Genomic DNA, 57,671 nt, shown 5'->3' with positions numbered 1-57,671 from the left:
TATGTGAAGGCTTCGATTCTTCCGTTCTCTATGTCCGAGGAGCTCTCACATGGTGTAATTGTTAGCCCATCCTTTATTACGGGTCAAGAGGACGATCTGAAGCGCCGCATTATCTATCGCGAATCTGCAGACAAAGAAACAATCATTGCTGATGTAGATTCCATTGGCCTTCCAGGACGTTTCAATGTGGAGAATGCACTGGCTGCATGCGGAATTGCCATTGCCGCTGGAGCAGATCCCTCTTTATTGGGTGAAGTGCTTGCTTCATTTCGCGGTGTAGAGCACCGTCTGGAGTATGTTGAGGATAAGGATGGAGCCACTTATTATAACAACTCCAAAGCAACAAACTCCAAAGCGACGATTATGGCACTAACATCGTTCCAGCGTCCAGTAGTGTTGATCGCTGGGGGATTAGACCGGGGCTCCGATTATATGGAGCTGCTGCCTGTCCTGAGCGGACGTGTCAAAGCGCTGGTGGCGTTAGGGGAAACTAAAGACAAGCTAATAAATGTAGCGCAGCTGGCAGGATTAAAGCATATTATCTCCGTCGATAATGGGGAGAGTGCCGCCGCCGTGCTTGAGCAAGCTGTGCAGGAAGCTTCCGCTTTGGCGGAAGAAGGAGATATCGTTCTCTTGTCTCCTGCCTGTGCAAGTTGGGATATGTTTACATCCTATGAAGAGCGCGGGCGTATTTTTAAAGAGGCGGTGCATAACCTTTAAGTAGGGGGATGGATAAGCCCCATCCCTACTACGGATGCAAGAGGTGTGCTCCTGATGAACAAAACTCGTCATGCTCCCGATATTTGGTTGCTGATTCCTATTCTATCTTTGCTGGTGATCGGCATGGTGATGGTATACAGCGCCGGGTCCGTTCTGGGCTTCCGCAATTATGGAGATTCGTTTTACTTTGTAAAAAGACAGCTTTTGTTTGCAGGACTAGGACTAGTCGCACTGTTCGTTACAGCGAATACCGATTACAGGGTGCTGAAAAAGCTGGCTAAGCCGGCACTTCTGATCTGCTTTTTCCTACTTGTCATTGTGCTTATCCCTGGTATTGGTGTAGTACGTGGGGGAGCGCGAAGCTGGTTAGGAATTAGCTCCTTCGGGATTCAGCCTTCCGAGTTCATGAAGATGGGGATGATTCTATTCTTAGCCAATTGGCTGGGGAAAGAGGAGTACGACATCACTTCCTTCACACGCGGCTTGCTCCCACCGCTTGCGCTCATTGGGTCAGCCTTCGCGCTGATCATGCTCCAACCGGATTTGGGTACAGGTACCGTAATGTTTGGTGCAGCCTTGATGATGGTCTTCACAGCAGGGGCTAGGATGAAGCATTTACTTTTACTTGGTGTGGCTGGAGTGGCAGGCTTTGTTGCTTTGATTGTAGCAGCGCCTTATCGATTGCAGCGGATTACCGCTTTTCTTGATCCATGGTCCGATCCGCTAGGTGCAGGCTACCAGATTATTCAGTCGCTATATGCGATCGGTCCTGGGGGGCTCGGTGGTCTCGGATTAGGAATGAGTCGGCAGAAGTACAGTTATGTACCTGAGCCGCAAACTGATTTTATTTTTTCTATATTGGCCGAGGAGCTGGGGTTTATCGGTGGTTTGGCTGTGTTGATCCTATTTCTTATTCTAATTTGGCGCGGAATGAAGGTGGCGATGAGTCTACCTGACCGTTTTGGAAGCTATCTGGCCGTTGGCATCGTCTGTATGGTGGCTGTGCAAGTCATTATTAATATTGGTGTTGTTATCGGTCTAATGCCTGTAACGGGCATCACGCTTCCTCTGATTAGCTATGGCGGATCTTCACTTACACTGATGCTAACATCCCTTGGCATTCTATTGAACTTATCCCGTTTTGCGAGGTGAAAGAGATGCGTATCGTATTAAGCGGCGGAGGCACGGGTGGACATATCTATCCTGCGGTCGCTGTTGCTAGGCAACTGGAGTTGGAAGATAGCAATTCTACCTTCCTGTATATTGGTGGAACGCGTGGCTTAGAGAGCAAGCTTGTTCCCCAAGAGAATATCCCTTTCAAATCTATCGACATCACTGGCTTTCGGCGCAAACTGTCCTTGGACAACGTCAAGACCGTGATGCGTTTCTTGAAGGGCGTTAAGGCTTCCAAAGAAATGTTAAGAGAGTTCAAGCCAGATGTTGTGATTGGAACAGGCGGTTATGTGTGTGGTCCGGTCGTTTATGCTGCATCCCGGTTGGGTATCCCTACTTTGATTCATGAACAAAATGCTATACCAGGTCTTACAAATCGTTTTCTGAGTCGGTACGCGAGCGCGGTTGCTGTAAGCTTTGAAGGCACAGAGTCCTCTTTTCCGGGGAGTAAACATGTGATCTATACTGGTAATCCGCGTGCTACAACAGTTACTACAGCAAGTCCACAACGTGGATTCGCATCGCTGGGTATTTCGGATGGCAGTACTGTTGTTTTGGTGGTTGGTGGCAGCCAGGGAGCTAAAGCTATTAATAAAGCCATGATTGAAATGGCCCCATTAGTGGGTAAGGGTAATGGTGTTCATTATGTGTACGTTACAGGTGAACCATATTTTGAAGAGACCCGGGCTGAATTGCGTCAAAAGCTGGGTAGCTTACCAAACTGGTTGCATGTCCTTCCATATGTTCACAATATGCCGGAGGTTTTGGCTTGTACCTCCTTGATCGTAAATCGGGCGGGGGCATCCTTTCTCGCTGAGATTACAGCGCTGGGTATTCCCTCTGTACTCATTCCCTCTCCTAATGTAACGAACAACCATCAGGAAGCGAATGCAAGACAGCTGGAACGCGAAGGTGCTGCTGTGGTGCTACTTGAGAAAGATTTAAACGGCAAGGCTCTTTATGAGGCGGTTCAAAAAATCATCGGAACTGAGACTGTGCGTGAGCAGATGTCCGAGGCCTCCAAGCGACTGGGCAAAAGAGATTCTGCCGCAGTAGTTACAAGTGAGCTCCGAAGACTTGCTGGTAAAAAGTCTTAAGGTTTCTTCTTTTTCCGTATGGGTTTTCCTTATTGGCAGCTCTCTGTCACACACTTGGAGGAACGAACATAGGATAATCCTATAATCGTGACAATCACCCAGGACACTTCCAAACCTGAGATGTAGTGCAGGATATTCTTGTACATTTCATATGATCTTGTAACGGAAGTGTTTGTGGTGGGTGAGCGGTAATCTCGGAGGTGATACATTGGACAAATTGGTGATTGAGGGTGGAAGTCCCCTGTCAGGCACCATTCGTATCCATGGAGCAAAAAATGCGGCGCTGCCGATTTTAGCGGCAAGCCTGCTGGCCGAAGGAGTTCACTCACTGCATAATGTGCCGAAGCTGCTGGACATCGAGACTATGCTAGACATCCTAGATCGGCTGGGCTGCAGGTGCGTGCATCAAGAGGATACGGTGACGATAGATACGTCTGCCGTCGGGACATCTCATATACCAGAGGATTTAATGCGGCAGATGAGATCTTCCATTTTTCTAATGGGACCGCTGTTATCCAGATTTGGCGAGGTAACGATCTATCAGCCTGGGGGCTGTGCGATCGGAGAGCGTAAAATCGATCTTCATCTACAGGGACTTAAGGCTCTTGGTGCGGAGATCGAGGAGAGCAACGGACGAATATTCTGCCGGGGTTCTAAGCTTATAGGGAGTGATATTTATCTCGACTATCCGAGTGTAGGCGCAACGGAGAATATTATGATGGCTGCCGCAAAGGCAGAGGGAACAACAACGATATCGGGGGCAGCAAGAGAGCCAGAGATACAGGATCTGCAGCAATTTTTGAATAGTATGGGTGCCCAGATCATCGGCGCAGGTACGGACACCATCACGATTCAAGGGGTGAAAAACCTATATCCCTGTACTTACGAGGTGATACCTGATCGGATTGTGGCTGGAACCGTAATGATTGCTGCGGCAGCTACACGAGGGAATGTGACTTTGACACATGCCAACGCGGGTCATCTGACTTCGCTTATTCATGTGCTCAAGCGGGCTGGTGTTCAAATCACAGTGTGCAATGATATAATTAATATCAGCTGTATGGGGCGTCCACGTGCTGTTGAGCGAATTGTGACTTCACCTTACCCCTCTTTCCCAACAGATCTGCAATCTCAGGTCATGGTGCTATTGTCTCTCGCCGATGGCTTCAGTGTAATCAAGGAGACGGTGTTTGAGGGACGATTCAAGCATGTAGAAGAAATGGCCCGGATGGGCGCTGATATTTCTATCGATTTGAATCGTGCGTTTATTCGCGGCGTTCAGAGATTGTATGGTGCTACTGTGGAAGCTACTGACTTGCGGGCTGGTGCGGCACTGGTCATTGCTGGACTCGCTGCACAAGGGACTACAGTCGTTGAGCAAGCACACCACATTGACCGTGGGTATGATGGAATAGAGAAGCTGTTTCAGAAGCTTGGCGCGCGTATTAGCCGCAAGGTACCCGTACCGGATCCACTTGATTTGGCCAATTAAAGCTCCCTGTCTCCTTCAGTTCATTCAAAGGAGGAGACAGGGCCTTATTACGGAGATATGAGAATGACAACAACCCGATTACCTCTTCTTAAAGAGGACAAGCCTAAGAAAAAAATGAGCCGTAAGATTACAGCGATCCTGCTGCTATTGTTCACTGCGCTTCTTGCTGTGATTTTTTTTAGATCGTCTATTAGCCACATTACAGTGATAGATTTTCAGGGAAGTAAGTATTCTACTAGCGATGAATTGCTCTCGCAGAGTGGAATTCATATAGGCGGACAATTCTTTGCCGTTTCTGCGAAGTCTGTGGAACAATCTCTGCTGGAGCTTAAGACGGTTAAGCACGCGACCGTGAAGAAGGATTTTCCCGGCGTAATCACAGTGAAGATTGAAGAGTTCCCTGCGGTGGCCTATGAACTGGAACAGGGAGGCATCTTAAAGGCGATTCTGTCGAGTGGAGCAGCTGTGTCCGTTAATGAGGCTGGTATTGCCGTAGAGAAGCCCATATTAACCAACTGGGATACAGGTGATCCTAATAAGGCTATCTTATGTCAAACGCTAGGAAGCATTTCTAATGAATTGACAAGTGATATCTCTGAGATAGTTCCCTCGCCAACGTTGTCATTTCCAGACCGTATTAAGCTCTATACTAGATCCCGTTTTGAGGTGATTACATCCATCTCTTTATTGAAGAGCAAGGTTGCCTATTTGAATCAGGTAATAGAGACTAAGGAGCCTGGACTTATCACGATGCTTGAAGCAGACTCGTATGTTCCTTTTCAGGTTGAGATTGATGATCAAAAAGATGTGCAAGAGTAGAGTAAAGGTCAATAGTCCCTACTAATAGAGTTGAAAAAATGCTACAATCGGATTTACGGGCAAGAAGCTAAATCCCTCTTTTTTCTTCGATTTTTTTGAGATATAATCCTACACATGGTTCTTAATAACCAAAAATGGCTTATATTTCTTGTGATAATTATCATTCTTTATAAAATTTATGAGTAACTATTCACATTTAGGGATGTTGGAATATTATTCCGTTCAAAAAATTTGTAGAAAAAAGAGGGAAAGGATTAGGTATGTTGAATATGTACAGTGAAGTTTCCCGGGACAGGGATAAGGTAATGCAATTTATTAAGATTATAACAGGAGGTGCCATAGGACTTGAGCAACAATGACATCATTGTTAGTTTGGACATCGGTACATCCAAAGTTCGGGCAATAATTGGGGAAGTTACCAATGGAACCTTTAATATTATTGGCGTTGGATCTGCTGATTCGGAAGGTATACGTAAAGGCGCGATTGTAGATATCGACCAAACTGTGCAATCGATCAAAAGTGCTATAGATCATGCAGAGCAAATGGTGGGTATTCAAATATCAGAGGTTTATGTAGGCATTTCCGGTAATCATATTGGCCTGCAATCCAGCCACGGTGTCGTGGCCGTTCAGAATGAGGATCGTGAAATCGGTGAGGATGATATCGATCGCGTTATTAAAGCTGCGGAAGTCATCGCTATGCCTCCGGAGCGAGAAGTGATTGATGTTGTTCCTAAACAATTTATCGTCGATGGTCTCGAAGGTATTCAGGACCCGCGCGGGATGATTGGTGTTCGTCTAGAAGTTGACGCAACCATCGTAACGGGTGCTAAGACGCCAATACATAATCTACTACGCTGTGTTGAGAAATCAGGGCTAAAAGTGAAGGATCTTGTGCTGATGTCTCTTGGTGCTGGTGGATTGGCGCTATCCAAGGACGAGAAATCGATGGGATCTGTTCTGGTTGATATCGGTGCCGGGTCGACAACGATAGCCATATACGAAGAAAGTTCCCTTTGTGCAACCTCTACGATTCCGATCGGAGGAGAATTTGTAACGAATGACATTGCATACGGACTACGTACACTTACTGATCAAGCGGAGAAAGTAAAGCTGAAGTATGGTTGCGCATGGATTGACGATGCAGCCTCTGACGTTGTCTTCAAGGTGCTGCGCATTGGCAGTAACGTGGAGAAGGAATTTAACCAAGAGGATTTAGCGGCAATTATCGAACCAAGGGTGCAAGAAATCTTCCATCTGATTAAACAGGAAGTGAAACGGCTTGGTTACAGTGAACTACCTGGAGGTTATATACTAACGGGTGGAACTGTCTCGATGCCTGGCGTATTAAAGGCGGCTCAGACTGAGCTAGCTGCATCTGTACGCATCGCTGTACCGGATTATATCGGTGTACGGGACCCTGGGTTTACCGGAGGTGTTGGTATCCTGCATAATGTTGTCCGTAGCTTCCGTGGAAGAAGCAGTGGTGGAAGCAGCAATAAAAAGACGGTCAACCGGAGTAAGCAGAATGCCACTCCAAATCATGAAACGGTTCAGAAGACCGGGTTTGTCGAGCGTCTAAAGAACATGTTCAGCGAGTTTATATAAGTGTAAGTCCAGATATACTTGGACCGGCCATCCAAGCACATTGAGGGGGAGATGGAACAATATGTTAGAATTTGATTTTGAAATGGAGAGCTTGGCGCAAATAAAAGTCATCGGCGTGGGCGGCGGAGGTAGTAATGCTGTCAACCGTATGATTGAAAATGGCGTTCAGGGTGTAGAATTTATCACGGTTAATACAGACGCCCAAGCGTTGCATATGGCCAAATCGGAGCACAAGCTGCAAATCGGGGACAAGCTGACCCGCGGTTTGGGTGCAGGAGCTAATCCTGAAGTCGGTAAGAAGGCAGCGGAAGAATCCCGTGATTTGATCTCGAATACCCTTAAAGGCGCAGATATGGTGTTTGTTACTGCAGGGATGGGTGGCGGTACAGGTACGGGTGCTGCACCAGTTATAGCTGAAATTGCTAGAGAGTGCGGAGCCTTGACTGTGGGTGTAGTAACTCGCCCGTTCACTTTTGAAGGAAGAAAACGTTATAACCAGGCAATGCTTGGAATCGAAGCTTTGAAAGAAAAAGTCGACACGCTAATCGTCATTCCAAATGACCGTTTGCTTGAGATCGTTGATAAGAAAACACCGATGTTGGAAGCTTTCCGTGAAGCAGATAATGTTCTCCGGCAGGCTGTTCAAGGTATCTCTGACCTAATTAAGGTTCCTGGTCTGATTAACCTTGACTTTGCGGATGTAAAGACGATCATGACAGAGCGCGGTTCAGCGCTCATGGGTATTGGTATTGCAAATGGTGAGAACCGTGCGTCTGAAGCAGCACGTAAAGCCATCATGAGCCCACTCTTGGAAACGTCTATTGAAGGCGCCCGCGGCGTAATCATGAACATTACGGGAGGATCCAACCTCTCTCTATATGAAGTTAATGAAGCGGCTGAGATCGTTACATCCGCCTCTGATCCTGAAGTGAATATGATCTTTGGTGCGATTATTGATGAAGATCTGAAGGATGATATCAAAGTAACAGTAATTGCTACTGGCTTTGAACATAAACCATCGCCTGAAACTCCAGGACGTCGTCCGGTCTCGACGAATAACGAGCCTGCGGCAGCACCAGATAAGAGTTCAGCTAATTTACGTCCTTTCGGCAATCAGAATTCTTCTGATCAGCTCGATATTCCGACGTTCCTGCGTAATCGTACTCGGGGCAACAACGATTAATTAAAGATAATCAAGATTATACGAAAACACCGTATCGCTTAGCTGATTAGCTATGGCGGTACGGTGTTTTTTGCGTAAAAGTAAGGATCGATCAAGGGGGGCAACAGCACGGTGTGGCTCACAGATGCCGATGGTTGACTAAGTAGTAACGACAGTCGCCAACCGTCGGATAAATCTGTATATTTGCAGGCTTTCTCTATTCCAACGAATGATGCAGCGAAAGGGATGGATAAATAAGCAGGGATAACATTTTACATTGTGGATGTGGGCCGAGGGCTCATGAAAGTTTTTGAAATAAAAGATCTAAGAAATTCCATGAAGAAGGAATAAATCCTCTCGCGCTATAACTCGACAAAAAAACCGCAAGAACGCCCCCCAAGTTTAGACAGACTTTGAATGCGAGACTTTCTATACTAATCATATCGTCCAAAAAACAGAGCCTGATCCATTTTGGCTACAGGATAGATTCCGCCATTAAGCAGGTGAATGCACTGGTTGTTTATATTGACTTGATATTCGCCGCCAATCTAGTGATCGACGGAATTCTTTTGTGGCTGACAGGCTGGATGGTTAAGCTGAGAATATCGTGGTGGCGCTTAATCCTCTCAGCTCTTGTTGGCGCGCTGTATGTGGTGATGATGTTTGTACCGGAGCTGTCTTTCATGTATACCTTCCTTATTAAGTTTGGATTGTCGGTGGTTATGCTATGGATTGCCTTTGGTTTTGGGAGTCTGCAAAGCTACCTTCGCACTATGGGAGCTTTCTATATTATCAATTTTGCAGCCGCAGGTGGGATTGTAGGTATTCACTATTTGCTGCAGAGCTCCAGCGATATTTGGAATGGTATTATGTTCACTGCTTCAGGAGGGCATGCTTACGGCCTAAAGATCGGCTTTTGGTTTGTCATTGCAGTATTTCCCCTGGTGTTAATCTGCTTCAAGGCAGTGCATTCCTCACGAATCAGAAGGGAGCAGCTTGAATCTTATATTGGTGAGGTGGTAGTTGAAATTGATGGGGTAAGTGTTTCTTGTCCTGGCTTGTTAGACACAGGTAACCGGCTCTGTGATCCTTTGACCCGTATACCGGTGATGGTGATGGAATCGACGCTCTGGGAGGGGCATCTCCCTGCTGCATGGAAAGGGAGACTCACTCAGGATGGTGCGGACAGACTTTTGCTAGAAACGGACGGGCAGTCGTTTGCTTGGCAGGACAGGATGCGACTAGTACCTTATAGGGGGATTAACCGAGGGGCATCATTTATGCTCGCACTGAAGCCGGACCTTGTGACGATAAAGCTTGGTGAAGATACCTTTTATAGTAAAAGAGTCTTAATTGGGCTGGATGGCGGGACACTGTCAGGAGATGGAGCCTATCGAGCGGTCATACATCCGGATTTAACTCAAAGAGAGAGCGCTACTGATGCAGCACTACCTTCTTAATCTTTAAAACTAGCTGAACCAAACTTCTGATGGCTGAAAGCGGGAATTGAAAGCTTCATATGCGAACCGTGTACTTCTTGGAGGAGGAACAATAATGGTCAAATGGAAAATTGCTCTGCAGCTGCAATATTACCGCATGCTGTTTCTACTGGGGCTGAAGAGTCAGGAAATCTATTATATTGGCGGGAGCGAGGCTCTTCCTCCACCGCTGACACGGGAAGAAGAAGAGTATCTGCTTCAGCGGCTATCTAGCGGCGATGCAGCTGTTCGTGCGATGCTGATTGAGCGTAACCTGCGCCTCGTTGTATATATCGCTCGTAAATTTGAAAATACCGGAATCAATATTGAAGACCTGGTTTCGATCGGTGCTATCGGATTAATTAAGGCGGTTAACACATTTGATCCTGAGAAAAAAATAAAACTAGCTACTTATGCATCACGCTGCATAGAGAATGAAATCTTGATGTATCTGCGGCGTAATAGCAAGACACGGAGTGAGGTTTCTTTTGATGAACCTCTTAATATTGATTGGGATGGTAATGAATTACTGCTCTCAGATGTATTAGGAACGGAAAATGATACCATTTATCGGAACATTGAAGAACAGGTCGATCGCAAGCTGCTGCAAAAGGCACTGGAAAAGTTGAGCGAACGGGAGCGACTCATTATGGAGCTGCGATTCGGACTGCGTGGAGGCGAAGAAAAGACACAAAAAGATGTGGCGGATCTGCTTGGCATTTCCCAATCTTATATTTCTCGTCTGGAGAAACGAATTATTAAGCGGCTGCGTAAGGAGTTTAACAAGATGGTGTAAGGTGAAATTAGCAAGGAATAAAATGGCCAACCCGGGAGATAATGTACAGTAATGTTTCTCCTTGGGAGGTAAATCATCATGACCCGAAATAAAGTCGAGATTTGCGGTGTGGATACTGCTAAGCTGCCTGTTCTAACGAATGTGGAAATGCGGCAACTGTTCACTTCGCTGCAGCAGCAGGGCGAGCGATCCGCCAGAGAGAAATTGGTAAACGGTAATCTTAGGCTCGTTCTAAGTGTTATCCAGAGATTCAATAATAGGGGAGAATTCGTTGACGATTTGTTCCAGGTGGGCTGCATCGGTCTGATGAAAGCCATCGATAATTTCGATTTATCACAAAACGTTAAGTTCTCCACATATGCGGTTCCGATGATTATTGGTGAGATCCGCCGTTATTTGCGTGATAACAACCCGATTCGAGTATCGCGTTCACTCAGAGATATTGCTTACAAGGCGCTGCAGGTACGCGATAGTCTGACCAATCAGAATTCGCGGGAACCGACGATATTCGAAATATCTGAAGCGCTTGGTGTACCGAAGGAAGATGTAGTCTTTGCTCTTGATGCTATTCAGGATCCAGTGTCCTTATTCGAACCGATCTATCATGACGGTGGCGATCCTATTTATGTAATGGACCAGATTAGCGATGATAAGAATAAGGATGTCTCGTGGATCGAAGAAATCGCCTTACGTGAAGCGATGCGAAAACTAGGTCAGAGGGAAAAGCGAATACTATCCATGCGATTTTTCGAAGGAAAAACTCAGATGGAAGTCGCAGACGAGATTGGCATTTCACAGGCACAGGTTTCACGCCTGGAGAAATCTGCGATTCAGCAAATGCAGAAACATGTGAAGTCTTAAATAGTCAGAGATGAGGAGATATCTAGAATCCGTAACAAGGATTTTGGATTTTCTCCTCTTTTTTAATGTTTCAGGAAGTATATATTGGGGCCCCCGCAAAGTACCTGAGTAAGCATCGAAGCATAGCCTCACTTTGTGGGGATATTTCATGCATGTGGCCAAGCTTTCATAACATATATTGGACTATAGGTCTGATTGTACAGGGGTGGTGGGATGAACGAGGATTATTTAGGATCAGCCAAAAAAATGAAAATCTCTGATTTTCAGACTAAGGACGTTATTAATATTGTGGACGGCAAGCGGCTGGGCCAAATCAGTGACTTAGAACTTGATTTACGCCGAGGTGTCATTGATGCCATTGTAATTCCCGGATACACTCGGTTTATGGGATTGTTCGGAGGGGGAACGGATCTGATTATTCCATGGCGAAATATTGTCAAAATCGGGTCTGATGTAGTGCTCGTGAAGATTGAAGAATCAAGAATGCCTCAAGCGCAGGATGAGAGAGAAACGATGTATTTGGAACGAGGGGACCGAAGCGAACGGCGCACTTATTAACTAGGTGCGTTTTTTGTTTTTTTTTAAAAATACGAAATGTCATAGCTTAAAAAGTTACTAAATTGAGCGTTCTAGCTTAAGCGGCATTTTGTGGGGGTATTTACATGTGGTACACTAAGGCGGAGGTGAGGATATGGAACCGTTTGTGCAGGGGAAGGAAACACTTATGCTGCTCCATCTGGAGCCTTGGCGTGAGGAGCATAAAGAAATTACAGCAGGTTTTACCGGTAGACAGGGAGGGGCTAGTAAAGAGCCTTATAACAGCCTGAATTGTGCGTTTCATGTTGGGGATGCTCCGGAAGATGTCTTAAGGAATCGTAGGGCACTTGCTGAAGCTCTTGATTTCAAGCCGGAAGCCTGGACCTGTGGGGAACAAACCCATGGAGCGGAAATAGCAGTGGTAAGGGAAGCCGATCGTGGCCGAGGTCAAAAGGATAGAACGTCGGCATTTCAGACAACGGATGGTTTGCTTACCGATGTGCCGGGAGTTTTGCTGACTTCTTTTTATGCGGATTGCGTACCCCTTTACTTTTATGATCCAGTGCACCATGTCGTAGGTCTTGCGCATGCTGGCTGGAAGGGAACTGTGGCCCGGATTGCAGCAGCTATGGTGAATAAGATGGGGGTTGTATACGGTAGTCATCCGCAGGACATTATTGCAGCGATTGGTCCATCTATTGGTGACTGCTGTTATGAGGTGGATGATTATGTGATGGAGCATGTCCGCCAATTGGAGGGTGATCTGAATAAGCCGATAGAAACAGCTGGTACTGTCGGGCTATACAGAACATCTGATACAGATGAGAACAAATACATGCTAAACTTGAAAGAAATGAATCGACGCATTATGATTAAAGCAGGAATATTGCCGACTCATATCGAATGTACATCTTGGTGTACAAGCTGTAATCAAGATTTGTTCTTTTCTTATCGCAAAGAAAATGGGGTTACAGGCAGGATGACGAGCTGGATCGGAATAAAGGAGAGTTGAAAGTTGGCTTTAACACTGCAGGAGAGAATTGCTGAGGTAGAGGAACGTGTAACACGTGCCTGCGCGGCAAGCGGCCGGGATCGAAATGACGTCAAGGTAATTGCAGTGACGAAATATGTTTCTCTGGAAATGGTGTCCTCCGTATTGGAGGCTGGCCTAGAGCATATTGCCGAGAGTCGCTGGCAGGATGCTGAGCACAAATGGAAGGTTTTAGGGGACCAAGGGACATGGCATTTTATCGGGCATTTGCAGACCAATAAGGTTAAAGACGTTATTGGCAAGTTTCCATATATACACTCTTTGGACCGGATATCCCTGGCACAAGAATTACACAAAAAGGCGATTGCCGCAGATCAGGAAGTGAATGTCTTTCTTCAAGTGAACATCTCTGGAGAAGACACGAAGTTTGGTCTGTCGCCTGAGGCGGTACCTGGATTTTTACGTGAAATTGCTAGTCTCGACCGTGTAAAAGTAATTGGACTAATGACGATGGCACCTTTAGAAGGTGATCCGGAGCTTACCCGTCCTGTATTTCGCGGACTTCGTGAGCTGCGCGATGAGCTCAATCAACTTGCTTTGACACCTGAGCCGATTACGGAGCTATCGATGGGAATGTCGAATGATTTTGAGGTAGCGATACAGGAAGGAGCCACCTGGGTACGCCTAGGTACGGTGTTAGTAGGCCATTAGGAGGGATCGTGATGAGCGTTATGAACCGATTTATGAGTTTTTTGGGCTTGCAGGAGGAAGAGGAAATTGTGGAGCGGGAGCAAATTTCCCATGAAGAGGATGAATATGAGCCAGCCCCTGTCGAAACCCGCAAAAATCAAAGGGGCAACGTTGTCAGTATCCATTCGCAAAAGAATGTAAAAGTTGTACTTTATGAGCCACGTTCGTACGATGAGGCTCAGGAAATTGCTGACCATCTCCGTTCTCACCGGACGGTAGTGATCAATCTTCAGCGCGTCCGTAACGATCAAGCGATGAGAATTATTGATTTTCTTAGCGGAACTGTTTATGCCCTTGGTGGAGGAATCTCTAAAATTGGGGGCAATATATTTATGTGCACTCCAGATACCGTTGAAATTCAAGGTGCCATTACGGAAATCCTAGGTGACGATCCAGACTATAACAGAATGAGGTGAATGAGCTTTGCTCCAAATTGATTCCATTATTGATATGCTGTTCAATATTTATTTTTACATGATTATTTTCTATGTACTGATGTCGTGGTTACCTAACGTTCGTGATACCTTTATCGGAGAACTGCTGAGTAAGCTTGTTGAGCCGTACTTGACGCCATTTCGTCGGTTTATTCCGCCACTCTTTGGTACGCTTGATATTTCCCCGATCATTGCACTACTCGTCTTGGAATTTGCGGCAGGTGGACTCAAATCCATTTTGCACTTAATTTTTTAGGCAGAAGATATGAAAACAGAAGTTTACGGGCATTTTCATCCCGATGAAAGACAATTTGTGGACAAGGCTTGGGAATGGGTTACCCATGCAGGTGAATATCATGAGGCTAAATTGACCGAATTTCTAGATCCGCGCCAAGGATTTATTCTGCAGACTCTCGTCAACCGCCATCCAGACGTAATCGTCAGATGGGAGGGCGGTCATGCTGAGGCAGAGCGGAAGCGAGCACTGGTTGCTCCCGATTATCGTGAGCTGGATCATGAGGATATGGAGATGAAGGTTCTTGCGATAACCTCCGGTGAACAAAAGTTTCTGGCGCTTGAGCATGGGGACTACATGGGTTCTATTCTGGGTCTTGGAGTAAAACGTGACAAAATCGGTGATATTCATGTTCTGGACGATGGTTGTCATGTGGTAGTAGCTGCAGATATTGCAGATTATTTAGCCATGAATTTAACTGGAGTACACCGAATACAGGTGAGTACGGAGGTATTGCCACTTTCTGCCTTGCGTAATAGTGAGGTGAAGCTGGAAATGATGGATTTGACTGTAGCGTCCCTACGATTGGATGGCATTGCCGCAGATGTAACACGGCTTAGCCGAAGCAAAATTCTTGCTCCCATCAAGGCTGGACGCGTTCGGGTAAATTGGAAAGTGGAGGAAGACCCTTCCTGCGGACTTAAAGATGGTGACATGGTATCTATTCAAGGATTTGGTCGATTCAAGGTTCTAGAGGTCGGTAGTTTGACGAAAAAGGGCCGATACCGTGTTCAGGTTGGTAAATTTGTGTGAATCCCTTGCAGGAATCCGGCTTTACTTGTCGAAATTGATTATTTCGAGGGAATCAAACATTTTTAAAGCAGGGCGCCGATATTTTATAGAAGAGGCGAACCATGAATGGCAGTTGGAACGTCGATACATCCTCTGCCTTTACTTGAAGTACAGTCTTTCTTCTTTGTCTGCTGCGCAGGTATGGTTCAGAGACTTAGAAGGTCCGAAATTTCTAGGAGGTGCACAGCATGCCATTAACACCGCTCGATATACATAACAAGGAGTTCTCTCGGAGACTTCGCGGTTATGATGAGGACGAGGTCAACGAATTTCTGGATCAAGTGATCAAGGATTATGAAAGTGTCATCCGTGAGAACAAGGAGCTGCAGAATCAGCTTTTGTCCATTCAAGAGCGTCTGGATCATTTTGTGAATATTGAAGAGAGTTTATCGAAGACGATCTTAGTCGCTCAGGAAGCGGCGGATGATGTGAAGAACAACTCCAAGAAGGAATCGCAGCTCATTATCAAGGAAGCGGAGAAGAACGCTGATCGGATTATTAACGAAGCGTTATCCAAATCCCGTAAGGTTGCTATTGAGACTGAAGAATTGCGCAAGCAAGCTTCGATCTATCGCACCCGTTTCCGTACATTGGTGGAAGCTCAGCTCGAGCTGTTGTCACAGGATGATTGGAATGCCTTGGAGAGTCGTGAGGCGAGCGAGAGCGTAACTTTTAAGGATGATGTTTTACATCGCATCTAATGAATTGTGATGAATGAATGCCGATTTGGTTTGTGATTGGGCAGGATCTGGGGCTCTGGGGCCTTCGATCAAATTAGAGGGAATTTCTCCTGTTCTTTTTGGATTTTGGGTCTGTAAATTAGGTTAAGGGGAAATTCTCCCTTTAATATCCTTGATTCGCTCTGGAATAGGGATATTGCTTGAATTTATAGGGAGGAATTCCCTCTAATTTATAATTTCAAACCAGAATCGGCTTAATAGAGGGAGTTATTCCCTCTATTTTTTATTTTTCGCTAAAATCGATCTCCACCAGCGTCGGTATACTTCTAATGCGGATTTGGCTAGCGGTTGTTGACATTTAGACGCAAAAAGTCTATAAATAGAACATATCTGTTTAAAGTTTATATGTATTCGATGACGGGACAAGTACGACAAGGTAACGTTCTCCAGAGAGTCGGCGATTGCTGAGAGCCGATTGTTCGAACCCTGCCGGAAGATCTTCCCCTAGAAGTTAAGCTGAAGCGTTGATCGTGCGTAAGCTTAGCCGTCTGCCGGACGTTACACCGGACCTGTGCATGAGATTTACGCGCAGGACTGAGATTGTGCTGAATACACTCCCCTTAAGGATGTGCTCATGCGCAGAATTAGGGTGGTATCGCGAGCGTTGTCTCGCCCCTTTGGGGGTGGGATGACGCTTATTTTGTTGTTTCGGGGTGGCCATCCCCCTAAATCCCCCTTTCTAAGGGGGACCCCAAGGGCTGACCCGAAAAGTAAAGCCTCGTGCAAATAGGTACGGTGGTGGAAGCGAACGGACTCATGTTGGCGAAGGAGCGGCCCATCTTAGGCTCCCCTGGCGGGTTCGCCTGCGGGGCCTTCACTGCTAGGTCAGGCCGGCGTTTCACTCGCCGGCCCATGTGGCACCCCGAGCCAGCGCTGCCCTGCGGGATCGCGGCTCGGGAGCCAAAGGCAAGAGCACAGGCGAACAGCTGCGCAAGTTCGCCCCGAGGCGCCTCGAGCCCCCGCTGCCCTAACGGGATCGCGGCTCGGGTGCCTGAGGTAAAGCGTGCCGCTTGCGGTGATAAGCGGGGGATCGAAAAGAGGTTAAAGACTAAACCAAGGAAAGGATTGACTATCACATGCAAAAAGTAGATGTCAGAGAAAAAGCGCGGGCAAGAGATGTCCGCATACTGAAGAAATGGAGCGACGAAAATACGTTCCGCAAATCCATGGAGAACCGTGAAGGACGTCCGAACTATGTATTTTACGAAGGGCCTCCTACAGCAAACGGTGCCCCACATATCGGACACGTACTGGGCCGGGTAATCAAGGATTTCATCGGTCGTTACCAGACGATGAAAGGATATCGCGTAGTACGTAAAGCAGGCTGGGATACACACGGCTTGCCAGTAGAACTAGGCGTTCAAAAGAAACTGGGCATCTCCGGCAAGCAGGAGATCGAGGAATATGGCGTAGAGAAATTCATCCAGGAATGTAAAGACAGCGTCTTCGGCTATGAGAAGCAATGGCGCGAGTTTACTGAGGGCATTGGTTATTGGACGGATCTAGATAATCCTTACGTAACCTTGGATAACACTTATATCGAGAGCGTGTGGAACATCTTGGCTACGGTGCATGACAAAGGGTTGCTCTACCGCGGACACCGCGTTAGTCCTTACTGCCCAAGCTGCCAGACTACCCTAAGCTCCCATGAAGTAGCTCAAGGTTACAAGACCGTCAAGGATCTCAGTGCGACTGCAAAGTTCAAACTGGATGACAGTGGAGACTACGTACTAGCTTGGACGACTACACCTTGGACACTGCCAGCGCATATGGCTCTTGCCATGAACCCAGACATGGACTATGTACGTGTACAACAAGAAGACGGCGTGTACATCGTTGCCAAGAATTTGGTCGAAGAAGTGATGAAAGGCGAGCACACAGTCCTTTCTACACACAAAGGTTCCGAGTTTATCGGCAAAACTTACGCTCCTCCATTCGGATACATCAAAGCAGAGAAAAGCAATGTCATCGTAGGTGCTTCCTTCGTTACAGATTCCAGTGGTACAGGGATCGTACACATGGCACCAGCGCATGGTGAAGATGACTACAAGACTTGCCGCGAGAACGGCATCAGCTTCGTAAACGTGGTTGATAATTCTGGTAAGTATACAGATGTAGTGTCTGATTTTGCTGGACGCTTCGTGAAAGATTGCGATTTGGATATCGTTAAAGCTTTATCTGAAAAAGGACTACTTTACGGTAAGGAAAAATACGAGCACAGCTATCCGTTCTGCTGGCGTTGTGATACACCACTCTTGTACTACGCAACAGACAGCTGGTTCATCAACACTACAGCGATCAAAGATCAGCTGATTGCTAACAACAACAGTGTAGATTGGTACCCTGAGCATGTACGCGAAGGCCGTTTCGGTAAGTTCTTGGATGAACTGGTGGACTGGAATATCAGCCGTAACCGTTACTGGGGTACACCGCTTAATGTCTGGGTATGTCAAGAAACGGGCAAAGAGTTCGCTCCACATAGCATTGAAGAACTGAGAGCGATGGCGATTGGCGAAGTACCTGAGGATATCGAGCTGCACAAGCCTTTTGTTGATAAAATCAAACTACGCAGTCCTTTTAGCGAAGGCGCAGAGATGGTTCGCACACCGGAAGTTATCGATGTATGGTTCGATAGTGGCTCGATGCCTTTCGCACAAAGCCATTATCCATTTGAAAACGAAGATAAGCTGAACGATCAATATCCAGCGGATATGATCTGTGAAGGGATCGACCAGACCCGTGGCTGGTTCTATAGCTTGCTTGCAGTATCTACCTTGTTTAAAGGTAAAGCTCCTTATAAAGCGGTAATCGCTACAGGACACATTCTCGATGAGAACGGTCAAAAAATGTCCAAATCCAAAGGTAATGTTATTGACCCATGGGAAATCATGAACGAATACGGAACGGATGCTTTCCGTTGGGCGATTCTGTCCGACAGTGCGCCGTGGAACAATAAACGGTTCTCTCGTGGTCTTGTAGGGGAAACCAAATCCAAAGTTGTAGATACACTGGTGAATACGCATGCGTTCTTGACGCTTTATGCAGGTATCGATGGTTACGATCCAGCCGATCATCCTTTTAAAGTATCAGAACATAAGCTGGACCGCTGGATTCTGTCCCGTTTGAACAGCTTAATTCTTTTGGTGGATAAAGGCCTTGCGGTAAATGACTTCGTGAATACGTCCAAAGCCATTGAGAACTTTGTAGATGAGCTGAGTAACTGGTATATCCGTCGTTCCCGTGACCGTTTCTGGGGTAGTGGTCTAAGTGAAGATAAGCTGGATGCTTACCGTACGCTGACCCATGTGCTTTTGACTACAGCGAGTTTGATGGCTCCATTTACACCAATGTTGTCTGAAGATATCTTCACGAACCTTGGCGGCGGAAAAAGTGTGCATTTGGCGGACTATCCGGTTGCTGATGAGAACTTGATCGATAAAGAACTGGAAGAGGATATGGAAAGTGCGAGACAAATCGTTGAGCTGGCGCGTAACGTGCGTAACGAAACAGGCATTAAGAATCGTCAACCGCTGTCCGAGCTGATCGTTTCGATGAACCGCGACTTCCATTTGGCTGAGTATGAAGAGATCATTAAAGATGAGATCAACATCAAGAACATCGTACTGGAGACCAGTGACAGTGGATTTGTTGATTTCACACTCAAGCTGAATCTTAAGGTAGCAGGTAAAAAATACGGCAAAAACGTCGGCTTCCTACAAGGCTTCCTGAAAGCTCTGGATAGTGACTCTACCCGCAAAGCGGTGCAAGACGGCTCTATCACGATTGCGACGCCAGAGGGAGAAGAACTGGTGATCACTTCAGAAGAGCTGCTCGTTGAAAAACAAGCTAAAGCAGGTTTCGCCGCAGCTTCCGGATATGGAATTACGGTTGCGCTCAACACTGAAATCACACCTGAGCTTGAGCAAGAAGGCTGGGTTCGTGAGATCATTCGTGCGGTTCAGGATTACCGTAAACGGCTTGATCTGCCGATCGAGAAACGGATCGCACTCACGCTGAATGTAGATGATGAGCTTAAAGCAGCAGTTACAGCATTTGAGAATGTATTGCGCGACAATGTACTTGTGACTACGGTTGATTTTGGCGGAGAGCATGCTTTTGAAACGGTAGATGTCGGTGGCAAATCCATCGGTATCCATATCGGAGCGTGAATTTGCATTACCTGTCCCAAAACAGCATATACTAGCGGCACAAGTGTAAACGGAGAACTTCTGTTTATGCGGGAAATATAGTCTTTATATTTCGTCGCAAAAATAACGAGCCTCGTGCTCAAGGAGATTCATTCTCTTTGACCGGGCTCGTTTACTTTGTGGCGAGTATAGACGTATGAGAGGAGCCGTGGCTGTGGAGGATCAGAAGAACAGAATCTCCATCAAGACATCCGGCAACAAGAACAGCCCAGACAAGGGAGCGGAGAAAAAGGTTATTCCTGAGGCAAACCCTGAGCGTTTAACAGCAGATCATCGTAATCCAGAAGATATTCCACTGGAAGAAAAAATGAATACGATGTATCGATTAACCTTTGAATGGGCCCATATATTAGAGAAATCACGAATTTATCAGTATACGGAGCTATTATATTCACCTTGGAATCTAATTTGGCGAAATATCTTATATGGAGCGGCTCGTGGAGTGGGGATCGCGTTGGGCTTTACTTTTTTTGCGGCGACGATCATTTATGTCCTTCAGTGGCTTGGAGCGCTTAATCTACCGATCATCGGAGATTATATTGCGGATATTGTGCGAATTGTACAGCGTCAACTGGAATTCAAATAAGTCTTTAAGGCGAAGCCGTCTTTACTTGATTTGTTGGAGAGAGTAGGGTTCGTTCTATTTTCTTTGGCGGATTTACCCAACCTTGGGCTTCTACGTTTCTGTTGAGTCCGTACCTTTCCTTTTTTAATCTGCTGTACATTTTCTTAACAAAATGAGGTAGCACAGAAAAAAACAAAAAACAGCGGGCCATTCCACCATGAAAATGGAACAGCACGCCGTCTAATGGTTCTTGTGGGGAAAATGCTTTTACTCCTCGCCTTCGAGCGGATCAAGCATGTAACTTCCCTCACCGCTATCCTTATAACGCTCATAGCTACGTCCCTGAACTACAATTAAATGGTTGCCTGTAATATCAGTAGCGATAAAGTTCTCCCAAGGCTCCACGCAGCCTTCCAGCTCATCAGCTTCGATCTCCATATCATTATAAGAGTCAATATTGCTGCCCTCCGCCATGGCGGGGGAATCGGAGTTGCCATAGCTTTCTACAATCTGCCAGGCATCCTCACCGTCAAAACCGTTTTGATCATCTCGCTCATCGAGACTAGTACGCCCAAATGGAGGAGACAAAAATTCTTCTTCTACCGGCCGAGTAAAAGGCGCATTTTGACGTGGGGCATGCTCCTTACAGTAAAGCGTGGAGGGAATGGCGGATAAACGCTCAAAGGGAATCGGTTTACCGCTCGCCTTACATATTCCATATGTGCCTTCATCCATAGCGGAGAGAGCAGCTTCAATATCATCCAGCTCATGCTCGTCCCGTTCTAATAATGAAATGTCCATGGAGCGGTTAAACAGATCAGTGGCTGCATCCCCTGGGTGGTTGTCATTCTCAGAGAGCTCTCCAGTGCCATCCCGCATGGATTCCTGTAATCCATAATGCTCATTATTCTGAAGCCTTTGCTGAATAGTATCACGATCTTTTTCTAATCGAGCGCGCAGCTCTGAGAGCTGCTGTACTGTCAGGTGCGTCATGATGAGTAAGCTCCTTTCTGTACCTTTTTTAAGAATCCCTTCGACTTACCGATTTGCATCGGATGGTTCTTTGTTAGGTTGACCTGAGAGGACTTATTTTAGCGATGGAAAATAGTCCCCAAGAATAAGCGCCCGAGTGATGTCACGCAATAGACGATCTTCTAAGGGCTGTGCTACAATATACAAGTCTTATAACAGTATTCGTACCGCATTTAGCGGGAAAAATAAGAACGGAGTGACAACTTCTGTGGTGTACTATTTGATTGCTCTTATTGTATTTTTGGTGGATCAGGGAACGAAATATCTCATTGCCACACGTCTGGAGATTGGGGAACAGATTCCGGTTATCGGAAATTTTTTCCTGATTACCTCTCATCGTAATCGCGGGGCTGCTTTTGGGATTCTACAAGGGCAGCAATGGTTCTTCTTTTTAGTTACGGTTGTAGTGGTTGCAGGCATCGTTTGGTACTTGAACAAGACTAGACATTCGCAGAAGATGTTGTCTGTTGCCCTTGGGCTTGTTCTGGGTGGAGCGATTGGTAACTTCCTGGACCGGATGATTAGTGGTGAGGTCGTCGATTTCCTTCTGTTTAATTTTGGAAGCTATAGCTTCCCAATTTTTAACGTAGCGGATTCTTGTATCGTCATTGGGGTTGGGCTGATTCTTCTGGATTCATTCCGCGATCTTAAGAACGGTGAAGAAATCACGGAAATCAAAGAAGTAAAAGAAGCAAAGGAAGTAAAAGAAGGGAATGAATGATTTGAACAAAGACGTCAATCACCAAGCGGCATCTACGAGCGAAGAAGAGAGGGACGTCACGGAATGGACCGTTTCGGCGGAGAATGCGCGGGAGCGAATCGATAAATATATTACGGAATCTTGGGAAGAGGATGTTTCCCGTTCTCAGGTACAGTTATGGATCAGCGGTGGTCATGTTACGGTTAATGGTGCACCAGTGAAAGCCAACTATAAGCTCTCGGAAGGCGATGTAGTTTCCGTTGTCGTTCCTGAAGCAGAAGTGACGGATTTGATCCCGGAGAATATCCCCCTTGAAGTTGTCTATGAGGACAGCGATGTCATTGTGATTAATAAGCCACGTGGTATGGTTGTGCACCCAGCAGCTGGGCATCCGTCAGGCACCTTGGTGAATGCACTGATGTATCACTGCAAGGATCTATCCGGTATTAACGGTGAGATTCGTCCAGGTATTGTACACCGTATTGATAAGGATACCTCTGGTCTTATTATGGTGGCTAAGAATGATGCCAGTCACGCGTCGCTCGCAGCACAGCTTAAAGAGCACAGTGTAACACGCCGCTATATAGCAGTCGTACACGGCAATTTATCGCATGATAAAGGAACGGTTGATGCTCCGATCGGTAGAGATCCACATGATCGTAAGCTGTATACTGTTACGGAAAAGAACAGCAAGAAATCTGTGACCCATTTTACAGTGATGGAACGTTTCGGTGACTGTACACTGCTGGAGCTGCAGCTTGAGACCGGCCGTACGCATCAGATTAGAGTGCATATGAAATTCATTGGTCATCCGCTTGTTGGCGATCCGATTTATGGACGTAGCAAAGGAACGACTATGAATGGACAGGCATTGCATGCAGCAGTGCTTGGATTTATACATCCTTCTACGGGTGAATATAAAGAATTTAGTGTGCTAATTCCGGAGGACATGGAAGAAGTTCTGTTCACATTGCGCAGCAGATAAGTACAAATGAAGTGATAATTAGTCTATGGTATTGAACACGGCTTTCCATCATATTTAATAACATAAGGATAAAGAGAGGGTTATACCTTATTCTTTATCCTTATTTTTATCACAGAAACGGATCTCTAGAAACATACGCCATCCAAGGGACGGCGAAGCCGTTTCTTCTAAATGAATCAGATGTAAATATTTGGGGACCCCGCAAAGTACCTGAGTAAGCATCGAAGCAAAGCCCCACTTTGTGGGGATGTCTTAATTAGAATAGATAGCCAGGAGATGAGATGACAATATGAGTATCGAACAATACCAAGATAGCTTCATTCAGACTAATTTTGCAGACCGCATCGGCGGTGCGAATTACGGCAAAGATACCTCGATTTATAAATTCGAGAAAATCAAACGTGCCAAAGCATCCGCAAAACAGGATTTTCCTGATATTGAACTGATCGATATGGGCGTAGGCGAGCCAGATGAGATGGCAGATGCAGGTATCGTCGCTAAGCTTGCTGAAGAAGCAGCTAAGGAAGAGAACCGTGGTTATGCGGATAACGGAATTGCTGAGTTTAAGACAGCTGCTGCTGAATATTTGCGGGAAGTATTCCGTGTTGAAGGCATCGATCCAGTTACGGAGGTAGTTCACTCTATCGGATCTAAGCCTGCGCTAGCGATGTTGCCTTCTTGCTTCATCAATCCTGGTGATATCACGATCATGACGGTGCCAGGTTATCCAGTGCTAGGTACACATACTAAATACTTGGGTGGACAAGTATTTACAGTGGAGCTGAAGAAGGAGAATAACTTCCTTCCAGATCTGAACGAAATTCCTGAAGAGGTTGCTCATAAAGCTAAACTTCTTTATTTGAACTATCCAAACAATCCAACGGGCGCTAGTGCGACTCCTGAGTTTTTTGCTGAGGTAGTTGCATGGGCTAAAAAATACGATGTTGTTGTCATTCATGACGCACCATATGCTGCCCTGACTTATGATGGGTTGAAGCCTCTTAGCTTCCTCTCTGTGCCGGGTGCTAAGGATGTTGGCGTGGAACTACATTCCCTTTCCAAGTCCTACAATATGACAGGTTGGAGAATCGGCTTTGTTGCCGGGAATCCGTTAGTTGTTAAAGCATTCAGTGATGTGAAGGATAATAACGATTCCGGTCAATTTATCGCGATTCAAAAAGCTGCGGCCTATGGCCTTGCTCATCCAGAGATTACTGAAGCGATTGCTGCCAAGTATTCACGTCGTCACAATCTGCTGGTTGATGCACTGAATAGTCTAGGCTTTAAAGCTGAGAAACCAAAGGGTTCCTTCTTCCTTTATGTTGCTGCACCGAAGGGTGTCAAAGGCGGTCGTCGTTTTGAATCTGGTGAGGATTTCTCCCAATTCCTGATTCGTGAGAAGCTAATCTCCACCGTGCCTTGGGATGATGCAGGTCCGTTTGTACGTTTCTCTGTTACCTTTATTGCTAAAGGTGAAGAGGAAGAAAGACGTGTAATCTCTGAAATCCAAAGACGTCTAAGCGATGTGGAATTTGAATTTTAAGAATTGGTTTGAAATTGAAGCTGCCCCATGGGAAACCTAGGGCAGCTTTTCTTTACGTATAGGCTAGATCTATTGTGGAATAGATCTACTGTAAGATAGGGAATTCCTCCCTCTAATTCTGTGCTTTAGCTTCAATCCGCTAGAATATAGGGAATTGTTCCACTAGCATTGCACAGAACCTGACACATGAAGGGGTTGTTTGGCAAATATGGATTTATATTTTTATTATAAAAAATATTTACAATCACTCTCTTCCTCATCAAGAAAAAAGGTTGAACACCATATAAACCTAGGATCATTTTACCAATTAATGTATTTGTTTGCCTGTTTTACTGGTTGGCGTACTTCTTTACCGTCTTATATTTCTTCGGCTTCGTTTGGGGACGACCTGTCTTTCCTTTTTTCTGCCTTCCCTTTGAGAACTTCTCTGGTTTTCGCTGGAGTTCTTGTAGAAATCGGTTCCATGCCTGGCACATGTAGCACCGTAAAAGCTTCAAAAAAGACCACGGGGACTGCGCTGCGTCCGTCTCATTGCGAAGCAGAAGAACCAATGCATATCCAATCAGTGCTAAAAAGATCTGATTCCACACCGCTTTTTCTCGTGAACTATACAGGTGGATCAAGCTAACATGCTGCTTCATCCACTTGAAGAAGATCTCAATTAGCCACCGGTGGTGATAGATTTCACTAATCTGCTCGGCCGTTTTGTCCCACACATTGGTTATAACCCGATATTGACGCCCTTTTTCGTCAGTATATTCCACTAAACGCAGCTGAACCTCGACGAGTTGTTTTTCCGCATTTTTGTAACTCACAAGCACATCGGCATCCCGCAACACGGGGGTATGGGGGGCGACCTCACGCTCATGAAGAACGAGGGTTCTGCTGTTCTGCTGGATGCGTGCGACAAACCGCAGACCTTGCTCCAGCCAAGTTTCATACAAACGGTACACCCTATACCCACGATCCAAGACATGAATGGCATCTTTGTCGACGACTAAATCCAAGGCCACTTCAGAGTCGGCGACCCCGAGCGTCGAGCAAATGACTTGGGTCGGGTACACCGTATCGCTATCTGCAATCACAAGCTTCAAATGAACCTTGACCCCGTTACTATGCTTGGAACAATAGGCCCACTTCCCAGCGAGTTCAGGGAGAGACAGACTCGTAGAATCAATGAGATGAAGTTTACCCAGACCGGTAACGCCTTGTTCAGGATACATCTGTGCGACTTGCTGCGTAAGCAGGAGCCACACGCGCTGCAACACCTCGAGCGGTAGATTGTCCAGTGTACGCACCACTTGAGAAGGACTAATCGATTTTAGACCTACTGCTTGCTGAAGTTCTCGGTTCGCTCGTAAGGCCTGGCTAATTTCGTCGAGGTCTGCTCGTTGGTTGAGTTGGGCTTCGACAAGTAGTTTCACGGCCTTGACCAACGTCAATCTACGTCGATGATTAAACAGCGGAAACGCTTCGTCGGAAAGCGGAAGTAAATCAAGGCATTTACAAATGACAGATTGATTTGGTATAGTACCCATTGGTTGCTCCTTTTGTAGGTGGAATGGGTAAAATGCCTATCCTTCTACTTTAGGGGTTTTTTTGGGTTTAACCAGTAAAATTACATCAATATATTGAAAATAAAGTAATTTATGCAAAAATGATTTTTCATGTTAGGTTTAATGCAAGGCTAGTGGAATTGTTCCCTCTATTTCGGCTTATTTGGTCGTATTCAAAGGAAATCCTTTAATTTATAGGGAGGAATTCCGCATAACCTGATCATAATGACTACTATGACCTAATTATTGGGAGGTTTTCCCTATAATACCCTCTATCCACGCAATCCCTGAATAGCTTTCTCAGCAGAAGTGAGCTGGGAAGTTAATCCAGATCGAAAAATTCAAAATGTAAATTATAGGAGTCTACAGGATGGGTGTGGGAAATAAGGAAATATAAGAAATATCCAGCATTACCGCTTCCTCTTGTTGTTAATCGAAGCGGGCTTCGAATGTGCTGCAGTTTAGGCAGATAAAGTTGACATGCAGGGTTTGTTCTGTCATAATTCTGGTTAAATGAATAGCGCCTTTAATTCAGTCCTGTGAGGCTGGCAAGGTAACGTGAATCGAGGTTCGCGACTCTTAGAAGGGTATCCGTGTGTATACACCGGACTGTCTTTTTATGCGCGCGGCCATCATCTTCTTCATCTGCGGATTTCACTCCTTGCCTGTTATAGGCAAGGAGTTTTTTGATTTCCAGGAACTTGAACAGGCGAACAAGTGGAGGGTGACAAGATTATGGTTACTGAGAAAAATGTGATTATGGACGAAACGGCGATCCGCCGGGCATTATCCCGTATTGCTCATGAGATTTTGGAGAAGAACAAAGGGATTGAGAACTGTCTGCTGGTCGGCATCCGGACACGAGGCGTATACCTGGCACAGCGCATCGCTGAGCGCATCAAGGAGATTGAAGGCGTCGAGATTCCTTACGGCGAACTCGACATTACGCATTACCGGGATGACCGTGAAGTAGAAGGCAGTGAAGCGGTAGTGAAGAGTAACGTCATTATTACTTCCGGCAGTGATGGCATCCATGATAAGAAGGTTATTTTGTTCGACGATGTGCTTTACACCGGACGAACCATCCGCGCGGCAATGGACGCTTTGATGGATTGCGGACGCCCACGAATGATTCAACTGGCAGTATTGGCTGACCGTGGACACCGCGAGCTGCCGATCCGGCCAGACTACATCGGTAAGAATGTACCTACCTCAAAGCATGAGCAGATTGAAGTGGCGCTGAAGGAATACGACGGCAAAGATGAGGTCTACATTATTTCAAACCGGGAGGAACGATAACATCATGACACTTACCAAGGTAAAGGAACGTAGTCTGCTGGGAATAAAAGAGCTTGATCGGTCGGAAATCACTGGGCTGCTGAACAGAACAGCATACTGGGACAATCAAAGTGAGAAGCTAACTCCCATTTTAAACTCGCATTTTATTTCTAACATGTTCTTTGAGAATAGCACACGCACACGCTTCTCTTTTGAAATGGCAGAGAAACGACTGGGTGCACAAGTACTTAATTTTACGGCTGCAGCTTCTAGTGTAGAAAAAGGGGAGTCGATCTACGATACAGTACGCACACTGGAATCGATGGGGATCGATGCCGGAGTTGTGCGTTTGAAGCCTGCAGGTGTGCTGCAGCAGTTAGCTGAGAAGGTGTCCATACCGCTTATTAATGCAGGCGACGGCAACAATGAACATCCAACGCAAGCACTGCTAGATCTTTACACCATGACAAAAACGTTTGGAGAATTAAAGGGCCTCACGGTTTCTATTATCGGGGACATCATGCATAGCCGGGTAGCACGCTCCAATCTGTGGGGGCTTACAAAGCTGGGGGCTAAAGTGCAATTCTGCGCACCGGAGAATATGAAGGCTCCTGAGCTTATGGAATACGCACCTTATGTAACCATAGAGGAAGCTCTTAAAGCAGATGTGGTCATGATGCTTCGTGTGCAGCTGGAACGCCATGCTTCTGGTATCGTACTTTCCGCGGCAGATTACCGTAGACAGTACGGTTTAACGGAAGAACGCGCAGCTAAGCTCGCAAAAGATACAATCATTATGCATCCAGCTCCGGTTAACCGGAATGTCGAGATTGATGATGCAGTTGTAGAGTGCAGTCAATCAAGGATTTTCCCGCAAATGTCTAATGGGGTGCCGGTTCGGATGGCAGTTCTCGAAAGAGCTTTACTTTAAAGTTAAAGAATGATGATGTATAGAGACTAATAAATATACACAAATATGAATTTTTATTATATAATAATGAGAGGGCCCGCAGCCGGGATCTGAGGGTAAAGGTAGAATCATGACAGTGATTATTAGAAACGCCAGCGTATTGAATAAGGAAGGCTTGTTAGAGCGGAAACATATTGTACTTGAAGAAGGTGTTATCTCGGCCTTAATCGATGGAAATGAAGCTGCACCAGAAGCTGGAGAGATCATTGATGCTGAAGGCAAGCTGCTCATTCCGGGACTCATTGATATGCATGTGCACTTACGCGAACCGGGATTTGAACACAAGGAAACAGTGGAAACCGGAAGTCGCTCGGCTGCCAAAGGCGGATTTACAACCATCGCTTGTATGCCTAATACTCGCCCGGTAACAGATACTCCGGAAATCGTACAATTTGTGAAAGACAAAGCGCGTGAAGCAGGACTAGTTAAAGTACTTCCTTATGCGGCCATTACTAAAAATGAGCTCGGACGTGAGCTGACTGATTTTGCGGCGCTTAAAGAAGCTGGAGCTATTGGTTATACCGACGACGGCGTGGGCGTGCAAAGTGCTCAAATGATGAAAGATGCAATGAACATCGCCGCAGCACTGGATATGCCAGTCATCGCTCACTGCGAGGATAATTCACTGGTTGAAGGCTGCTGTGTAGCCGAAGGTGAGTTCGCAAGAAAGCATGGCCTGAAAGGAATTCCAAATGAGTCGGAAGCCATCCATGTTGGACGCGATATTTTGCTGGCTGAAGCGACAGGCGTTCATTACCATGTATGCCATGTAAGTACTGAACAATCGGTGCGACTGATTCGCCAAGCGAGAGAGATCGGTATTAAAGTAACTGCTGAGGTGTGTCCGCATCACTTACTGCTCTCTGAAGAAGATATTCCAGGCCTTGATGCGAATTGGAAAATGAACCCGCCGCTACGCTCCCGCCGCGATGTTGAGGCGTGTATCGAAGGTCTGCTTGACGGCACACTAGATATGATTGTTACGGATCACGCGCCACATAGTGAGGAAGAGAAGGCTAAAGGCATGCAACTTGCACCTTTTGGTATCGTTGGATTCGAAACAGCTTTCCCTCTACTATACACAGCGTTTGTAGCAACCGGGAAATGGGATTTATCCTTACTAGTACAAAGAATGACTGCTGATCCTGCACGGGTATTCAGACTGAACACCGGTGTGATGGATATCGGAGCTCCTGCAGATTTGACGCTGATTGATCTGGAGCAAGAAAAAGAAGTAGACCCAGGTTCTTTTGCAAGTAAAGGACGGAATACTCCTTTTGGTGGTTGGAAGCTTAAGGGCTGGCCAGTAATGACATGGGTAGACGGCAAAGCCGTATGGACTGAGAAAAACTAGCAGACTGGTGGGGCGGAGTTGCTGATCTTTACGGATGCAGCGATTGTGTACACGTTCACTCCGGAAGGCTTGTAAGGCATAAGCATTAGACTACAGAAACATGAAGGAGTGGAATGGGATGCAGGCGAGATTGCTGCTGCAAGACGGAACTTTATTTACAGGTACCGCATTTGGCGCTGAGGGTGAAAAGACAGGCGAGGTTGTTTTTAATACAGGAATTACAGGATATCAAGAGGTGCTGTCTGACCCTTCATATTGCGGACAAATCGTTACAATGACTTACCCATTGATCGGGAACTACGGGATTACTCGGGATGACTTTGAATCTGTTCGACCTTTCGTACACGGTTTTGTAGTGCGTCGTCATGAAGAAGTACCTAGTAACTGGCGTGCTGAATATAGTGTGGACGATCTGCTAAAAGAATACGATATTCCAGGGATCAGCGAGATTGATACCCGGATGTTGACTCGGATTATTCGCCACTACGGAACAATGAAAGCAATCCTGACGACCTCTAACAAACGTGTAGAGGAACTGATGGAAATGATGGGAAATACGACGATTGAGGAATTGCGCAATCAGGTAGCTCGTACATCAACTGCAAGTTCGTACAGCAGCCCAGGCAACAAAGAAAGAATTGTGCTTGTAGATTATGGTGCAAAAGCTGGTATCCTACGAGAGCTTAACGACCGTGGTTGTGATGTTGTTGTTGTGCCACATGATGTTAAAGCGGAAGAAGTTCGCCGTCTGAACCCAGATGGTATCCTACTTTCCAATGGCCCTGGGGACCCGAAAGATGTGCCTCACGCTGTCAAGACGATTTCTGAATTGCTTGGCGAATATCCGATCTTCGGAATCTGCCTAGGTCATCAGTTGTTTGCACTGGCTTGTGGAGCAGATACAGAGAAGCTGAAATTCGGTCACCGCGGAGGGAATCACCCTGTGAAGGAACTGGAAAGCGGACGCTGCTTCATCACTTCCCAGAACCATGGTTATACCGTGAATGAGGAATCTGTGAAGAACACTGAACTAGAAGTTACTCACATTAATAATAATGATAAGACTGTTGAAGGAATTAAACATACTCGTTACCCAGCATTTTCGGTGCAATATCATCCAGAAGCGGCGCCAGGACCACATGACAGCAGCTACTTGTTCGATCGCTTCCTGCAAATGATTGCAGATTATAAAGCAAAGACACCTGTTGTTTCACGTCAGGCACAACTTGCGGCAAACGCCAGAATCACGGTGCCAAAAACTAACTTACAGCTTGAAGCCGTGAAAGGAGCTCTATAACATGCCAAAGAACGATAAGCTTAAAAAAATTCTAGTGATCGGTTCCGGACCGATCGTCATTGGTCAAGCAGCGGAGTTTGACTACGCAGGAACTCAGGCTTGCCAAGCCCTTAAAGAAGAAGGCGTGGAAGTCGTACTGATTAACAGTAACCCAGCAACGATTATGACAGATACCAATATTGCAGATAAAGTATACATCGAGCCTATTACGCTTGAATTCGTGACTGCTATTATTCGCCAGGAGCGTCCAGATGGATTGCTCCCAACACTGGGCGGTCAGACCGGCCTCAATATGGCTGTAGAATTGGCTCGTGCAGGTGTACTTGAGCAAGAGAATGTTAAGCTTCTCGGTACACAGCTTGATTCCATCGAGAAAGCAGAAGATCGCGATTTGTTCCGTGATCTAATGCGTGAATTGGATCAACCTGTACCTGATAGCAGTATTATCACCACTGTAGATGAAGCAATGAAATTCGCTGAGGAAATTGGTTTCCCTCTGATTGTACGTCCAGCCTATACACTTGGCGGTACAGGCGGCGGGATCTGCGACAACGAAGAAGAACTGCGTGAAACAGTCAAAGCAGGTATTCGTTATAGCCCAATCGGACAATGTCTGGTTGAAAAGAGTATTGCCGGCATGAAGGAAGTTGAATACGAGGTTATGCGTGATGCCAATGACAACTGTATCGTTGTCTGCAACATGGAAAACTTTGATCCTGTAGGCGTACATACAGGTGACAGTATTGTTGTAGCACCTAGCCAGACGTTGTCAGATCGCGAATATCAAATGCTGCGTACTGCTTCGCTCAAAATCATTCGCGCCCTGAATATTGAGGGTGGATGTAACGTACAGTTCGCACTTGATCCACAAAGTTATCAATACTATGTAATCGAAGTAAACCCGCGTGTTAGCCGTTCCTCGGCTTTGGCTTCCAAAGCAACTGGATATCCAATTGCCAAAATGGCTGCCAAAATCGCGATGGGTTACACGCTGGATGAAATCGTCAATCCGGTTACCGGACAGACCTATGCATGCTTCGAACCTACACTTGACTATATTGTAAGTAAAATTCCACGCTGGCCGTTCGACAAGTTCATTCATGCGAACCGTAAGCTTGGTACGCAGATGAAAGCGACAGGCGAAGTGATGGCAATCGGCCGTACTTTTGAAGAGTCGATTCATAAAGCGATTCGTTCCTTGGAAATCGGTGTTCATCGTTTCCGTCTGCCAGGTGCTGAGACACTGGAAGAGAGCGTGTTGCGTGAACGTCTTGCGAAGCCTGACGATGAGCGTCTGTTCCTGATAGCTGAAGCTTTCCGTCGTGGTTACGGTTTGCAAGAGATCCAGGATATCACGAACGTGGACTGGTGGTTCCTCTCCAAAATTGAAGGTTTGATTAACTTTGAAGATGTTATTCGCGGCGAAGAAACTTTGTCTGCGGAAACTCTATATCAAGCGAAACGCAAAGGCTTTACAGACCGTGCAATTGCTGAAATTCGTGCAGAAGGACAAGCGGACGGCAAATATACCAAAGAAGCTGATGTGCGCGCGCTACGTTTGGAGCAAGGATTAACGCCTGTGTTCAAAATGGTAGATACCTGTGCAGCTGAGTTCGAAGCTTCTACACCTTACTACTACTCTACTTATGAGACTGAGAATGAGGTCATTCATTCTGATAAGCAAAAGGTTATCGTGCTGGGATCTGGTCCAATCCGGATCGGTCAAGGGATTGAGTTCGATTACTCCACAGTGCATGCGGTATGGGCTATTCAGAAGGCTGGATATGAAGCGGTTATCATTAACAATAACCCAGAGACTGTGTCTACAGACTTCAATACTTCTGATCGGTTGTATTTTGAACCCCTATTCTTCGAAGATGTCATGAACGTAATTGCGCAAGAGAATCCGATTGGGGTTATCGTTCAATTCGGTGGTCAGACAGCGATCAACCTTGCGGCACCACTAAGTGCTGCTGGTGTGAAGATTCTCGGAACTAGCCTTGACAGCATTGATGAAGCTGAGAACCGTAAGAAATTCGAAGCTTTGCTGGCACGTCTTGATATCGCTCAACCGAAAGGTAAGACGGTTACAGACGTGAACCAAGCCGTAGAAACTGCACAATCCCTTGGATATCCGGTACTGGTTCGTCCTTCCTACGTACTAGGCGGACGTGCAATGGAAATTGTATATAACGATACGGAACTGCTCAGCTACATGGTAGAAGCGGTAAAAGTGAATCCAGAGCATCCGGTATTGATTGACCGTTACATGCTGGGTAAAGAGGTTGAGGTAGACGCGATTTGTGATGGTGAGACAGTAGTTATTCCGGGCATTATGGAACATGTCGAGCGCGCAGGTGTTCACTCCGGTGACTCCATCGCTGTATATCCTCCGCAATATCTGGATGAAGGACTGAAAGCGAAAATCGCTGAAATCACTATCAAGATTGCCAAGGAACTGAAGACAATTGGACTGGTAAACATCCAGTTTGTTATCTACCAGAATGAAGTATACGTAATCGAAGTAAATCCACGCTCCTCGCGTACGGTTCCTTTCCTGAGCAAGGTGACAGGAATTCCAATGGCGCATTTGGCAACCAAAATCATTCTTGGCAGCAAACTGAAGGATGACGGTTATACAGAAGGTTTGTGGCCAGAAAGCGATTATGTTTCGGTTAAAGTGCCAGTGTTCTCTTTTGCCAAACTGCGCAGAGTAGAACCTACACTCGGACCTGAAATGAAATCGACCGGTGAAGTTATGGGCCGTGATAAATTGTACGCAAAAGCTTTATACAAAGGTCTGATCGGAGCAGGGATGAAAATTCCAGCTACAGGCGCTATCATCGTTACGGTGGCAGATAAAGATAAAGCAGAAGCTGTAGAACTTATGAAAGGCTTCCACTCCATGGGTTACAAAATCATTGCTACTGGAGGCACGGCACAAGCGCTTGAAGAAGCAGGCCTCAACGTAATGAATGTAAACAAGCTGGATGAAGGTGCGCCAAACATTCTCGACTTGATTCGTGGTGGGCAAGCTAACTTCGTCTTTAATACACTGACTAAAGGTAAAACGCCAGAACGTGACGGATTCCGTATCCGCCGTGAAGCGGTTGAGAATGGCGTCGTATGTATGACTTCACTTGATACAGTGACGGCTTTGCTCAGAATGCTGCAGACGATCAACTTCTCGTCACAGTCCATGCCTGCTTTTGTCGGACAATTGAACTAATCTCATAAAGATGCATAGGGCGGTTTGCGTTTACGCAGACCGTTCCGCTATGCCTAGGGTCTAATAAATAAAGGGTGTGGATTTAGTCTGCACTGGATAGGAGCATGGTTATGGGATATGGAGAAGTAGAGTGGAAAGAAATGGCGAATCGTCTGATGATCGCCTTGGATTATCCTGATGTTACTGGGGCAAGAGCCTTGATTGATAAGCTGGAAGGAATTCCTTGCTATATGAAGGTAGGCATGCAGTTGTTCTATGCGGCAGGACCGGAATTTATTCAAGAGCTGAAATCTCGTGGCTATTCTGTGTTTGTTGATGTAAAGATGCATGATATCCCTAACACGGTAAAAGGTAGCGCTCAAAGTCTGACTAATCTTGGCGCTGATATGTTTAACGTACACGCGGCAGGGGGCTCAGCTATGATGGCTGCAGCACGCATTGGTGCGGCTTCAGCAGTTAGTGCTAATGCAGCCCTTAAGATGCCTTTGATTATTGCAGTTACCCAGCTAACCAGTACGAGTCAAGAAGTGATGAATAATGAAATTGGAATCGCAGGTGATGTAGCGGATACTGTGGTAAGATACGCCAAGCTGGCAGCACATGCAGGTCTAGATGGTGTAGTGGCTTCGCCGCAAGAGTCCGCAGCTATCGCAGAAGCTTGTGGGCCAGCATTTTGCACGGTTACACCGGGTATCCGGCCAGCAGGTGCTTCCTTGGACGACCAGTCCCGGGTTATGACGCCTGGAAAAGCCATTCGTCAGGGTAGTCACTACCTTGTTGTGGGACGGCCGATTACAGCTTCACCAGATCCACGTCAGGCAGCAATAAATATTATTGAGGAGATGATCCAAGCATGAGCTCATTAAATAGAAGTGAACAAGTAGCAAGTTATCTGCTTAAGATTGGAGCGGTAGCATTACGTCCACAGGAGCCATTTACATGGACCTCTGGCATCAAATCGCCGATCTATTGCGATAACCGTCTGACTATGGCTTACCCAGAGGTTCGTAACTATATTGCAGATGCCTTCGCTCAGCTTATTAAAAGCCAGTATCCAGACGCTGAAGTGATCGCGGGTACAGCAACCGCAGGTATTCCTCACGCGGCTTGGGTAGCAGATAAACTTAATCTACCAATGGCGTATATCCGTGATAAAGCTAAAGGCCACGGTAAGCAGAATCAAATTGAAGGTCTGATTAAACCAGGGCAAAAGGTTGTCGTTATTGAAGATTTGATCTCCACTGGCGGAAGTTCCATTAAAGCGGCTCAGGCCGTGCAAGAAGCAGGCGCAGAAGTACTGGCTGTACTCGCAATCTTCAGCTACGAGCTGGATCGTGCAGTGGATGCTTTTGCTGCAGCTGAAATGCCATTACAAAGTTTGTCCAACTACAGCACATTGATTGATGTGGCTCTTGCACAAGGCAAAATTGAATCGACGGACGTAGAATTACTGAAGTCTTGGAGAAAAGATCCGTCATCATTTGGTGTATAATTTTAATTAAATGAGTATAGTCTAGGCGAGCCTCTCACTTTTTAGTGGGGGGCTTTTATTTTTAAAGCTGCTCAGGGTGCAATTAAAAGGAGAGACACAACCCCAAACACAAATAGTTGCATTTAATGCACTTAAAACTAACTCTCCTTAGAGGATTCGGCAATATAATTGCACTTTGTGCAATTATATTTGTCTAGTATCCGCCGAAAGCTCCTAGTAACGTTTTTTAACTGCATATAGTGCAATTAAAAGGAGAAAGAAAATAACCTCGGCTCTAATAGTTGTAGAAAGTGCACTAGACATGCGCAAAAGCTACATGAGAAAAAAAGTTTTAATAAATTACTAAATATGGAGTATATTGATTTGTTTTCACTTCTCAATCCATAAAAAAACTCCTATTGTAGAAAGTGTAGGCGTGTTACCCACATCCCTCTACAAAAAGGAGCATCCATGGGTAATTTAACGCAAAATTCTGTTTTACGCAAGTGTTTAATTCGCTTAAAACTTTGTTCGTTTCGGTGTCCGCTGACCGACCATTATACCAAAAGGCTTTCTGTCGGCTCAGCGATCGCCCTTTTGGTCGAGGCCCAACTCCAGCAACGGGAATCGTTGGCTGACATCGTACTTAATCTGGAAACGAACTTAGATCTTCAAGCATTCACGGGCCTTTCATCCATCCATGAGTCCACCTTAAATCGCAAACTGAATGCCATTCCTCTAGCCTATTTAGAGTGGCTGTTTGCTCAGTTGACTCAAGAATTGAAAGCACACCAACGTGGAGCCAAAGGCATCAAGCACTTTGGAAAATTAGCTCCAGTGGATTCCACCACGTTTTCTCTACCTAAGGTATTAGGGGACTGGGCCTTTTATCAAGATAAAACCAAAGGGGTAAAGATTCATACTCGGTTGCTCTCCTTAGAGTCAGGCTGCCATTTCCCGGATGAAATTGTGCTTTCTACTGTCGGTGTGTCGGATCAACAAGCCGTTAACCGTTTGGTCACGAAGCAGGATACGACGTACATCTTTGACCGTGGCTATGTCAATTACGGTAATTTTAGACGGTGGGTAGAGCAGGCCATACTCTTTGTTGCCCGTTTGAAAACCAAGACGAAATATACAGTGCTTCGGGAACGAGAGATCCCTAAGGAAGGCCTGATTACCCGAGATGCTGACGTGGAGATTTTGGACAAAGTCTCAGGACAACTCTTTCAGGTTCGTCTTGTACAGTTTTCAGATGACGAAGGTAAGGTGTACGAAGTCATTACCAATCGCCAAGAACTAACCGCACAGGATATCGGAGAAATCTATCGCTGTCGCTGGCAAATTGAGCTATTTTTTAAGTGGATTAAACAGCACCTGGCGACCGTTACATTTCACAATCATCATCCGAACGCGATTTGGGTCCAATGCTACATCGGGATGATTACGGCCTTGCTGTGCCAGCTAATTCAACGGGAAACACAGACATTGCTTAGCCCGTGGAACTTTCTGCGAAAGATGCGATATTACTTCGCGAGAGACTGGGATTCTTTCGTCCAGACTCTGGATATTGAGCCGACACGGCGTTCGAAAGGAAGACAAAAAATACCGAAGCCTGCGGAGGCTCCCCCACGAACGGGTGACAAGCGAGAAACCGTAAAAATCATCGTGAGCTAACTCCATACCAAATTACTTTTTCTGGTAATTACTCCTACGCTTAAGAGCCCTTTAGTTTTTTTTCTTAATTCGAAAAGTAGAACTGTAAAATTATTACTTTTTAATATCTTTCGATTTCATGTAAGGTTCTATGCATGTTTAGTGTAGAAAGTGCAACTATCCAGTCGTAGAAGGTGCGATTGTTCCTTCACAGGAAAGGTAGCAGGCGAGTCGGAAATTGGGAACTGCGGCGCTGTCACGCTGTTGCTCTATACTCTTCTACTCGATAACGGTACCCTTCGAAAGCTCCTAGTAACATTTTTATGAGAATAATATGAAGAAATCGTAGTATAACTTTAAACGTCCTGTAACTTCCCTTCTTGATTAAAGCTTTATACTGTTACTAGGATTATGGATTATTTATCCATAAGATGTAGAAGAATCAAGTATTTTATAGGGGGATACAATTATGAATCATATAAACAATAAACGGCTGTGGCGCCGCTGGTTAAGCTTTGGGGTGTGCGCTGCGCTGTTACTACCACTAATCTCAGATGGGTGGAATACGGCTTGGGCTGAGCCGTCTCAGGCTCCAGTGGAGCAGCGTGTATTGCGTATTGGGAGTCTATGGTCTGGGGAGGACGATTCGTTTTTTCGTCAGCAGTTTACAGATATGTATGAATTGCAGCATCCAGAAATCAAATTGGAGATTATTCCGGCTATAGATACGAATGAGCTTCGGTATAATAACACCTACCCAGACGTAAGCTTTGACAATTTGGAGAATATCCGAGCGATTATGGGTGGGGATAAGCCAGTTGATGTGATCGTCGGTGATAGCGTATTAGTGAAGAGTCTGGTGGATCATAATCTTGTCCAATCACTGGAGCCACTTATAGCGCGTGATCAGTATGATTTAAGCAATATGGCGCCTACGATGTTGAATGGAGTTCGTGAGCTAGGTAGAGGAAGTCTTTTTGCGTTGGCGCCGACCTTCTCGTCTAGTGCGCTTTATTATAACAAGGGCATCTTTGATGCTGCTGGAGTAGGCTACCCTACGGACGGAATGACATGGAATGAAGTGTTCGCGCTGGCAGATAAGGTGACGAAGAAATCAACAAATAAAGAGAAACGGATATACGGCTTCTCGATGAACCGTTACTTAAGTGATCCCTTCTGGGATATGCAGACCTATGTCGCTCCGCTAGAGCTTACGATGTACGATAACAAGGGTCAGCATATGACTGTAAATAATACACAGTGGAGTCAGGTTTGGACTACTTACAGCCAGTTGGTGAAGAAACAAATTGTACCTGGGTTAAATGGGTTGGATTTTGCAGGAACTGAAGGGAATGCCTACAGTCCAATCCAAGGCGATCTGTTCCTCACAGGAAAAGCGGCAATGGTAGTTGGGGAATATGGTTATCTCAATGAACTGGCGGGAGTAGAGCGTAATGCTGCTAAGATCAAAGATTACAAGCCCATCGAATGGGGGATGGTTACTGTACCAACCTTTCAGGAGAAACCGGGTGTCGCCGTTGGAACATGGCTTGGCAATATGATGGCTATTAGTTCTACGGCAACTAATAAGGAAGATGCTTGGGATTTGATTAAGTTCGTCAACAGTAATGAGGTTGCCAAAATTAAAGCCCATAACCGGAGTGAACTGACTTCGCGTAAGGAGTATATTACCGCTCAGACCCCTTCAGTAAATTTGGAAGCTTTTTATACGCTTAAGCCTTTACCTGCAACGGATCCTTTATTGAGCAGTCTACAGATGCAGAAGCCTGGGATTAGCCGAATTAGCGATGTTGGACGTCAACTATTCATTGATGTATATCAAGGCAAGAAAACCGTCGAGAATGCACTCAAAGCTTGGGAGAAGCAAGGGAATACCATGCTGGATACACTTGAAAAAGATTCCACGGTCTATTTCGACTCGATCGGTGATTGACTTTGGAATATGCCCTAAGCCACCAGTTTTCTGGTGGCTTATTTTGTGGAACTTGGGCATGATAAGTTCAGAGCGGTGTATCATAAATTTGCGAAAAGGAGAAGAGGGCATCATGAATTGGATATACTTCGCGAAACTGTTCAGGACCAGATTTCAAGCGGGTTGTTTGGCTAAAAGATTGGAGCAAGATGGCTGGATATACGGCTATCATGACCCACGTTTTGTAGAAATTTATCGATCCCGCAAAGGAAGATACGGGGTTAGATTTCTGCCTTGAGAACTTTTATAAATTCATCCTTGACGTAGACCCAATTTGTAATGTATATTATTTATTGTCGCTGTTTGAATATATTTTCTGACGCGGGGTGGAGCAGCCCGGTAGCTCGTCGGGCTCATAACCCGAAGGCCGCAGGTTCAAATCCTGCCCCCGCAACCAATTTATTTACAACAGCAATTGTACATTCGGATATTTTTAGATCCGGGCCCTTAGCTCAGTTGGTTAGAGCGGTCGGCTCATAACCGATTGGTCGGGGGTTCGAGTCCCTCAGGGCCCACTTATCAAAAACCCTTACTTTGTAAGGGTTTTTTGCTGTCTTAGAGTCTATAAAAAGGTGGATGAGGTCAGCTTAGGAACTCGGGGAAAGAGCAAATGGTCACATTCTGGTCACGGCGTTGGTTCGGTTATAGGTATTTGGGTCATTTGCATCTTCGAATCAATCAAGTCTGCCGCATCTCGTTGCATGTCAGGAAGTAGATGAGAATATCTGTCCAGATAGATTTGTACGCTACTATGACCGAGACGTTCTGCTCCGATTTTTGCATTAATTCCATTATTCAAAAGCATGGAAGCATGTGAATGCCTAAGATCATGAAACCGGATTTTTGGTAACTCTGACTTACCTGTCAAGAAGGAGAATGTCTCTGTCACTCGTCGTGGCTTAATCGGTTCTCCGTTAGCATAGGAGCATACGAGATCATGATCTTTATAATGTCCCGTTCCGATGGTTTGTTTATCGGCGTCAATAATTTGTTTCCGATGTTTGAGATCAGCGATAAGCATATTACCAATTGGAATTCTTCGGGCTGAGCTTGACGTTTTGGTATCCTGGATGATAATTCCTTTGGATGGGGTCCAATTAACAGTTTGCTGGATCATTAAACTCTTTGCTTCAAAATCTATATCGCTCCATCTCAATCCCAGAACTTCACCTTTACGCATACCTGTGTGAATTGCAAGTGAATAAACAATATAATGCACGTGTCCTTTGGCAATATCGAGAAAATGCAAACATTGTTCCATAGTCCAAGTTTTCATTTCTTTCCTTCGCAGTTTGGGTGCTTCTACTTTATCGATGGGGTTTGAGACAAGCATCTCCCATTTCACAGCTTGACCAAAAGCTTTACGCAAAATGGCATGGATGTGACGAACGTAATCTGAAGAATATTTTTCTAACAATCCATTATAGAATCTGTTTATGGTCAAGGGCTTGATTTGCTGCAACTTGTGGCGACCGATAACGGGAACAATGCGACTTCTAATAATGGATTCTTCAACATCGTAAACGGTGGATTTATACTTCTGTAAGGCGTAATCTTTTAACCATATATCAAAAAAATCAGCAACTGTAAGATTGATTTCAGCGACATAGTCTCCTTTATCCACACTGGCAAGAAGAGATACCAATGCACGATCTGCTTCTTTTTGTGTTCCAAAGCCTCCTTTCTTTTTTTGATTTCTCTTTCCACTCCCCTGATCCGGTGGAAGATCAACGACATAAGTCCAAGTTTTCCCTCGTTTGAATACCTTTCCTTTCATAACTACCTCCTATAATGTTTCTCAACGTAATTTTTACATATCCTAATTGCATCACTCCTTTCAGTGCGTACTATAATAGTTCAAAAATTAATAGCATCGTCTATTGCTTCCATAGGAAGATATAGACGTGAAACTGCCTTACCATGTCTCCATGCTACCCGAGACAGGTTAATGGTCACGTAGCCTCTACGGTCAGGTATAGAGAGATCTCCAGAGAGCACGGTAGCGGATTCTTTGGACGGGTACAAAGGTATGTCACAGCTTTCATAGTTTCTCTCAACCTCAATGTCTAGTGGTTTGTCCCAGTCGAATCCTTCAGGTTGTTCGATCACAAGTGTATCTGGACGTGAACAATCTCCATCCCAATTGTAATATGCTTGGATATGAGCTTCAGCTCGAGTGCAATTGTAACTAATGTGTGAGTCTCGAATAAGCTCACCACTAGTAGCGATATAGTCGAGAGCAGAAAGGAACTCCCCTTGTCTTACCCTATCCTCGATTTGTTCAAATCTTTTCCTTGCAAAATTTAACGGGACCTTGAATTTTCGTGCTATGTATCCAATCGCTTCACCTCTATTTGAAGGAATGTTTGTTCTTTTGATCATAAAAAAAGGGATAGCAGCGTAGAAGACAAAACGATCAGCTTCATTTTCTTGCGCTTTTGTGAATTGTTCTGGCATCATTATTTGATTTCCAACATGTCTGAGTAAGTGACAGAGTTCATGAAAAAATTCAAGGCGCTGAGAATCCTCTGGAAGGCGGTTGTCAAGGAACATGCTGTAAACCCCTTTGGAAATTTCGATTCCTTTGCTCCTCTTATTATGATAATGGACCCAAACATTAAATTTCTTTGATAATAATTCGATAGATAAATGCGATGGTTCGGTGATGTTGTGTCTCTGGTACAATTCAGTAATATTCTGTTCAAGAGGGGGAGTGTGATAGTTATCGTTCATGTTAGTCACCTCGAATGAGATCATATGTTCTTATTTTTATTAAAAAGAAAAGCCATTTCTGGCTTAGTTTATTACGATTATCTTTCTCCTTGAACATCTCCAGGCTTCCTGCCTTTTTCTTTCTCTTGTAGTATTTTAAAAATTTCCCGCATTTCCTCACGGCGTTCTTCCGGTGCGGACAGATAGTCTCTAAAGAAAATTCCGTGTTCAGGATTGTTGATAAAAGCTTCGAATTCAGATTGATCTTCAGCATTAATGATTTTTGATTTAGGTATATCTGTACGACCGAAGAGGTAGTCAATATCTACATCGTAGCGATCCGCAATGTCATTTGCGAATTTAAAAGGCGGCTCCCTTTCGTCCCGTTCATACATACCAATTGCACTCTCGCTCAATTTAAACAATACTCCAAAATCTTTTTGAGTAAGGTTGTTATCTGTACGAATTTTACGTAATCTTTGACCAAATGTCGCCATTTTTCATCACCCGCTTATACATTAACACATAACGTGTTATTTTTTAATAAAGAACACAAAACGTGCGGTGTATATTTAATCCAACAACACGAAACGTGGTTTTACTTGAGAGGCGGTGTGGGAAAAATGAAAGAACTAATTGCAAAAAGGTTGATCTTATTACGCGGTGAAGCATCCAGAGAAGAAACTGCTAACGCTATAGGTATAAGTATTAGTGCTCTTCAAATGTACGAAAATGCTCAAAGAGTGCCCAAGGATGAAATTAAAGTAAAAATCGCAAAGCACTATAAACGATCAGTACAATCTATTTTTTTTGATCAAGATCCGCACGAAACGTGTTTTATCGAGGAGCACTCTGCTACTAAGGAGGTGGTCTAACCATGGCAAAAGCAATAAAGACACCTTCAACATTTGCAGAAGCACTTCGTCTTGCGGCTGATTTAGCAGAACAAAACGAAAAGTTGGAACGGCAACTCGCCGAACTTCGCCTGAACGGTGAATATACCGAAGTGCTCCGTCCAGCTCATATTATGAAACTACTCAAGCTTAGTGCTCCAAAGGTGAACGAACTTACTAATCATCCGACATTTCCTCACTTAAACCGAAACCGTCGAAAAGGTGAGGCAGTTACAGTGCTTAAATCAGATCTTTACCATTGGTTGAAAACTGAAAGGTATGAGTAGAAAAAAACCGCCGTGCGATTGCTGAGGCGGCTGAAAATTGCATGGGCAAGGGGAATTGCTTGAATTAATCATACATCATGCCTCTGTCCAATAGCATCCCCATAACTTGGACAAATATAGGAGGAATTGATATGGCAGTTGGACATTTTCCCGAAGCGCTAAAAGAAGTCATGCAGCGTAAGGGTGTCACCTTGGCTAAAGTTGGGAAAGCCGCCCATGTAGATGGTTCACAAATCGGTAAGATCGTTAATGGTAGCCGCAAAGCTTCCAAACAGGTGATGCAGGCTACAGCGACTCATTATGATGATGCTCAATTAATACTGGCTGCGGCAGCTGAGGTAACCGGGGGCGCTTCGGTCCCCTGGCTCAATAACGCCGATCTTCATCCCAGCTCAACGCATATCAAAACTATCGAAGAGATTCAGGAAGCATTGCAGGCGTTGCTTACCCTACCGATCACGAAGAGCCTTGAACAATTAAAGACTGGCGATCGGGAGGTTATCAAAAACGGCATCATGGAACAGCTTGAGGCAATAACGGCACTTACACATAATGCAGCCGCCCTTTGCCGTAAGTATGAATTTTCATACATAGCCCTATGGTCTGAGCATCGCGCCGAGTTGAAGTTAAAAAAATATATGAAATGAGGAATTGATATGAGATTTGAGGATTTGGAAGCACAAGCGCGGTTTGAAGCTAAAAACGCTAAGCATAATCTGAAAATGATCAAACGTCAGGCTGAACTTATTGATCCGATAAAGTTAAAACGTAACATTCGTTGGCTGAATATGATGATCTGGTTGCACGAATGTGAAATGCACCATGCCAAAGTGCAAAAGAAAAAAGCCCGTCTTGCAGGACGGACTCCGTTGAGTACCCGATTAAAGTATCTCGTTGCGTCCATTTTACCCTTAGATCAGGACGAGCGCAAGGGGGTTAAGAGGTATGGACTATGAGGATCACTATCAAAGATATATAGAGTCTTTTAATCAAATTAAAGAGGAACAGCAAGATCCGGATATGGCAATGAATATATCCCGAAGGTTTTTTATCGCTATTGTTAACCATATTTTAAAAAGAGAAATAAGTGATTCTGAAAAATTAACTCAAATAAAAGCTATGAATGATGCGTTTAGTACAAGCATCACCGCCTGACGAGGCCTGAGGGACACAGGCCGAAACCCCGCAAGGGGTCGCGGATATCCGCCGCAGCTGTATCTTGTAACGTCGAACCTTAGAAGTAACCTTCCTCCGGTTTGGCGCTGCAAGATGCGGCTGACGCATTAAATCATTTGAAAGGGGATTGGCATTATGATTCCAGATCATTTGCATCAGGATCGTTACTGGCGGGGGCTACTTCACATTTTTACGAATCATAACAAGCTTAAGCAATTCTTATCAAATCCTGACTTTTTTGATTTTGAAGAACTGTCTTTGCATGTGGAAGCTTTGCTGAAAGCATCTAAAGGTTGGAGTCCGTGTGAAAAATTCATGTTGGAAGTCGCGCTACACCTTTTTAACGGTATCAACAAAATTGATCTTTCTCAGGCGGACCGTTTAGACAATAAGAGTACTGAAATCCTGCGTGAAGCCTTGCTGCTTCGCCTTGATAGATAAGGGGCGGCAATATGCTTCTCGTACTCAAAGGTGACACGGTGCGGACAAGCTGCGGCCTGTATGGTGAGGTACTGGATACATGGGGCATTGCCCGACCATGGGCAAAGCTTCGAAAAGGAGACGGTGAACTAGCATTCTTTCTCCGCACGGACGTTACGGAGATTGTGAAACGCCCGCCGGTTAAGAAGGGAAAACGATGATGATACAGCAGAGGTGAGCTTATGCCAACAGACAGCTTTCCTTTTCCGATCTTCTCCGGGCTATTTTCGCCGCAACATTACAACAACATAGGTTCGGCGATATGGCTATTTGCTTGGTGCATCAGCTCCACGACTAAGGAAGTCGAAGAGGACGGAACTGTCTGGGGACTTGTCCTTGGTGGCAAGCCGATGAAGCTTTCTGAAATCGGTGGGAACTTCGGGGTTACCGACAAAAGCATCAGCAGATGGATAAGTGACCTGCAGGAGCATGGTTACCTCCATATCACCAGAGCGCCCCGGGGTTTGATCATAAGGGTTAGGAAATCCAAGAAAGACCTTTTGAAGCGATCAGACAAAAATGTACTTTCATTAAATACTGATCAGACAAAAATGTCCGATCATGATTCCGGCGATAAGACAATATTGTCCGATCATAACAACGGTGATAAGACAAATATGTCCGATCACGAACCAATTTTATCGAGTGATCAGACAAAAATGTCCGATGCAAAAGATATTAAAGATCTTATTACTACTACTACTATTTTAGAAAATGAGTTTTCAGAAGAAATCAATCCAGATTCTAAATTGGACGGGATGATCGCCATTTTAAATGCTTATTGCAAATTGCATGATAAATTCGACATTCACGTCTCCACAAACGATCGCGAAGCCATGGGTAAGATGGTCGCCGCAGGGATGCCAGTACCCTTTACCATCACAACTATGGAGAGCCAATACAAGGCAAAGCGAAAACGCGAGGGAGAAGATTTCGAGCAGCCAAACAGTTTTACTTATTACGTGAAAGGCTTGAGATCAGCATGGCGGAATGCCAACAAGACTACGAAGCCTAAAGAGTCAAAAACCCAAACACCACTGCCAGCCCCGCCGCAGCGACTAACCAAGCAGCAGCAAGAGCTTGCAGACCTTAAACGTCGAGCAAAGGAGGCAAAGCAGTTTGAAGAGAGCACAAGTTATTGATCTGCTCATTAAGCTCAAGGAAGAATACGCGCATCAGATTGATACCAGTGACACTGAAATAGACCGGCTACACGAGAACCTTAAAGATTTCCCTTTTGACGTTGCCTGTGAGAATGTTCGTCAACACATGTTAACTAATCCATGGCCTCCGAAGATTGCGCAAATTCGTGGTGGGTCAGGGGATCTACGGGATCAGCGTAAATCCAAGGATCAGACATCAGACTATTTTACCGAAAGAGACAGATCCCGAGCTGCCGCTAAGCCAGTACCTCCGGGATGGAAGGAGGAACTATATGCAAGGATCAATAAGGGAACTACCGCACGATGAGAATGCAGAGATAGCGGTGATTGGTGCAGTTTTGATTGACGAGACAGGTAACGCCATGGATACGGCAATTTCTGTAGATCCTGAAATGTTTTACAACCCTGTGAATCGAACAATTTTTTCTGCTATGCGAGATTTGCACAACGATGGTGAGCAGGTGGATATCAGATCGCTTGTGTCCACACTGAATCATAAGAAAAGTCTGGATAAGGTAGGGGGTACATATTACCTTTCTCGAATCGCTTCTTCATCTCCTACTGCGGCTGACATTGATTTTTTTATCGGTGTACTTGCGGATAAATTCACCTTACGCCAAGCTCTTCGTGATGCTTATAAGCAGATCGAACTTGTGTATGACAGTGATGATGCTGGAACGGTGGTAGCAAATGCCTTAACCAAGTCGGCGGCATTGTCCGATCAGACAGCACCGAAAAAAGATTTCAAAAGCACGAAGGAAATCGGCTTGGAGTATATCGACACCATTGAAAAGCGTGTGAGTAATCGACTGAATGGATCTACTAGTGGTAAGGAAACTGGATTTACAGATCTGGACAAGCTTACTGGCGGGTTCCAGAATCAGGATTTAATTATAGTTGCAGCTCGGCCTTCTGTCGGTAAGACAGCGTTCGCCTTAAATATTGCACAGAATGCAGCAACTCGAAATGACGAACCTATAGCTGTATTTAGCTTGGAGATGTCAGAGCAACAGCTTATGCAACGCATGGTGTGCGCTGAGGTTAACCTCGACGCGAATGATTTGAGAATGGGTGATATCACCAGTGATGATGATTGGGGCAAGTTGACGATTGGTATTTCTTCACTTGCAGACAAGAACATTTTTATTGCTGATGATCCAGTTGTCACTGTACATGATATTCGAGCCAAGTGTCGGCGTTTGAAAAGAGAACAAGGTCTTGGAATGATCATCATTGATTACCTGCAGCTGATCCAGGGAAGTAGTGGAAAGCGTGGGGAAAATCGACAACAAGAGGTTTCAGAAATTTCCCGAGTGTTGAAGCAGATTGCCCGTGAATTGGATGTGCCGGTTATCGCGTTGTCTCAACTCAGTCGGAATGTTGAACAGCGCCAGGACAAACGTCCGATTATGAGTGACCTACGTGAATCAGGTTCAATTGAACAGGATGCTGATATTGTTGCTTTCCTTTATCGGGATGACTATTACAACCAGGAGACCGAGAAGAAAAATATTATCGAAATTATCATATCTAAGCACCGTAATGGTCCTACTGGAACGGTTGAACTGGTGTTTTTGAAGAACTTTAATAAGTTCGTGAATTATGAAAGGGCGCATTCATATTCAGCATAGATGGATCTACCAATTTCGCACATGAAAGGATTGATAATCATGGAACAGGCTATTGCAAAATTAAGAGCTGAAATGGAAGCAACCAAAGGAAACCCCTATGTTCAAGTTATCGGTAATTTTCTTATCCAACACATTGATGCTAATCATGAAGCCGCTGAGAAAATCATGACTGAAGGAAAGACCGTCGCGAAGAGCTTGGAAGCAATGCAAGCAGAGGCAAAAAAGAAGCAGTCAGGTGGAATGGCAATGCTTACTGATGCTGAGGGATATGCCATTGTGTTGAGATACTACGATATCAAGGGACAGCCTGTAGAGCCTATCCCTGCTGCAATTACAACACCAGTTGCTGCACCTAAGTCGCAGGGTAGATTCAATGTCTCACTGAACGAATTAATGTAAAGGGGTGGCGTGATGAAGGAACAGGAATTCCATGAACACTTTCCTAAAGAAATCAGTACTGAATTACGAACCTATATCACTAATGAATGTATGGATTGGAGTAGATACATATTTACTCATCGTGAAGGAACCAGACAATGGGCCTTTTGTACACACTGCAAACAGGAACACCCTACCGATACCACTCTAAAGCACGGACAGATTGCTCAGTGTCCGCACTGTGGCGCTGTAGGTCATACAAAAGCGAGTGGCCGAGGCAGAAAAACGCTAGTGGATCACGCTTATCTACTCTGGTATGAAAAATCTTTGATTGACCCTAACATTCTAATCGCACGGGGCATTTATTCAACCCGAGACTATACCAAAGACTATCGAAAAACTGAAACGGAAGTTAAGACCATTGCTTTGTACCTCTTCCAATGGGGAAAAGGTGGAAAGATGATGCATAGAAGTTACTGGACAGATCGCGGTAAATGGCTCACTCAAAAGAAGGTTTCTTCAGAGGTCAAGAGAGCTATGAACTACGTTTCTAGTTACAACAGCTTTGAAAATATGAAGTCAGCAGTAAAAGGAACTCCATTTCAATACTGCACATGGGAACAATACAATTTTAACGATCGAGTAGAGGTATTTGATCTAGCTGCTAGATATAAATGCATAGAGTTCCTAACTAAATTTGGGTTGAATCATTTTGTGACAACGAAACTAGAGGATGGACCAACGTTTGGAGCTATCAACTGGAACGGTGCAACACCTGAGAAAGTACTGAGATTAACTAAGTCAGAAATGAAAGCTATGAAGAATTCTAAAGTATCTATTGGGCTTCGAACCTTGAAAAGTTACCAAATGTCAAAAAAAGAAGGATCTAATTTAGATTGGAAAGAGGCACAAATACTCTCGGATTTTATAGAGGTAAGGTATGCAAACCCATTGAACGGCCTTTTATCAGAAACATTAAACAATCGTTTTTCTGTGGTTGAGATGAAAAGATATTTTTTAAAGCAAATACGGAATAACCTAATGCATTACAGAGTAGGCAGGGACGTTCTTAATGAATATCTTGACTATGTGCGTGATTGTGAGCAATTAGGAATGAACTTAGGGCGGGACAGCGTTCTTATGCCAAACAACTTACACGAAGCACATCAAGAAACTATGAAACGAATCAAGATTACAACGGATATTCAAATAAACGATTTAATTGCGGAACGAGTGTCTGAATTAAAAAGATTTCGATTTCAGCATAAGGAACTATTTATTATCCCGGCGACAACTAGTGAAGATTTGATCAAAGAAGGCAAAGAACTCAGCCATTGCGTGGGTGGGTATCTAACGAAATATGCACATGGTAAGTGTGATATTTTCTTTGTTCGCAAAAAGGACAAGCCTAGTGAACCATACTACACAATGGAAGTTGTCGAAGGCGAAGTTAGACAATGTAGAGGATTTGAAAATAAGGCTATGACTACCGAGGTTAAGGAATTCGTGGATCTGTTCAAAGCCAAACGACTTAGCAAAAAAATAAAGGTGAGCACTAAAAAATCAAAAGAATTACAGGGGGTAGCCGTATGAGCCAACTATCAATACGTACAGTAGAAACGATTGCCATTGAGATCAACAGTATCAAGGATCAGGTTCAACAAACGCTTTTGCAAGGAAGTATCGAGATAGGACGTCGATTAGTAGAAGCTAAGGGAATGCTTCCGCATGGGTCTTGGGGGAACTGGTTAGGCGACTATGTAGATTACTCGCAATCTACGGCTAATAACCTCATGAAGATATTTGAAAACTATGGCTCTAATCAGTTGACCCTCTTTGGTGATAATGCAAAATCGCAAGCGATTGCGAATTTGACCTACACGCAAGCAGTTGCTCTTATAGGGATTCCAGAAAAAGAACGTGAAGAATTCATAGAAAACAATAAGGTGGATGAAATGTCTACACGAGAACTTCAAGCTGCCGTTAAAGAACGAACGCAAGCGCTTAAGGATAAGGAAATTGCTGAACGAGCTGCTGCTGAGGCTGTAAAACGCGAAGAAAAAGAAAGGAAGTTAAGAGAGAAGCTAGAGCTACAACAAAAGGATCATGAAATTATTGTGAAACGGCTGAATGATCAGATAGAGGAAGCAAGAACGGCTCATGAAAGTGAAGGAATAGTCGAAAACTCTGATTTAGAGGAGGCGCTAAAGAAATCTGAATCAGACCTCATGGAATCACAAGTGAAAATTAAAAGGTTGGAAGATCAGCTGAAAGCGAAGCCAATTGATATACCGGCAGTTATTGAAAAAGTGCCCGATGAAGTGTTGAAAGAATTGGAGGAGTTAAGGAATAAGGTGGCATCGGGAACAACTGCAGAAGCTGCTGTTTTCAAGACACAGTTTGATAGCTTGAATGATAGTTTCTCGAATGTTCTAACCGCCCTAGACGCAGTCAGATTGGTAGATCCCGAACTTCATACTAAATACAAAGGTGCTGTTTCTAAGCTGATTGGAATTATGTCAGAACAATTATGAATGGGGCAAGCGTTGTATCTCCGATAAGTCCTCGGGCTGTGAATTTGATTAACAACGTAATAAGACCACTAATAAATAAAGGATGCAAAATAGAACATCTTCATCTGTATGTGTGTTATCAATCAGAAATCGCCCAACATGAATCCGTTGAAACGGCATACGGCAATTTGCATGTACAACCAAGCTACTACATTCCAAAGGGATTTTCTTATATCCGCGAAGATCCTGGAAGTAGGTTTTCGTGGGTGACAATAAAACAATCTAAGGAGAAACAAGCTATATGAATGGAGGGGTTAAGTTGGTGATAAGTGAATCTGTCATGACTAAGACACCAGAACGTATAAAAGAGATAAAGAAAATGATGGCAGAAAAATGTGTACGGGAAGAACTACTTAGCTTCTCTACAGCAGAAGATAAAGCAATTATAGACCTACTAGCAGCTTTGGAAGATGCAAATCGAAGAGAAACAAAATTTAAAAACGATATCGAAGACCTTCTTAGAAAGTACGGAGCATAACAAAGACCCCTAAAACCTGGCCGGGTGCTGGGGTCAATGTACAATTAATGCCTCAAACCCATTATAACACAAAGGGGATTGAGGGGAATGGCAATGGTATGGGGACAAGGGGAATTGTTTCCGCGTGCTAATGTGATGGACAAGATGGCAGCTAGGTCAATTCTGAGTGAGTATCCCAAAATGCGAAAGGCGATTTTGAAATTTGAACGCAAGGCTTCACTGTCCGTTCAAGAGGAAACGCTCTTCAACAGTTTGAAATACAAGGTTCAAGAGATTGACGCTGCTATCGAACTTATTTTGGATGATGAAGTTAAGGCCATTCTAAAACATAGATACTTCACAGCACGTAAGCATCACTTGACGCTGGAGACATTTGGAGCAACAAGCAGCACAGCAACCATTAATCGGCGGATTGATGTGGGAGTGGAGACTATTGCAGAATGCCTTAAGTTGTCCGGCATGATCTGAAATGTGAGACAAAACTGAGACAAAAGTGAGATTAGGTTGAGACCGATGTGATACAGAAACGGATTTACAGTAGGGACATAGGGAAGAAGTTATTCCCGGGTGTCCCTGCTACCCCTTATCGCAGTAGGACTCGGCCATGCTGAATCAGTGATGAAGCACCTTTGACAAGCGCAAGACGCAAAGGGAGTGGAACTGTAGCACAAGTAGCAAGTAGGTGTTCGCGGCGGTATGGATGCGGGGAATGAGAGTTCATAATCACTCTCGACGCGCTCCACCCGGGCGCGGCATATAGGCGTTGTGATTAAGCCAACGCAAATACGGGAAGCAACTTGGAATCATACAATAGGTGTGATATGTTGGTAATGTGGTGGCGGAATAGGTAGACGCTAGTCGTCGCTGGAATATGGTTATATCACAGACTCCAGTAGGTGCATGGTTCAATTCCATGCTGGCGACAAATGACGAGTCTGCGCGATGGTTCGTATCGCGGGTCCGAGGATATGGGTTCAACTCCCATGCAGACATGTGAGGTGCAAATCCTTGCCCACATTAACAAATGAATATACAGTTTGGAACTATGATTAGAGAGTCGCTGAAAAGCGGCTCTTTTTTATTGGGGGAAAAGCGATGAATGAGATAAGGAGGCTCAGGGAACCACCAGAACCGGAACAGCCGGTTAAATGCAAAGGCTGCATTTGGGGAAAGTGGGAAGCAGCAGCTCAGTTCTGCTCTAAGCCGATCCATTGTGTGAAACAGGGCGGCGGTGAACGTGAGTGAATTTTGTTCAACCAATTCGTGACCCGGAAACGGTGCAAGACATCAAGGACTATCTTAAGAACAAGAACCTTAGAGATTTCATCATGTTCCTGCTGGGCATTTATACGGGCCTACGGATCAGTGACATTCTGAGGTTGCGAGTCAAAGACGTATCCGGTTCTCATATCTCCATTAGGGAGAAGAAGACCAATAAGCAGAAACGGATATACATGGCTGCTGAGTTGAAAAAGGAACTGTTGTCTTATATTGAGGGGAAGCCGCCGAATGAATTCTTGATCAAAAGCAGAGAGGGCATGAACCGGGCTATCACCCGCGAAATGGCTTATAAGATTATGCGGTCCATCGGAGACGAATTTAGTCTCTCGGAAATGGGCTGTCATACGCTGCGGAAAACATTTGGCTATATCTTTTACAATGAGACAACGGATAAGGATATCGGCATGCTGATGGACTTCTTTAACCATGCTTCCCCGAAGGTCACGCTTCGCTATATCGGCATGGCTCAGGACAGCATGGACATGGCCTTGAAGCGTCACAAAGCGTAGTCAGTTACTCATATTAAGGATAGGTGAAACTCATTTCAGGGACAGCAACAGAAGCCTTATAGATCAAGGGTCTGCGAGGTGTGAACGAGTTTAACACAATGTAAGATATGTGTAATTAGATCGCACAGTATTTACCAGTTATTTAATAGCAGCAAAGGGGTTAATTATGGCAGAATCACCACTTAAACTATGTAGTCGTGTGGGCTGTAGGAACCTCACTAGAGGTCGTTACTGTGCTGACCATATAAAAGAGAAACACCAGTATGATAGATACCGTGGCACGGCTTCACAACGCGGCTACGACAGCCAATGGCGTAAGGTTAGGCTTGGATTCTTACGTAAGCATCCGCTGTGTGTTCATTGCTTGGTTGCTGGTAAGGTAGTGGCTGCTACGGTAGTAGATCACATCAAGCCGCATAAAGGGGACAAGGTATTGTTCTGGGATAGGGCTAATTGGCAAGCGCTCTGTGCATCATGCCATAGCATTAAGACGGTTAAGGAAGACGGAGGATTTGGAAACTAAATATCATAAGAATGGAGGGTTTTGCTAAAACCTGTCGAAAATTAACATAGGTAATTTTAATTTCGGGGGGATTCAGAATTGGACGATAGGAATATAGTTGAGGAATTGAATAAGAATAATTCCGGTATTTCGTACAAATCATTAATTATTGGGGGTATTAGTTTTCTTTTGGGTATTATTTGTTTAATTATCATTCAAAATATTAACTCTGAAGAAGTTGTTCTTGGAACCACAGAAATAATTAATTTTGTTTTCTCAGTAGCATTGTCAACGGCATCTATTATACTTGCAATTACCGCTATATATCTCGGTAAGTCTTCAGAAAAAGTAATGGTAAATAGAAGCGATGACAGTATTCGCTTGCAAAATGAAGTTTTTCGTCTTACCACGGAAGCTTTAAACAGAATTCAATCTTCTACTGGAGTTACAGAAAAAAGAATAGAGGATATTATTTCTGGCAGAGTGGGTGATATCTCCACTAAACTGGCAGGTGTAATTAATGATAACAAGTTATCTGATAAAGATAAGGAAATGTTGGAACAGGAAATTAAAGCCTCTTTGTTAAGTGAAGTAGCCTCATCGGGAAGTTCTATCTATACAGAAGAGACAGAAGCCGAACTACTACGGAAACGTAGACATAAAGAAGATCGGCAAAGATATGAGTTGCGACAGCAGAGTATTTTATTGGGTCTTTCTAATAATAAGAACTTTCAAATTGTTAAACATGGCCATGGTAGTTACACTGGTACGGAGAATGAGCTTTTTGATGGAGTTTTCTCGTATAATGAGAATAAATATGGGATTTCTGTAATAGAGCAAAATGAAAGCTTTCGTAATACAATTTCTAATGCAATTCCTGCATATGTTAGAGCAATGATAACATCAGAAACCTTTAAATATATGTTTATTGTATTATTAGATGATTATTATGTCAGAGCATTCGAAGAAATTATGAAGCTTTATAATCCAGAAAAAACAAGACGTTTGGTCATTTTAGTTGATGATGGTGGAGTAATGGTGATTAATCAAATAACTCAGAAAATCTTAGAAGATTAATATTGTGCTATTTTGGAGATGGAGCTAAGCCATCTCCATTTTTTATTTTTACAGCCCCCCCGGGGGGAATAAAAATATTCAACACCCTAAGAGACCGCATCGGACTCTTGTGTAAAAAAATGTCCCCAGCGAAAGTTTCAAAAGGAGGTGTGAATTAAATGGCAGAAATTGTTAAATTTAATCACATGCGGGTGGGACAGAAAGGCGGTGGCAAACATTGGACTGAAGCTGAGGTAAATGCCCGGGAAGTTGCTTCAAAGAAATTTGAACGAAAGAAAAAGCAGACGATGAAAATTCCTAGCTGGCTGAATGATGATGCCCGGAAGGTTTGGCGCAAGACAGTGAAGGACATGGCTGAATTTGATGTATTGGATAAAGTGGATGAAGATGTGCTGGGCGCTTACTGTGATGCGGTGGCAAAATACCAAGATGCTAACCGGCTTATTGATATTGAGGGTTATACGGAAGTGAACGCTCAAGGAATCAATGTTGTCAGCGCCTATGTGAAAATGGCGCAAAGCTATTCTCGACTCATCCTTTCTTATTCCAATAAGCTCGGACTGAACGCGGAATCACGTGCACGGTTAGCAAAGAAGACGGCAGACCAGGAGGAAGACGAGAATGCTGGACTCTTCGATTGATTGGGAAGATGTCCATCCGACAAATCTTTATGCGGCTGAGGTTGTCTCTGGAATACGAATGGCCTGTAAACGTGAGCGGCAAGCATGTGAACGGCATCTGAATGATCTTCAGAGACAAGCGACGGAAAAATTTCCTTATGTGTTTGACGAATCCAGGGCAGACCGAATCTTCGAATGGTTTGAGCGTTGCTGCCGTCATGTTCGCGGCCCGTTCTCAGGAGAACTAATTAAACTACTACCTTTTCAAAAATTCGACCTGGGTAGTGTTTATGGTTGGGTGCATATGGATAGCGGTAAAAGGCGCTTCACCAAGGCGCTACATCTTCGGGCGCGGGGGAATGTCAAATCAACTGAAATGTCCGGCCTATCCCTCTATGGGATGTGCGGAGATTGTGTTTATCCACCCGGCAAGCCGCATTTGAAACGCTATGAAGAAAGCCCGGAGGTAGAATGCGCGGCTGTCGATAAGCAACAGGCGAAGCGGGTATGGTTGGATGCCAAGGCTATGGGTGAGAACAGCCCGGACATTTCTAAACGGCTGCGGATCAAACGCACATACATTGAACACGCAAAGCGCGGCGGCTGGCTGCGCCCATTGTCCAAGGATACGAAAAATAAGGACTCCGGTGCACCTTGTCTTGTCATTATTGACGAGTACCATGCACATCCTACAAGTGAGATTCTGGACGTATCTTATTCGGGTTTCGGCAAACGGCTACAATCCTTGATGCAAATTATTTCAACTGCGGGTAAAGATGCGGAGAATAGTCCCTGTAAAAAGGAATATGATTCCCTTTGCAAGATGTTGGATGGCGATACTCCGATGATTGATACTTATTATGTGATGATTCGGGAGTTGGAAAAGACTGACGATCCACATAATGAAGAGAATTGGGTCAAGGCAAACCCTATTTTGCAGGAAGACAACGAATACGCTCAGGAATTGAAGAAGCAGATCCGCATAGAGCATGACGAGGCGTACAATTCAGGTGATCAGCATAAAATCCGGGAATGGCTGACGAAGCGGGTAAATCTCTGGCAGGCGGATAGCGAAAATAAATACATGTCCGGCATTATGGACAAATGGAAAGCACTCGCTGTGTCGCGGAGTGCTTTTTTAGATTTGGTTCGCGGTTATGCGACCCGCAACGGATTGGATTTATCCAAAACGACAGACTTGACCGGCTCCGGCTTTGTGTTCCGGCTGGAAGACGGCAGGTATGCAGTGACGGCTCACGGATTTATGCCGGAGGAAACGGCTACCAAGCATGAGCATAGTGACCGGGTTCCTTATCGGCAGTGGGCTGCAGAGGGGTGGTGTACACTTACACCTGGATCTGTTGTGGATTATAGCTTCATCAAATCTCATATTCAGCAAATGGAGCAGAATGAATCCTGGTTTATTGAAGAGGTTTGCTATGACCCATACAACGCGACTCACTTCACACAGGATTTAGAAGCGGAAGGGTACAACCGAGTGGAGATTCGGCAGGGCGTTCAAACCCTTTCGGAACCGACAAAGTTCTTCCGTGAGCTGATCCTGCGCGGCTTAATCGTTCATGATGGCAGTCCATTGCTGACCTGGTGCTTGTCCAATGCCGTTGAAGTTGCGGATAACAACGGGAATATTAAGCTTTCGAAGAAGCATAAGGACGACAGCCAGCGGATTGACTTGCTTGCGGCCATTATAAACGCCATGGTCCGGGCCATGGTGGGAGACTCCACCATTAACCTGAATGATCACATCATGAGCGAGGACTTTTCCTTTTAGCAAGGAGGTGAAATGTGAAACGAAGAAATTTTGTTCAGCGCTGGTGGGAACGGCGATCTTCGGAGGACAGTTTACTTCATCCTCCGCAGTGGCTGCTTGATTTATTCGGTGTCTCCAACACGGCAAGCGGCGAAACGGTCACCGCAGATTCCGCGCTGCTAAACAGCAACGTGTACACCTGTGCTTCCGTACTTGGCGGGGACATTGGGAAGCTGCCGATTCAAGTATTTAAAAAGCGCGGAGCCGGGATCGAGCGTGACAGTAGTCACCCTGTTTCTAGGCTGCTGGGATCTCGTCCGAATCCGTACATGAGCGCATATACATTCAAAGAATTGATGATGGTTCATGTCACGGTTTGGGGCAATGGTTACGCAAACATTGAGTGGGAGACCAGCGGACCCAATAACGGACAGCCAAAGGGCCTTTGGCCTCTTGATCCTTCCAAGACTGACGTTCAAGTCGATAAGGATACAGGTCAAGTCTGGTATGTGACGACGCTGCCGAATGGAGAAATGCGGAAGCTGAGACACTTTGATG

The 57,671-nt window shown here is 45.0% G+C and carries 59 protein-coding genes, 2 tRNA genes and 1 other annotated feature (2 of these 62 running past the window's edge); of the genes, 56 read left to right on the top strand and 5 right to left on the bottom strand.

Going from position 1 to position 57,671, the window contains the following annotated elements:
- The 19 genes from murD to MHH52_RS22080 all read left to right on the top strand — a co-directional run.
- On the top strand, window positions 1-720 hold the 3' portion of the coding sequence (murD, locus tag MHH52_RS22170; RefSeq protein WP_340004474.1) for a UDP-N-acetylmuramoyl-L-alanine--D-glutamate ligase. The gene continues 702 nt to the left of window position 1, outside the view; the window shows 720 of its 1,422 coding nt (coding positions 703-1,422); its start codon lies off the left edge, out of view; it ends in the stop codon at window positions 718-720.
- A 54-nt stretch (window positions 721-774) separates the two neighbouring features.
- Window positions 775-1,872 (top strand): stage V sporulation protein E, encoded by a 1,098-nt coding sequence (gene spoVE, locus MHH52_RS22165; protein WP_340004473.1) that lies wholly within the window; start codon window positions 775-777, stop codon window positions 1,870-1,872.
- Window positions 1,873-1,877: 5 nt separating this feature from the next.
- Complete coding sequence (murG, locus tag MHH52_RS22160) at window positions 1,878-2,990, top strand: undecaprenyldiphospho-muramoylpentapeptide beta-N-acetylglucosaminyltransferase (protein WP_340004472.1); 1,113 nt, start codon at window positions 1,878-1,880, stop codon at window positions 2,988-2,990.
- A 208-nt stretch (window positions 2,991-3,198) separates the two neighbouring features.
- The gene (gene murA / locus MHH52_RS22155; protein WP_340004471.1) at window positions 3,199-4,482 is read left to right on the top strand and encodes a UDP-N-acetylglucosamine 1-carboxyvinyltransferase; all 1,284 of its coding nucleotides are present in this window, start codon (window positions 3,199-3,201) and stop codon (window positions 4,480-4,482) included.
- 63 nt (window positions 4,483-4,545) lie between these two features.
- Complete coding sequence (locus tag MHH52_RS22150; RefSeq protein WP_340004470.1) at window positions 4,546-5,301, top strand: FtsQ-type POTRA domain-containing protein; 756 nt, start codon at window positions 4,546-4,548, stop codon at window positions 5,299-5,301.
- A gap of 345 nt (window positions 5,302-5,646) precedes the next feature.
- On the top strand, window positions 5,647-6,909 hold the full coding sequence (gene ftsA / locus MHH52_RS22145; RefSeq protein ID WP_313639304.1) for a cell division protein FtsA: 1,263 nt from the start codon (window positions 5,647-5,649) through the stop codon (window positions 6,907-6,909).
- A gap of 61 nt (window positions 6,910-6,970) precedes the next feature.
- On the top strand, window positions 6,971-8,092 hold the full coding sequence (gene ftsZ, locus MHH52_RS22140) for a cell division protein FtsZ (protein ID WP_340004469.1): 1,122 nt from the start codon (window positions 6,971-6,973) through the stop codon (window positions 8,090-8,092).
- Between the two features lie 491 nt (window positions 8,093-8,583).
- Window positions 8,584-9,531 (top strand): sigma-E processing peptidase SpoIIGA, encoded by a 948-nt coding sequence (gene spoIIGA / locus MHH52_RS22135; protein WP_340009771.1) that lies wholly within the window; start codon window positions 8,584-8,586, stop codon window positions 9,529-9,531.
- Window positions 9,532-9,622: 91 nt separating this feature from the next.
- On the top strand, window positions 9,623-10,345 hold the full coding sequence (gene sigE, locus MHH52_RS22130) for an RNA polymerase sporulation sigma factor SigE (protein ID WP_028530613.1): 723 nt from the start codon (window positions 9,623-9,625) through the stop codon (window positions 10,343-10,345).
- Between the two features lie 78 nt (window positions 10,346-10,423).
- Window positions 10,424-11,206: an RNA polymerase sporulation sigma factor SigG gene (gene sigG, locus MHH52_RS22125; protein WP_036683631.1), complete on the top strand. Its 783-nt coding sequence runs from the start codon at window positions 10,424-10,426 to the stop codon at window positions 11,204-11,206.
- A 213-nt stretch (window positions 11,207-11,419) separates the two neighbouring features.
- A complete protein-coding gene (locus tag MHH52_RS22120; RefSeq protein ID WP_313639302.1) occupies window positions 11,420-11,764 on the top strand; it encodes a YlmC/YmxH family sporulation protein in 345 nt (114 codons plus the stop codon).
- 133 nt (window positions 11,765-11,897) lie between these two features.
- A complete protein-coding gene (gene pgeF, locus MHH52_RS22115) occupies window positions 11,898-12,755 on the top strand; it encodes a peptidoglycan editing factor PgeF (protein ID WP_340004468.1) in 858 nt (285 codons plus the stop codon).
- A 3-nt stretch (window positions 12,756-12,758) separates the two neighbouring features.
- A complete protein-coding gene (locus MHH52_RS22110) occupies window positions 12,759-13,445 on the top strand; it encodes a YggS family pyridoxal phosphate-dependent enzyme (RefSeq protein ID WP_313639299.1) in 687 nt (228 codons plus the stop codon).
- A gap of 11 nt (window positions 13,446-13,456) precedes the next feature.
- A complete protein-coding gene (sepF, locus tag MHH52_RS22105) occupies window positions 13,457-13,900 on the top strand; it encodes a cell division protein SepF (protein ID WP_313639298.1) in 444 nt (147 codons plus the stop codon).
- Between the two features lie 34 nt (window positions 13,901-13,934).
- Entirely contained in the window at window positions 13,935-14,174 is a 240-nt protein-coding gene (locus MHH52_RS22100) for a YggT family protein (protein WP_313639321.1), read from the top strand.
- A gap of 9 nt (window positions 14,175-14,183) precedes the next feature.
- Window positions 14,184-14,966 (top strand): YlmH/Sll1252 family protein, encoded by a 783-nt coding sequence (locus tag MHH52_RS22095; RefSeq protein WP_340004467.1) that lies wholly within the window; start codon window positions 14,184-14,186, stop codon window positions 14,964-14,966.
- Window positions 14,967-15,193: 227 nt separating this feature from the next.
- Window positions 15,194-15,706, top strand: a complete 513-nt coding sequence (locus MHH52_RS22090; protein ID WP_076299650.1) for a DivIVA domain-containing protein — start codon at window positions 15,194-15,196, stop codon at window positions 15,704-15,706.
- Between the two features lie 384 nt (window positions 15,707-16,090).
- Window positions 16,091-16,365 (top strand) — a binding site (T-box leader).
- Window positions 16,366-16,821: 456 nt separating this feature from the next.
- Window positions 16,822-19,914 (top strand): isoleucine--tRNA ligase, encoded by a 3,093-nt coding sequence (ileS, locus tag MHH52_RS22085; protein WP_340004466.1) that lies wholly within the window; start codon window positions 16,822-16,824, stop codon window positions 19,912-19,914.
- Window positions 19,915-20,242: 328 nt separating this feature from the next.
- Window positions 20,243-20,539, top strand: coding sequence for a DUF5665 domain-containing protein (locus MHH52_RS22080; protein WP_313639320.1), 297 nt, complete (start codon window positions 20,243-20,245; stop codon window positions 20,537-20,539).
- A gap of 246 nt (window positions 20,540-20,785) precedes the next feature.
- Here MHH52_RS22080 and MHH52_RS22075 read toward each other — a convergent pair whose 3' ends face one another.
- Window positions 20,786-21,511, bottom strand: coding sequence for a TraR/DksA C4-type zinc finger protein (locus MHH52_RS22075; protein WP_340004465.1), 726 nt, complete (start codon window positions 21,509-21,511; stop codon window positions 20,786-20,788).
- A gap of 247 nt (window positions 21,512-21,758) precedes the next feature.
- On the opposite strand from MHH52_RS22075, the gene lspA reads away from it, so the two are divergent.
- From lspA to MHH52_RS22060, 3 genes are all read left to right on the top strand, one after another.
- Complete coding sequence (lspA, locus tag MHH52_RS22070; RefSeq protein ID WP_340009768.1) at window positions 21,759-22,271, top strand: signal peptidase II; 513 nt, start codon at window positions 21,759-21,761, stop codon at window positions 22,269-22,271.
- Window positions 22,264-23,235, top strand: coding sequence for an RluA family pseudouridine synthase (locus tag MHH52_RS22065; RefSeq protein WP_340004464.1), 972 nt, complete (start codon window positions 22,264-22,266; stop codon window positions 23,233-23,235). Before lspA ends, MHH52_RS22065 begins: the two co-directional genes overlap by 8 nt.
- A gap of 289 nt (window positions 23,236-23,524) precedes the next feature.
- On the top strand, window positions 23,525-24,778 hold the full coding sequence (locus MHH52_RS22060) for an LL-diaminopimelate aminotransferase (RefSeq protein ID WP_313639293.1): 1,254 nt from the start codon (window positions 23,525-23,527) through the stop codon (window positions 24,776-24,778).
- 329 nt (window positions 24,779-25,107) lie between these two features.
- On the opposite strand, the gene MHH52_RS22055 is transcribed toward MHH52_RS22060, so the two are convergent.
- Complete coding sequence (locus MHH52_RS22055; protein ID WP_340004463.1) at window positions 25,108-26,316, bottom strand: IS4 family transposase; 1,209 nt, start codon at window positions 26,314-26,316, stop codon at window positions 25,108-25,110.
- Between the two features lie 753 nt (window positions 26,317-27,069).
- Between MHH52_RS22055 and pyrR the strand changes: the two genes are divergently transcribed.
- From pyrR to MHH52_RS21995, 12 genes are all read left to right on the top strand, one after another.
- The gene (pyrR, locus tag MHH52_RS22050; RefSeq protein ID WP_060622064.1) at window positions 27,070-27,633 is read left to right on the top strand and encodes a bifunctional pyr operon transcriptional regulator/uracil phosphoribosyltransferase PyrR; all 564 of its coding nucleotides are present in this window, start codon (window positions 27,070-27,072) and stop codon (window positions 27,631-27,633) included.
- Between the two features lie 4 nt (window positions 27,634-27,637).
- A complete protein-coding gene (locus tag MHH52_RS22045; RefSeq protein ID WP_340004462.1) occupies window positions 27,638-28,543 on the top strand; it encodes an aspartate carbamoyltransferase catalytic subunit in 906 nt (301 codons plus the stop codon).
- Window positions 28,544-28,652: 109 nt separating this feature from the next.
- Complete coding sequence (locus MHH52_RS22040) at window positions 28,653-29,936, top strand: dihydroorotase (RefSeq protein ID WP_340004461.1); 1,284 nt, start codon at window positions 28,653-28,655, stop codon at window positions 29,934-29,936.
- Between the two features lie 118 nt (window positions 29,937-30,054).
- Window positions 30,055-31,233 carry a glutamine-hydrolyzing carbamoyl-phosphate synthase small subunit gene (carA, locus tag MHH52_RS22035; RefSeq protein WP_340009766.1) on the top strand — a complete coding sequence of 393 codons (1,179 nt, stop codon included), beginning with the start codon at window positions 30,055-30,057 and terminating at the stop codon, window positions 31,231-31,233.
- A 1-nt stretch (window position 31,234) separates the two neighbouring features.
- The gene (gene carB / locus MHH52_RS22030) at window positions 31,235-34,462 is read left to right on the top strand and encodes a carbamoyl-phosphate synthase large subunit (RefSeq protein ID WP_340004460.1); all 3,228 of its coding nucleotides are present in this window, start codon (window positions 31,235-31,237) and stop codon (window positions 34,460-34,462) included.
- Between the two features lie 110 nt (window positions 34,463-34,572).
- Window positions 34,573-35,319, top strand: coding sequence for an orotidine-5'-phosphate decarboxylase (gene pyrF, locus MHH52_RS22025; protein WP_340004459.1), 747 nt, complete (start codon window positions 34,573-34,575; stop codon window positions 35,317-35,319).
- Window positions 35,316-35,954, top strand: coding sequence for an orotate phosphoribosyltransferase (pyrE, locus tag MHH52_RS22020; protein ID WP_340004458.1), 639 nt, complete (start codon window positions 35,316-35,318; stop codon window positions 35,952-35,954). The genes pyrF and pyrE overlap by 4 nt, the downstream gene beginning before the upstream one ends.
- 450 nt (window positions 35,955-36,404) lie before the next feature.
- Complete coding sequence (locus MHH52_RS22015; RefSeq protein WP_340004457.1) at window positions 36,405-37,610, top strand: IS4 family transposase; 1,206 nt, start codon at window positions 36,405-36,407, stop codon at window positions 37,608-37,610.
- Between the two features lie 448 nt (window positions 37,611-38,058).
- Entirely contained in the window at window positions 38,059-39,543 is a 1,485-nt protein-coding gene (locus tag MHH52_RS22010) for an extracellular solute-binding protein (RefSeq protein ID WP_340004456.1), read from the top strand.
- A gap of 112 nt (window positions 39,544-39,655) precedes the next feature.
- Complete coding sequence (locus MHH52_RS22005) at window positions 39,656-39,820, top strand: hypothetical protein (RefSeq protein ID WP_019909365.1); 165 nt, start codon at window positions 39,656-39,658, stop codon at window positions 39,818-39,820.
- Between the two features lie 82 nt (window positions 39,821-39,902).
- A tRNA-Met gene (locus MHH52_RS22000) sits at window positions 39,903-39,979 on the top strand.
- Between the two features lie 44 nt (window positions 39,980-40,023).
- A tRNA-Ile gene (locus MHH52_RS21995) sits at window positions 40,024-40,097 on the top strand.
- 110 nt (window positions 40,098-40,207) lie between these two features.
- On the opposite strand, the gene MHH52_RS21990 is transcribed toward MHH52_RS21995, so the two are convergent.
- The 3 genes from MHH52_RS21990 to MHH52_RS21980 form a co-directional block, all read right to left on the bottom strand.
- Entirely contained in the window at window positions 40,208-41,359 is a 1,152-nt protein-coding gene (locus tag MHH52_RS21990; RefSeq protein WP_340004455.1) for a tyrosine-type recombinase/integrase, read from the bottom strand.
- Window positions 41,360-41,439: 80 nt separating this feature from the next.
- The gene (locus MHH52_RS21985; protein WP_340004454.1) at window positions 41,440-42,315 is read right to left on the bottom strand and encodes an ImmA/IrrE family metallo-endopeptidase; all 876 of its coding nucleotides are present in this window, start codon (window positions 42,313-42,315) and stop codon (window positions 41,440-41,442) included.
- A 77-nt stretch (window positions 42,316-42,392) separates the two neighbouring features.
- Complete coding sequence (locus MHH52_RS21980; protein WP_340004453.1) at window positions 42,393-42,791, bottom strand: helix-turn-helix transcriptional regulator; 399 nt, start codon at window positions 42,789-42,791, stop codon at window positions 42,393-42,395.
- Between the two features lie 126 nt (window positions 42,792-42,917).
- Between MHH52_RS21980 and MHH52_RS21975 the strand changes: the two genes are divergently transcribed.
- The 22 genes from MHH52_RS21975 to MHH52_RS21870 all read left to right on the top strand — a co-directional run.
- Entirely contained in the window at window positions 42,918-43,169 is a 252-nt protein-coding gene (locus MHH52_RS21975) for a helix-turn-helix transcriptional regulator (RefSeq protein ID WP_340004452.1), read from the top strand.
- A 2-nt stretch (window positions 43,170-43,171) separates the two neighbouring features.
- On the top strand, window positions 43,172-43,474 hold the full coding sequence (locus tag MHH52_RS21970; RefSeq protein WP_340004451.1) for a hypothetical protein: 303 nt from the start codon (window positions 43,172-43,174) through the stop codon (window positions 43,472-43,474).
- Between the two features lie 131 nt (window positions 43,475-43,605).
- Window positions 43,606-44,121, top strand: a complete 516-nt coding sequence (locus tag MHH52_RS21965; RefSeq protein WP_340004450.1) for an XRE family transcriptional regulator — start codon at window positions 43,606-43,608, stop codon at window positions 44,119-44,121.
- 9 nt (window positions 44,122-44,130) lie between these two features.
- Window positions 44,131-44,430, top strand: coding sequence for a hypothetical protein (locus tag MHH52_RS21960; RefSeq protein ID WP_340004449.1), 300 nt, complete (start codon window positions 44,131-44,133; stop codon window positions 44,428-44,430).
- Complete coding sequence (locus tag MHH52_RS21955; protein WP_340004448.1) at window positions 44,420-44,629, top strand: hypothetical protein; 210 nt, start codon at window positions 44,420-44,422, stop codon at window positions 44,627-44,629. The genes MHH52_RS21960 and MHH52_RS21955 overlap by 11 nt, the downstream gene beginning before the upstream one ends.
- Window positions 44,630-44,785: 156 nt before the next feature.
- On the top strand, window positions 44,786-45,091 hold the full coding sequence (locus MHH52_RS21950; RefSeq protein ID WP_340004447.1) for a hypothetical protein: 306 nt from the start codon (window positions 44,786-44,788) through the stop codon (window positions 45,089-45,091).
- 11 nt (window positions 45,092-45,102) lie between these two features.
- Entirely contained in the window at window positions 45,103-45,291 is a 189-nt protein-coding gene (locus MHH52_RS21945; RefSeq protein ID WP_340004446.1) for a hypothetical protein, read from the top strand.
- Between the two features lie 21 nt (window positions 45,292-45,312).
- Window positions 45,313-46,272, top strand: coding sequence for a hypothetical protein (locus MHH52_RS21940; protein WP_340004445.1), 960 nt, complete (start codon window positions 45,313-45,315; stop codon window positions 46,270-46,272).
- Window positions 46,250-46,600 carry a hypothetical protein gene (locus MHH52_RS21935; RefSeq protein WP_340004444.1) on the top strand — a complete coding sequence of 117 codons (351 nt, stop codon included), beginning with the start codon at window positions 46,250-46,252 and terminating at the stop codon, window positions 46,598-46,600. The genes MHH52_RS21940 and MHH52_RS21935 overlap by 23 nt, the downstream gene beginning before the upstream one ends.
- The gene (gene dnaB / locus MHH52_RS21930) at window positions 46,566-47,924 is read left to right on the top strand and encodes a replicative DNA helicase (protein ID WP_340004443.1); all 1,359 of its coding nucleotides are present in this window, start codon (window positions 46,566-46,568) and stop codon (window positions 47,922-47,924) included. The genes MHH52_RS21935 and dnaB overlap by 35 nt, the downstream gene beginning before the upstream one ends.
- Before the next feature lie 21 nt (window positions 47,925-47,945).
- Window positions 47,946-48,323, top strand: a complete 378-nt coding sequence (locus MHH52_RS21925) for a hypothetical protein (RefSeq protein ID WP_340004442.1) — start codon at window positions 47,946-47,948, stop codon at window positions 48,321-48,323.
- Window positions 48,324-48,335: 12 nt separating this feature from the next.
- Window positions 48,336-49,895, top strand: a complete 1,560-nt coding sequence (locus tag MHH52_RS21920; RefSeq protein WP_340004441.1) for a PcfJ domain-containing protein — start codon at window positions 48,336-48,338, stop codon at window positions 49,893-49,895.
- Window positions 49,892-50,836, top strand: coding sequence for a DUF3102 domain-containing protein (locus MHH52_RS21915; RefSeq protein WP_340004440.1), 945 nt, complete (start codon window positions 49,892-49,894; stop codon window positions 50,834-50,836). Before MHH52_RS21920 ends, MHH52_RS21915 begins: the two co-directional genes overlap by 4 nt.
- A gap of 280 nt (window positions 50,837-51,116) precedes the next feature.
- Window positions 51,117-51,353, top strand: coding sequence for a hypothetical protein (locus MHH52_RS21910; protein WP_340004439.1), 237 nt, complete (start codon window positions 51,117-51,119; stop codon window positions 51,351-51,353).
- 87 nt (window positions 51,354-51,440) lie between these two features.
- Window positions 51,441-51,821, top strand: a complete 381-nt coding sequence (locus MHH52_RS21905; RefSeq protein ID WP_340004438.1) for a hypothetical protein — start codon at window positions 51,441-51,443, stop codon at window positions 51,819-51,821.
- A 627-nt stretch (window positions 51,822-52,448) separates the two neighbouring features.
- Entirely contained in the window at window positions 52,449-52,598 is a 150-nt protein-coding gene (locus tag MHH52_RS21900) for a hypothetical protein (RefSeq protein WP_340004437.1), read from the top strand.
- Window positions 52,595-53,143: a site-specific integrase gene (locus MHH52_RS21895; RefSeq protein WP_340004436.1), complete on the top strand. Its 549-nt coding sequence runs from the start codon at window positions 52,595-52,597 to the stop codon at window positions 53,141-53,143. Before MHH52_RS21900 ends, MHH52_RS21895 begins: the two co-directional genes overlap by 4 nt.
- Before the next feature lie 166 nt (window positions 53,144-53,309).
- A complete protein-coding gene (locus MHH52_RS21890) occupies window positions 53,310-53,666 on the top strand; it encodes an HNH endonuclease (RefSeq protein ID WP_340004435.1) in 357 nt (118 codons plus the stop codon).
- Between the two features lie 78 nt (window positions 53,667-53,744).
- The gene (locus tag MHH52_RS21885) at window positions 53,745-54,722 is read left to right on the top strand and encodes a hypothetical protein (RefSeq protein ID WP_340004434.1); all 978 of its coding nucleotides are present in this window, start codon (window positions 53,745-53,747) and stop codon (window positions 54,720-54,722) included.
- 158 nt (window positions 54,723-54,880) lie between these two features.
- On the top strand, window positions 54,881-55,363 hold the full coding sequence (locus MHH52_RS21880) for a phage terminase small subunit P27 family (RefSeq protein ID WP_340004433.1): 483 nt from the start codon (window positions 54,881-54,883) through the stop codon (window positions 55,361-55,363).
- Entirely contained in the window at window positions 55,344-57,134 is a 1,791-nt protein-coding gene (locus MHH52_RS21875; RefSeq protein WP_340004432.1) for a terminase TerL endonuclease subunit, read from the top strand. The genes MHH52_RS21880 and MHH52_RS21875 overlap by 20 nt, the downstream gene beginning before the upstream one ends.
- Window positions 57,135-57,148: 14 nt before the next feature.
- Window positions 57,149-57,671, top strand: the start of a protein-coding gene (locus tag MHH52_RS21870; protein ID WP_340004431.1) for a phage portal protein. It continues 758 nt past the right edge of the window; 523 of the gene's 1,281 nt are visible here — the first part of the coding sequence; it begins with the start codon at window positions 57,149-57,151; its stop codon lies beyond the right edge, outside the window.

Origin of the sequence: Paenibacillus sp. FSL K6-0276, assembly GCF_037977235.1 — a bacterium.
Lineage (GTDB): Bacteria > Bacillota > Bacilli > Paenibacillales > Paenibacillaceae > Paenibacillus_AQ.
Note: the sequence above shows the minus strand (reverse complement) of the source record. Positions and strands in the feature narration are given on the sequence as shown.

Excerpts from the sequence above, each read along its gene's own strand:
- carB (WP_340004460.1), top strand. The coding sequence starts at position 31,235 with ATGCCAAAGAACGATAAGCTTAAAAAAATTCTAGTGATCGGTTCCGGA.
- MHH52_RS21950 (WP_340004447.1), top strand. The coding sequence starts at position 44,786 with ATGATTCCAGATCATTTGCATCAGGATCGTTACTGGCGGGGGCTACTT.
- MHH52_RS21955 (WP_340004448.1), top strand. The coding sequence starts at position 44,420 with ATGGACTATGAGGATCACTATCAAAGATATATAGAGTCTTTTAATCAA.
- MHH52_RS22120 (WP_313639302.1), top strand. The coding sequence starts at position 11,420 with ATGAACGAGGATTATTTAGGATCAGCCAAAAAAATGAAAATCTCTGAT.
- pgeF (WP_340004468.1), top strand. The coding sequence starts at position 11,898 with ATGGAACCGTTTGTGCAGGGGAAGGAAACACTTATGCTGCTCCATCTG.
- MHH52_RS22075 (WP_340004465.1), bottom strand. The coding sequence starts at position 21,511 with ATGACGCACCTGACAGTACAGCAGCTCTCAGAGCTGCGCGCTCGATTA.
- MHH52_RS21975 (WP_340004452.1), top strand. The coding sequence starts at position 42,918 with ATGAAAGAACTAATTGCAAAAAGGTTGATCTTATTACGCGGTGAAGCA.
- MHH52_RS22005 (WP_019909365.1), top strand. The coding sequence starts at position 39,656 with ATGAATTGGATATACTTCGCGAAACTGTTCAGGACCAGATTTCAAGCG.
- murG (WP_340004472.1), top strand. The coding sequence starts at position 1,878 with ATGCGTATCGTATTAAGCGGCGGAGGCACGGGTGGACATATCTATCCT.
- MHH52_RS21980 (WP_340004453.1), bottom strand. The coding sequence starts at position 42,791 with ATGGCGACATTTGGTCAAAGATTACGTAAAATTCGTACAGATAACAAC.
- MHH52_RS22100 (WP_313639321.1), top strand. The coding sequence starts at position 13,935 with ATGCTGTTCAATATTTATTTTTACATGATTATTTTCTATGTACTGATG.
- dnaB (WP_340004443.1), top strand. The coding sequence starts at position 46,566 with ATGCAAGGATCAATAAGGGAACTACCGCACGATGAGAATGCAGAGATA.
- carA (WP_340009766.1), top strand. The coding sequence starts at position 30,055 with ATGCAGGCGAGATTGCTGCTGCAAGACGGAACTTTATTTACAGGTACC.
- MHH52_RS21915 (WP_340004440.1), top strand. The coding sequence starts at position 49,892 with ATGAGCCAACTATCAATACGTACAGTAGAAACGATTGCCATTGAGATC.
- pyrE (WP_340004458.1), top strand. The coding sequence starts at position 35,316 with ATGAGCTCATTAAATAGAAGTGAACAAGTAGCAAGTTATCTGCTTAAG.
- ftsZ (WP_340004469.1), top strand. The coding sequence starts at position 6,971 with ATGTTAGAATTTGATTTTGAAATGGAGAGCTTGGCGCAAATAAAAGTC.
- MHH52_RS21880 (WP_340004433.1), top strand. The coding sequence starts at position 54,881 with ATGGCAGAAATTGTTAAATTTAATCACATGCGGGTGGGACAGAAAGGC.
- MHH52_RS22150 (WP_340004470.1), top strand. The coding sequence starts at position 4,546 with ATGACAACAACCCGATTACCTCTTCTTAAAGAGGACAAGCCTAAGAAA.
- spoVE (WP_340004473.1), top strand. The coding sequence starts at position 775 with ATGAACAAAACTCGTCATGCTCCCGATATTTGGTTGCTGATTCCTATT.
- MHH52_RS21900 (WP_340004437.1), top strand. The coding sequence starts at position 52,449 with ATGAATGAGATAAGGAGGCTCAGGGAACCACCAGAACCGGAACAGCCG.
- MHH52_RS21965 (WP_340004450.1), top strand. The coding sequence starts at position 43,606 with ATGGCAGTTGGACATTTTCCCGAAGCGCTAAAAGAAGTCATGCAGCGT.
- MHH52_RS22040 (WP_340004461.1), top strand. The coding sequence starts at position 28,653 with ATGACAGTGATTATTAGAAACGCCAGCGTATTGAATAAGGAAGGCTTG.
- MHH52_RS21970 (WP_340004451.1), top strand. The coding sequence starts at position 43,172 with ATGGCAAAAGCAATAAAGACACCTTCAACATTTGCAGAAGCACTTCGT.
- MHH52_RS22095 (WP_340004467.1), top strand. The coding sequence starts at position 14,184 with ATGAAAACAGAAGTTTACGGGCATTTTCATCCCGATGAAAGACAATTT.
- sepF (WP_313639298.1), top strand. The coding sequence starts at position 13,457 with ATGAGCGTTATGAACCGATTTATGAGTTTTTTGGGCTTGCAGGAGGAA.
- MHH52_RS22010 (WP_340004456.1), top strand. The coding sequence starts at position 38,059 with ATGAATCATATAAACAATAAACGGCTGTGGCGCCGCTGGTTAAGCTTT.
- MHH52_RS21940 (WP_340004445.1), top strand. The coding sequence starts at position 45,313 with ATGCCAACAGACAGCTTTCCTTTTCCGATCTTCTCCGGGCTATTTTCG.
- sigG (WP_036683631.1), top strand. The coding sequence starts at position 10,424 with ATGACCCGAAATAAAGTCGAGATTTGCGGTGTGGATACTGCTAAGCTG.
- MHH52_RS21875 (WP_340004432.1), top strand. The coding sequence starts at position 55,344 with ATGCTGGACTCTTCGATTGATTGGGAAGATGTCCATCCGACAAATCTT.
- MHH52_RS22060 (WP_313639293.1), top strand. The coding sequence starts at position 23,525 with ATGAGTATCGAACAATACCAAGATAGCTTCATTCAGACTAATTTTGCA.
- MHH52_RS21905 (WP_340004438.1), top strand. The coding sequence starts at position 51,441 with ATGGCAATGGTATGGGGACAAGGGGAATTGTTTCCGCGTGCTAATGTG.
- MHH52_RS21960 (WP_340004449.1), top strand. The coding sequence starts at position 44,131 with ATGAGATTTGAGGATTTGGAAGCACAAGCGCGGTTTGAAGCTAAAAAC.
- MHH52_RS22015 (WP_340004457.1), top strand. The coding sequence starts at position 36,405 with ATGGGTAATTTAACGCAAAATTCTGTTTTACGCAAGTGTTTAATTCGC.
- MHH52_RS21985 (WP_340004454.1), bottom strand. The coding sequence starts at position 42,315 with ATGAACGATAACTATCACACTCCCCCTCTTGAACAGAATATTACTGAA.
- MHH52_RS21990 (WP_340004455.1), bottom strand. The coding sequence starts at position 41,359 with ATGAAAGGAAAGGTATTCAAACGAGGGAAAACTTGGACTTATGTCGTT.
- MHH52_RS22065 (WP_340004464.1), top strand. The coding sequence starts at position 22,264 with ATGAATGATTTGAACAAAGACGTCAATCACCAAGCGGCATCTACGAGC.
- pyrF (WP_340004459.1), top strand. The coding sequence starts at position 34,573 with ATGGGATATGGAGAAGTAGAGTGGAAAGAAATGGCGAATCGTCTGATG.
- MHH52_RS21910 (WP_340004439.1), top strand. The coding sequence starts at position 51,117 with ATGAATGGAGGGGTTAAGTTGGTGATAAGTGAATCTGTCATGACTAAG.
- MHH52_RS22045 (WP_340004462.1), top strand. The coding sequence starts at position 27,638 with ATGACACTTACCAAGGTAAAGGAACGTAGTCTGCTGGGAATAAAAGAG.
- MHH52_RS21890 (WP_340004435.1), top strand. The coding sequence starts at position 53,310 with ATGGCAGAATCACCACTTAAACTATGTAGTCGTGTGGGCTGTAGGAAC.
- MHH52_RS21945 (WP_340004446.1), top strand. The coding sequence starts at position 45,103 with ATGCTTCTCGTACTCAAAGGTGACACGGTGCGGACAAGCTGCGGCCTG.
- MHH52_RS21920 (WP_340004441.1), top strand. The coding sequence starts at position 48,336 with ATGAAGGAACAGGAATTCCATGAACACTTTCCTAAAGAAATCAGTACT.
- MHH52_RS22090 (WP_076299650.1), top strand. The coding sequence starts at position 15,194 with ATGCCATTAACACCGCTCGATATACATAACAAGGAGTTCTCTCGGAGA.
- MHH52_RS22055 (WP_340004463.1), bottom strand. The coding sequence starts at position 26,316 with ATGGGTACTATACCAAATCAATCTGTCATTTGTAAATGCCTTGATTTA.
- pyrR (WP_060622064.1), top strand. The coding sequence starts at position 27,070 with ATGGTTACTGAGAAAAATGTGATTATGGACGAAACGGCGATCCGCCGG.
- ileS (WP_340004466.1), top strand. The coding sequence starts at position 16,822 with ATGCAAAAAGTAGATGTCAGAGAAAAAGCGCGGGCAAGAGATGTCCGC.
- MHH52_RS21925 (WP_340004442.1), top strand. The coding sequence starts at position 47,946 with ATGAAAGGATTGATAATCATGGAACAGGCTATTGCAAAATTAAGAGCT.